56 protein-coding genes and 1 pseudogene (1 of these 57 only partly in view) are annotated in these 55620 nt (G+C 64.9%); 32 read left to right on the forward strand and 25 right to left on the reverse strand.

Translation table 11 applies throughout. The features are described from left to right. From kdgD to WDM24_RS09465, 3 genes are all read right to left on the reverse strand, one after another. A protein-coding gene (kdgD, locus tag WDM24_RS09455) for a 5-dehydro-4-deoxyglucarate dehydratase (protein WP_338830984.1) crosses the window boundary here: on the reverse strand, window positions 1-831 show its 5' portion. 111 nt of this gene lie to the left of the window's left edge; 831 of the gene's 942 nt are visible here — the first part of the coding sequence; its start codon is at window positions 829-831; its stop codon lies beyond the left edge, outside the window. 125 nt (window positions 832-956) lie between these two features. Further along, complete coding sequence (locus WDM24_RS09460) at window positions 957-1862, reverse strand: LysR substrate-binding domain-containing protein (RefSeq protein ID WP_338697060.1); 906 nt, start codon at window positions 1860-1862, stop codon at window positions 957-959. A gap of 144 nt (window positions 1863-2006) precedes the next feature. After that, window positions 2007-3344 (reverse strand): MFS transporter, encoded by a 1338-nt coding sequence (locus tag WDM24_RS09465; protein ID WP_338830985.1) that lies wholly within the window; start codon window positions 3342-3344, stop codon window positions 2007-2009. Window positions 3345-3714: 370 nt separating this feature from the next. Between WDM24_RS09465 and WDM24_RS09470 the strand changes: the two genes are divergently transcribed. Beyond that, a complete protein-coding gene (locus tag WDM24_RS09470) occupies window positions 3715-4746 on the forward strand; it encodes an alpha/beta fold hydrolase (RefSeq protein ID WP_338830986.1) in 1032 nt (343 codons plus the stop codon). A gap of 15 nt (window positions 4747-4761) precedes the next feature. After that, the gene (locus WDM24_RS09475; protein WP_338830987.1) at window positions 4762-5712 is read left to right on the forward strand and encodes a fatty acid desaturase; all 951 of its coding nucleotides are present in this window, start codon (window positions 4762-4764) and stop codon (window positions 5710-5712) included. Window positions 5713-5715: 3 nt separating this feature from the next. On the opposite strand, the gene WDM24_RS09480 is transcribed toward WDM24_RS09475, so the two are convergent. Further along, window positions 5716-6327, reverse strand: a complete 612-nt coding sequence (locus WDM24_RS09480; protein WP_338830988.1) for a TetR/AcrR family transcriptional regulator — start codon at window positions 6325-6327, stop codon at window positions 5716-5718. A 151-nt stretch (window positions 6328-6478) separates the two neighbouring features. Here WDM24_RS09480 and WDM24_RS09485 point away from each other — a divergent pair, with 151 nt between their 5' ends. The 8 genes and pseudogenes from WDM24_RS09485 (at window position 6479) to WDM24_RS09520 (ending at window position 13487) form a co-directional block, all read left to right on the forward strand. Beyond that, entirely contained in the window at window positions 6479-7504 is a 1026-nt protein-coding gene (locus WDM24_RS09485) for a histone deacetylase family protein (RefSeq protein ID WP_338830989.1), read from the forward strand. 152 nt (window positions 7505-7656) lie between these two features. Beyond that, window positions 7657-8586 carry a Gfo/Idh/MocA family oxidoreductase gene (locus WDM24_RS09490; RefSeq protein ID WP_338830990.1) on the forward strand — a complete coding sequence of 310 codons (930 nt, stop codon included), beginning with the start codon at window positions 7657-7659 and terminating at the stop codon, window positions 8584-8586. 2 nt (window positions 8587-8588) lie between these two features. Beyond that, on the forward strand, window positions 8589-9659 hold the full coding sequence (locus WDM24_RS09495) for an aldose epimerase family protein (RefSeq protein ID WP_338830992.1): 1071 nt from the start codon (window positions 8589-8591) through the stop codon (window positions 9657-9659). Between the two features lie 35 nt (window positions 9660-9694). Continuing rightward, window positions 9695-10573: an SMP-30/gluconolactonase/LRE family protein gene (locus tag WDM24_RS09500; protein WP_338832357.1), complete on the forward strand. Its 879-nt coding sequence runs from the start codon at window positions 9695-9697 to the stop codon at window positions 10571-10573. A gap of 59 nt (window positions 10574-10632) precedes the next feature. Next, on the forward strand, window positions 10633-11379 hold the full coding sequence (locus tag WDM24_RS09505; RefSeq protein ID WP_338830993.1) for a TetR/AcrR family transcriptional regulator: 747 nt from the start codon (window positions 10633-10635) through the stop codon (window positions 11377-11379). 19 nt (window positions 11380-11398) lie between these two features. Continuing rightward, window positions 11399-12274 carry an ABC transporter substrate-binding protein gene (locus tag WDM24_RS09510; protein ID WP_338830995.1) on the forward strand — a complete coding sequence of 292 codons (876 nt, stop codon included), beginning with the start codon at window positions 11399-11401 and terminating at the stop codon, window positions 12272-12274. After that, a pseudogene (locus WDM24_RS09515) lies at window positions 12256-12618 on the forward strand (DUF1932 domain-containing protein); the annotation flags it as partial. The gene WDM24_RS09510 and the pseudogene WDM24_RS09515, both read left to right, overlap by 19 nt. Before the next feature lie 86 nt (window positions 12619-12704). Next, window positions 12705-13487, forward strand: coding sequence for an SDR family NAD(P)-dependent oxidoreductase (locus tag WDM24_RS09520; RefSeq protein ID WP_166303475.1), 783 nt, complete (start codon window positions 12705-12707; stop codon window positions 13485-13487). Between the two features lie 306 nt (window positions 13488-13793). On the opposite strand, the gene WDM24_RS09525 is transcribed toward WDM24_RS09520, so the two are convergent. Together WDM24_RS09525 and WDM24_RS09530 are read right to left on the reverse strand one after the other, a co-directional pair. Further along, window positions 13794-14597, reverse strand: a complete 804-nt coding sequence (locus WDM24_RS09525; protein ID WP_338830997.1) for an enoyl-CoA hydratase — start codon at window positions 14595-14597, stop codon at window positions 13794-13796. Between the two features lie 265 nt (window positions 14598-14862). Beyond that, complete coding sequence (locus WDM24_RS09530; protein ID WP_338830999.1) at window positions 14863-15567, reverse strand: hypothetical protein; 705 nt, start codon at window positions 15565-15567, stop codon at window positions 14863-14865. A 179-nt stretch (window positions 15568-15746) separates the two neighbouring features. Between WDM24_RS09530 and WDM24_RS09535 the strand changes: the two genes are divergently transcribed. The 4 genes from WDM24_RS09535 (at window position 15747) to WDM24_RS09550 (ending at window position 18360) form a co-directional block, all read left to right on the forward strand. Continuing rightward, window positions 15747-16367 (forward strand): class I SAM-dependent methyltransferase, encoded by a 621-nt coding sequence (locus tag WDM24_RS09535; RefSeq protein ID WP_338831000.1) that lies wholly within the window; start codon window positions 15747-15749, stop codon window positions 16365-16367. Between the two features lie 98 nt (window positions 16368-16465). Further along, on the forward strand, window positions 16466-16876 hold the full coding sequence (locus tag WDM24_RS09540) for a DOPA 4,5-dioxygenase family protein (RefSeq protein WP_338831001.1): 411 nt from the start codon (window positions 16466-16468) through the stop codon (window positions 16874-16876). Between the two features lie 65 nt (window positions 16877-16941). After that, entirely contained in the window at window positions 16942-17268 is a 327-nt protein-coding gene (locus tag WDM24_RS09545; protein WP_338831002.1) for an EAL domain-containing protein, read from the forward strand. 120 nt (window positions 17269-17388) lie between these two features. After that, window positions 17389-18360 (forward strand): DUF2778 domain-containing protein, encoded by a 972-nt coding sequence (locus WDM24_RS09550; RefSeq protein WP_224741388.1) that lies wholly within the window; start codon window positions 17389-17391, stop codon window positions 18358-18360. Between the two features lie 69 nt (window positions 18361-18429). On the opposite strand, the gene WDM24_RS09555 is transcribed toward WDM24_RS09550, so the two are convergent. From WDM24_RS09555 to WDM24_RS09590, 8 genes are read right to left on the reverse strand one after another with little or no spacing between them, the layout of a single operon-like run. Further along, window positions 18430-19473 carry a cobalamin-independent methionine synthase II family protein gene (locus WDM24_RS09555; RefSeq protein WP_338831003.1) on the reverse strand — a complete coding sequence of 348 codons (1044 nt, stop codon included), beginning with the start codon at window positions 19471-19473 and terminating at the stop codon, window positions 18430-18432. Between the two features lie 32 nt (window positions 19474-19505). After that, window positions 19506-20375 (reverse strand): fumarylacetoacetate hydrolase family protein, encoded by an 870-nt coding sequence (locus tag WDM24_RS09560; protein WP_338831004.1) that lies wholly within the window; start codon window positions 20373-20375, stop codon window positions 19506-19508. Then, window positions 20372-21037 carry a polysaccharide deacetylase family protein gene (locus tag WDM24_RS09565; protein ID WP_338697094.1) on the reverse strand — a complete coding sequence of 222 codons (666 nt, stop codon included), beginning with the start codon at window positions 21035-21037 and terminating at the stop codon, window positions 20372-20374. The genes WDM24_RS09560 and WDM24_RS09565 overlap by 4 nt, the downstream gene beginning before the upstream one ends. A 12-nt stretch (window positions 21038-21049) precedes the next feature. Then, entirely contained in the window at window positions 21050-21850 is an 801-nt protein-coding gene (locus WDM24_RS09570; protein WP_166298785.1) for an ABC transporter permease, read from the reverse strand. Between the two features lie 7 nt (window positions 21851-21857). Further along, complete coding sequence (locus WDM24_RS09575; protein WP_224741389.1) at window positions 21858-22664, reverse strand: ABC transporter ATP-binding protein; 807 nt, start codon at window positions 22662-22664, stop codon at window positions 21858-21860. Beyond that, complete coding sequence (locus WDM24_RS09580; protein WP_338831005.1) at window positions 22643-23398, reverse strand: ABC transporter permease; 756 nt, start codon at window positions 23396-23398, stop codon at window positions 22643-22645. Before WDM24_RS09580 ends, WDM24_RS09575 begins: the two co-directional genes overlap by 22 nt. 1 nt (window position 23399) lies before the next feature. Then, window positions 23400-24365, reverse strand: coding sequence for an ABC transporter substrate-binding protein (locus WDM24_RS09585; RefSeq protein WP_338831006.1), 966 nt, complete (start codon window positions 24363-24365; stop codon window positions 23400-23402). A 60-nt stretch (window positions 24366-24425) separates the two neighbouring features. Then, entirely contained in the window at window positions 24426-25187 is a 762-nt protein-coding gene (locus tag WDM24_RS09590) for a GntR family transcriptional regulator (RefSeq protein WP_338831007.1), read from the reverse strand. A 143-nt stretch (window positions 25188-25330) separates the two neighbouring features. Between WDM24_RS09590 and WDM24_RS09595 the strand changes: the two genes are divergently transcribed. Genes WDM24_RS09595 through WDM24_RS09605 form a run of 3 tightly spaced genes read left to right on the forward strand, consistent with a single transcriptional unit; the run spans window position 25331 to window position 28146 of the window. After that, a complete protein-coding gene (locus WDM24_RS09595) occupies window positions 25331-26380 on the forward strand; it encodes an aromatic ring-hydroxylating dioxygenase subunit alpha (RefSeq protein WP_338831008.1) in 1050 nt (349 codons plus the stop codon). A gap of 8 nt (window positions 26381-26388) precedes the next feature. Then, window positions 26389-27141 (forward strand): GntR family transcriptional regulator, encoded by a 753-nt coding sequence (locus WDM24_RS09600; RefSeq protein ID WP_338831009.1) that lies wholly within the window; start codon window positions 26389-26391, stop codon window positions 27139-27141. Between the two features lie 12 nt (window positions 27142-27153). Beyond that, window positions 27154-28146 carry a PDR/VanB family oxidoreductase gene (locus tag WDM24_RS09605; protein WP_338831010.1) on the forward strand — a complete coding sequence of 331 codons (993 nt, stop codon included), beginning with the start codon at window positions 27154-27156 and terminating at the stop codon, window positions 28144-28146. Window positions 28147-28177: 31 nt separating this feature from the next. Here the strand turns inward: WDM24_RS09605 and WDM24_RS09610 are convergent, their stop codons facing one another. Further along, the gene (locus tag WDM24_RS09610; RefSeq protein ID WP_338831011.1) at window positions 28178-30139 is read right to left on the reverse strand and encodes a putative bifunctional diguanylate cyclase/phosphodiesterase; all 1962 of its coding nucleotides are present in this window, start codon (window positions 30137-30139) and stop codon (window positions 28178-28180) included. A 278-nt stretch (window positions 30140-30417) separates the two neighbouring features. On the opposite strand from WDM24_RS09610, the gene WDM24_RS09615 reads away from it, so the two are divergent. From WDM24_RS09615 to WDM24_RS09625, 3 genes are all read left to right on the forward strand, one after another. Then, entirely contained in the window at window positions 30418-31413 is a 996-nt protein-coding gene (locus WDM24_RS09615) for a VOC family protein (RefSeq protein ID WP_338831012.1), read from the forward strand. A 1-nt stretch (window position 31414) separates the two neighbouring features. Continuing rightward, window positions 31415-33004 (forward strand): bifunctional 3-(3-hydroxy-phenyl)propionate/3-hydroxycinnamic acid hydroxylase, encoded by a 1590-nt coding sequence (locus WDM24_RS09620; RefSeq protein WP_338831013.1) that lies wholly within the window; start codon window positions 31415-31417, stop codon window positions 33002-33004. Between the two features lie 77 nt (window positions 33005-33081). Further along, window positions 33082-34713 carry a choline dehydrogenase gene (locus tag WDM24_RS09625; protein WP_338831014.1) on the forward strand — a complete coding sequence of 544 codons (1632 nt, stop codon included), beginning with the start codon at window positions 33082-33084 and terminating at the stop codon, window positions 34711-34713. Between the two features lie 138 nt (window positions 34714-34851). Here WDM24_RS09625 and hemE read toward each other — a convergent pair whose 3' ends face one another. After that, window positions 34852-35898, reverse strand: coding sequence for a uroporphyrinogen decarboxylase (hemE, locus tag WDM24_RS09630; protein ID WP_338831015.1), 1047 nt, complete (start codon window positions 35896-35898; stop codon window positions 34852-34854). 147 nt (window positions 35899-36045) lie between these two features. On the opposite strand from hemE, the gene WDM24_RS09635 reads away from it, so the two are divergent. Beyond that, window positions 36046-36231, forward strand: coding sequence for a hypothetical protein (locus WDM24_RS09635; protein WP_165126033.1), 186 nt, complete (start codon window positions 36046-36048; stop codon window positions 36229-36231). Between the two features lie 128 nt (window positions 36232-36359). On the opposite strand, the gene WDM24_RS09640 is transcribed toward WDM24_RS09635, so the two are convergent. From WDM24_RS09640 to WDM24_RS09650, 3 genes are all read right to left on the reverse strand, one after another. Further along, the gene (locus WDM24_RS09640) at window positions 36360-36650 is read right to left on the reverse strand and encodes a PilZ domain-containing protein (RefSeq protein WP_338697119.1); all 291 of its coding nucleotides are present in this window, start codon (window positions 36648-36650) and stop codon (window positions 36360-36362) included. Window positions 36651-36806: 156 nt separating this feature from the next. Continuing rightward, complete coding sequence (locus tag WDM24_RS09645; RefSeq protein WP_338831016.1) at window positions 36807-38477, reverse strand: pilus assembly protein TadG-related protein; 1671 nt, start codon at window positions 38475-38477, stop codon at window positions 36807-36809. Between the two features lies 1 nt (window position 38478). Beyond that, window positions 38479-38892, reverse strand: a complete 414-nt coding sequence (locus WDM24_RS09650; RefSeq protein WP_338697123.1) for a TadE/TadG family type IV pilus assembly protein — start codon at window positions 38890-38892, stop codon at window positions 38479-38481. Window positions 38893-39290: 398 nt separating this feature from the next. On the opposite strand from WDM24_RS09650, the gene WDM24_RS09655 reads away from it, so the two are divergent. Beyond that, window positions 39291-40178 carry a LysR family transcriptional regulator gene (locus WDM24_RS09655; RefSeq protein ID WP_338831018.1) on the forward strand — a complete coding sequence of 296 codons (888 nt, stop codon included), beginning with the start codon at window positions 39291-39293 and terminating at the stop codon, window positions 40176-40178. Window positions 40179-40208: 30 nt separating this feature from the next. On the opposite strand, the gene WDM24_RS09660 is transcribed toward WDM24_RS09655, so the two are convergent. Then, window positions 40209-40424, reverse strand: coding sequence for a SlyX family protein (locus tag WDM24_RS09660; RefSeq protein WP_166298771.1), 216 nt, complete (start codon window positions 40422-40424; stop codon window positions 40209-40211). Then, on the reverse strand, window positions 40417-41169 hold the full coding sequence (locus WDM24_RS09665) for a rhodanese-related sulfurtransferase (RefSeq protein WP_338831019.1): 753 nt from the start codon (window positions 41167-41169) through the stop codon (window positions 40417-40419). The genes WDM24_RS09660 and WDM24_RS09665 overlap by 8 nt, the downstream gene beginning before the upstream one ends. A 172-nt stretch (window positions 41170-41341) precedes the next feature. On the opposite strand from WDM24_RS09665, the gene ggt reads away from it, so the two are divergent. From ggt to WDM24_RS09695, 6 genes are all read left to right on the forward strand, one after another. Then, window positions 41342-42928 carry a gamma-glutamyltransferase gene (gene ggt / locus WDM24_RS09670; protein ID WP_338697131.1) on the forward strand — a complete coding sequence of 529 codons (1587 nt, stop codon included), beginning with the start codon at window positions 41342-41344 and terminating at the stop codon, window positions 42926-42928. Between the two features lie 124 nt (window positions 42929-43052). After that, window positions 43053-44258, forward strand: a complete 1206-nt coding sequence (locus tag WDM24_RS09675; protein WP_338831020.1) for an FAD-dependent oxidoreductase — start codon at window positions 43053-43055, stop codon at window positions 44256-44258. 63 nt (window positions 44259-44321) lie between these two features. Beyond that, window positions 44322-44780, forward strand: coding sequence for an FKBP-type peptidyl-prolyl cis-trans isomerase (locus WDM24_RS09680; protein WP_338831021.1), 459 nt, complete (start codon window positions 44322-44324; stop codon window positions 44778-44780). Window positions 44781-44823: 43 nt separating this feature from the next. After that, a complete protein-coding gene (locus tag WDM24_RS09685; protein ID WP_338831022.1) occupies window positions 44824-45813 on the forward strand; it encodes a D-2-hydroxyacid dehydrogenase family protein in 990 nt (329 codons plus the stop codon). 114 nt (window positions 45814-45927) lie between these two features. After that, a complete protein-coding gene (locus WDM24_RS09690; protein WP_338831023.1) occupies window positions 45928-46446 on the forward strand; it encodes a cupin domain-containing protein in 519 nt (172 codons plus the stop codon). 54 nt (window positions 46447-46500) lie between these two features. After that, complete coding sequence (locus WDM24_RS09695; RefSeq protein ID WP_338831024.1) at window positions 46501-47238, forward strand: enoyl-CoA hydratase/isomerase family protein; 738 nt, start codon at window positions 46501-46503, stop codon at window positions 47236-47238. Window positions 47239-47404: 166 nt separating this feature from the next. Here WDM24_RS09695 and WDM24_RS09700 read toward each other — a convergent pair whose 3' ends face one another. Next, window positions 47405-48931, reverse strand: coding sequence for an amidohydrolase family protein (locus WDM24_RS09700; protein ID WP_338831025.1), 1527 nt, complete (start codon window positions 48929-48931; stop codon window positions 47405-47407). 312 nt (window positions 48932-49243) lie between these two features. On the opposite strand from WDM24_RS09700, the gene WDM24_RS09705 reads away from it, so the two are divergent. The 3 genes from WDM24_RS09705 (at window position 49244) to WDM24_RS09715 (ending at window position 51315) form a co-directional block, all read left to right on the forward strand. Continuing rightward, on the forward strand, window positions 49244-50260 hold the full coding sequence (locus WDM24_RS09705) for an alpha/beta hydrolase (RefSeq protein ID WP_338831026.1): 1017 nt from the start codon (window positions 49244-49246) through the stop codon (window positions 50258-50260). A 103-nt stretch (window positions 50261-50363) separates the two neighbouring features. After that, window positions 50364-50801 (forward strand): VOC family protein, encoded by a 438-nt coding sequence (locus tag WDM24_RS09710; protein ID WP_166298762.1) that lies wholly within the window; start codon window positions 50364-50366, stop codon window positions 50799-50801. 25 nt (window positions 50802-50826) lie between these two features. Next, window positions 50827-51315, forward strand: coding sequence for a VOC family protein (locus tag WDM24_RS09715; RefSeq protein ID WP_166298761.1), 489 nt, complete (start codon window positions 50827-50829; stop codon window positions 51313-51315). Between the two features lie 161 nt (window positions 51316-51476). Here the strand turns inward: WDM24_RS09715 and WDM24_RS09720 are convergent, their stop codons facing one another. Together WDM24_RS09720 and WDM24_RS09725 are read right to left on the reverse strand one after the other, a co-directional pair. Continuing rightward, window positions 51477-52643, reverse strand: coding sequence for a hypothetical protein (locus WDM24_RS09720; protein ID WP_338831027.1), 1167 nt, complete (start codon window positions 52641-52643; stop codon window positions 51477-51479). A 14-nt stretch (window positions 52644-52657) separates the two neighbouring features. Beyond that, window positions 52658-53368: a FecR family protein gene (locus tag WDM24_RS09725; protein ID WP_414645703.1), complete on the reverse strand. Its 711-nt coding sequence runs from the start codon at window positions 53366-53368 to the stop codon at window positions 52658-52660. Between the two features lie 224 nt (window positions 53369-53592). On the opposite strand from WDM24_RS09725, the gene WDM24_RS09730 reads away from it, so the two are divergent. Continuing rightward, window positions 53593-54897, forward strand: coding sequence for a phospholipid carrier-dependent glycosyltransferase (locus WDM24_RS09730; RefSeq protein WP_166298759.1), 1305 nt, complete (start codon window positions 53593-53595; stop codon window positions 54895-54897). A gap of 62 nt (window positions 54898-54959) precedes the next feature. Here the strand turns inward: WDM24_RS09730 and WDM24_RS09735 are convergent, their stop codons facing one another. Continuing rightward, window positions 54960-55592 carry an OmpA family protein gene (locus WDM24_RS09735; protein ID WP_338831028.1) on the reverse strand — a complete coding sequence of 211 codons (633 nt, stop codon included), beginning with the start codon at window positions 55590-55592 and terminating at the stop codon, window positions 54960-54962. Window positions 55593-55620: the final 28 nt, after the last annotated feature.

Below are 55620 nucleotides of genomic sequence, written 5' to 3' on the forward strand. Positions count from 1 at the left end.
ATCGCGGCCGATCACCTTCATGCCGGCCTTGATGATCGAGACCGCATAGCCCTTCTTGCGGTTGCGTATCGCGATCAGCGGCAGGATGAAATCCTTCAACCCTGCATGGATGGTCTGATGATCGCGCCGGCGCACTGCGGCGTAGAAATTGGTGGCGAATTCCGGCACGAAGTTGAACACCGCCGACGAATAGGTGGTCACGCCCATGTCGAAATAGGGCAGCGCAAAGGTTTCCGCCGTGGGGAGCCCGCCGATATAGGTCAGGCGGTCGCCGAGCCGGGTGTAGACGCGGGTCATCAGCTCGATGTCGCCGATGCCGTCCTTGTAGCCGACCAGGTTCGGGCAGCGCTCGCACAGGCGCGCCAACGTATCGGGCTGCAGGATCGCATTGTCGCGGTTGTAGACGATGACGCCGATTTTGACCGACGCGCACACCGCCTCGACATGCGCGGCGAGGCCGTCCTGCTCGGCATGTGTCAAATAAGGCGGCAGCAGCAGCAACCCGTCGGCGCCCGCCTTCTCGGCGCCGATCGCGATCTCGCGCGCGATCGCGGTGCCGTAGCCGGTGCCGGCCAGCACGGGAACGCGGCCCTTGGTCTCCTCGACCGCGACCTTCACGACCTGCGGAACTTCGGATGGCGTCAGCGAGAAGAACTCGCCGGTGCCGCCGGCGGCGAACAGGCCGGCGACGTCATAGCCGCACAGCCAGTCCATATTGGCGCGATAGGTCGCCTCGTCGAACGAATGGTCCGCGTTGAACGGGGTCACGGGGAAGGACAGGAGGCCGCCACCGATTCTCGCGGCCATCTCCTGAGGGGTCATCTTGCTCATGGCACCACTCCTAAAATGCTGTTGGGAACGGATCCGCGAGCAGCGCGCGTCCATGGCGAGATTTCTAGGAAATCGTTCGATGCGCGTCCAAGCCAAACGCGGTATCGAGCGATGCACAATCTGCATCAATCGCCGCGCAGATGCGGGCCAGCGATTTCGGTGGCGATCTCGATCAATGCCGGCAGCAGCTGGTTCTCGTGATCGCGCCGCCATACCATGAACAGCTCGACCGGCACCGGCGTGCGCAGCTTCAGCGGCTTCAGCCGGACATCCGCGATTTTTAGGCTCGCGGCCGCTTCCGGCACGATCGCGACGCCGAGCCCGGCGCGCACCATGGCGAGGATCGAGTGGATCTGGCTGAGATGCTGGACATAGCGCGGCAGCACGTCGGCGCGGGTGAACATCGAGACCAGCAGATCGTGGAAGTAGCGCGCTTCATAGGGCGAATACATCACGAAGGGCTGGTCGTCGAAATCCTTGATGCTGACGGTCTCGGCCGCGGCCAGCGGATGCTTTTTCGGGATCGCCGCAAGCAGCGGCTCGGCCACGACGCGCCGGCTGGCGAATTCCGGCCGCGCGATCGGCGGGCGCAGCAGGCCGGCATCGATCTGGCCGGTGGTCAGCGCCTCGAACTGATCGCCGGAGACCATTTCCTTAAGGGAAAAATCGACCTCCGGCAGGCGTGAGCGGGCGGCCGCGATCAGGTCGGGCAGGAAGCCATAGGCGGCCGCGGCCGTAAAGCCGATCTTGAGCGAGCCGGTCTTGCCGAGCGCGATGCGCCGGGCGACCTGCGAAGCGGACTCTGCGAGTTTGAGGATACGCCGCGCCTCCGGCAAAAAGCTGCGTCCCGCCGGCGTCAACCGCACCGAGCGGCTGGTGCGCTCCAGCAGCGGCGCGTCGATGATGTGCTCGAGCACCTGGATCTGCCGGCTCAGCGGCGGTTGGGTCATGTTGAGCCGCGCGGCGGCGCGGCCGAAGTGCAATTCCTCGGCCACCGTGACGAAACAGCGGAGCTGGTTCAGGTCGAACATCGATGCTAGCCTGGAATGGATCGTTCGAGGATTTGTACGTTCTAGCATCGATGCCTCCCACTGGCCAAGAAGACAAAGACGGCGGCCGAAGCCGCCGTTGATGTGTCGTTATTCTCGCGGCGGCCCTATTGCGCCGGACTTGCCTCACGCCGCCTTCAGCTGCACCCGCTTGATCTCGCCGACGATGAAGAGGTAGGCGATCGCCGCGACCAGCGCGTTGGCGCCGACGAACACCAGCGCGCCGTTGAACGAGCCGGTGGCGGCCAGGATGTAGCCGATGATGATCGGCGTGGTGATCGAGGACAGGTTCCCGAAGGTGTTGAACAAGCCGCCGGAGATGCCGCCGGCTTCCTTCGGCGAGGTATCCGAGACCACGGCCCAGCCGAGCGCGCCGATGCCCTTGCCGAAGAAGGCCAGCGCCATGAAGCCGACCACCAGCGCCTGGCCGTCGACGTAGTTGCAGGCGATGATCGACATCGACAGCAGCATGCCGCCGACGATCGGGATCTTGCGCGCGATGGTCAGTGAGCCGGTGCGGCGCAGCAGGTAGTCCGAGATCACGCCGCCGAGCACGCCGCCGATGAAGCCGCACAGCGCCGGCAACGTCGCGACGAAGCCGGCTTGCAGGATCGAGAGCCCGCGCTCCTTGACCAGATAGACCGGGAACCAGGTCAGGAAGAAATAAGTCAGCGTGTTGATGCAATACTGGCCGATATAGACGCCGAGCATCATGCGGTTGGCGAGCAACTGGCGGATGTGGTCCCAGCTGGGGCCGCTGTCGTGCTTTTTACCGTCCTTCGCCGCGTCCATGTCGACCAGCGCGCCGCCCTCTTTGATGTAGTCGAACTCGGCCTCGTTGATCGCGGGATGCTCCTTCGGCTCGTGGATCGTCTTGATCCAGGCGATGCCCATGACGATGCCGAGCCCGCCCATCACGTAGAACACGTGGCGCCAGCCGTATTCGTGCGCGATCCAGCCCATCAGCGGCGCGAAGATCACGGTCGCGAAATACTGCCCGGAGTTGAAGAAGGCCGATGCGGTGCCGCGCTCATTGCCGGGGAACCAGGCCGCGACGATGCGGGCATTGGCCGGGAACGATGGCGCTTCGGCGAAGCCGACCAGAAAGCGCAGTGCGAACAGCAGGCCCACGGCCGCGCCCGCTGAGAGAAACCCGACCAGGCCCTGCAGCGCGGTGAAGATCGACCAGACGATGATGCTGATCGCATAGACCCACTTCGAGCCGAAGCGGTCGAGCAGCCAGCCGCACGGCACCTGGGCGATCACATAGGACCAGCCAAAGGCCGAGAATACGTAACCCATCGCGACGGGGTCGAGATGCAGTTCCTTGGAGAGCGCGGGGCCGGCGATCGAGAGCGTGGCGCGATCGGCATAGTTCACGGTGGTGACGAGAAACAGCATCGTCACGATCAGAAGCCGGACGCGGGATCGCCGCGCGTCCGCAGCGGACACAATCGCGCTCATTAGCGCCTCCTTGAAAAAATTTCCTCGGGGGCAGTCCTAGAGAGATGACGGCAATGGGTCCAAGCCGAAACGGGTATTGATCCATACCGATTTTGAATGGATCGGCCCGGTGCGATGCCACCGCCACCTGCGCCGCCGTCATCCCGGCGCAACGGCTTTGCGGTTGTCGCTGCAGGTGCGAGCTTTGCGATGCGGTCGCATCGCAAGGCGAAGCCTCGAAGGATCGCCACGGGCGTTCGCTGCCCATCCTTCGAGGCTCGCTCCGCTCGCACCTCAGGATGACGCCTTGCCAAGATCAGTCAATTAATGTACTGACAGTACAGTTATTGAGGGCGCAGCGTCGCGCCTGCATACTTGAGGTCGAATGCGCATGACCACGCCACGCGACTATGAGGTGTTCGAGGCCGGTGACGTGACCCTGCAGGGCGGCGCCGTGTTTCCGCAGCTGAGGCTGGCCTACAAGACCTACGGCACGCTCAACGCGGCCGAGGACAACGTCATCCTCTATCCGACGTCGTTCGCCGCCCAGCATTGCGACATCGAATGGCTGGTGCAGCCGGGCGGGGCGCTCGATCCCGAGCGTTACTTCATCGTCATCGCGAATCTGTTCGGCAATGGCCTGTCGTCCTCGCCCTCGAATTCGGGCGAGGTGCTCGGCGGCGCGCCGTTTCCAGCCTTCACCTATCATGATGCGGTCGCCGTCCAGCGGCGGCTGCTGGTCGAGCGGTTTGGCGTGACGAAGCTCGCGCTGGTGTACGGCTGGTCGATGGGCGGCATGCAGGCCTATCATTGGGCCGCGCGCTATCCCGACATGGTGGAGCGCGCAGCCGTGGTCTGCGGCAGCGCGCGGTGTTCGCCGTATAACCATATGTTCCTCGAGGGGGTGAAGGCCGCGCTGACCTCCGATCCGGCCTATCGGGACGGCCGCTTCGTCAGCAAGCCTGCGGCGGGCCTGCGCGCGATGGGGCGCGTCTATGCCGGCTGGGCGATGTCGCATGAATTCTATCGCGAGGAGGTCTGGCGCGAGGCCGGCTTCAACTCATTGGAGGACTACCTCGCGGGATCGTGGGACGGCGCCTTCGCGCGGCGCGATGCCAATGATCTGCTGGCGCAGATCGCGATCTGGCAAGCCGGTGACATCAGCCGCTGCGATGAATTCGGTGGCGACTTCGACCGGGCGCTGGCGGCGATCAAGGCGCACATTCTGCTGATGCCAGGGCGTACCGATCGCTATTTCGATCCACGCGACAACGAGGACGAGCTCGGCCGCCTGGTCAACGCGCGCTCCGCGGCGCTGCATGCGATTCCGTCGATCCACGGCCACCGCGCCGGCAATCCGGTCAACAACGCCGTAGACCGCGCCTTCATCAACGCCGAGATCTCGGCGTTGCTGCAACGCTGACATGTGAGACCGACCATGAGCACCGCAGAGACTAGTGATGCCGGACCTCGCCTGAAGCCGCTCAGCCCGCTGATCCTCCGCGACCTGTCGACCAAGTCGAACCTTGCCGGCGCGGTGCGCGCGGCGAGCCATTACGGTATGATCGTTGTGGTCGGTGCGCTGATCTCGTTGGCCTCGTCGCGCTACGGTTTGCCGTGGGCGGTGCCGCTAATTGCCATCCAGGGTTACTTCGTCGCGTTCCTGTTCATGGTGGTGCATGAGACCGCGCACAAGACGGCGTTCCGCAGTCACGCGCTCAATCTGGCGGTCGGCAATCTGTCCGCCTTCATGATCGGATTGCCCTACCAATATTACTGCCTGTTCCACTGGGACCATCATCGCTACACCCAGGATCCGGAGAAGGACCCGGAGCTGATCGTCGGTCCCAAGCCCGCGTCGGACACCCAGCTCGCGATCGCCTATTCCGGCCTGCTGCAGGTATTGGTGCGCATCCGCCTGATGTTGCGGCACGCGCTCACCGGCAAGGTGACCGTGCCGTGGATTCCGGAGCACAAGCGGGCGGCGATCGTGCGGGAAGCGAGACTCTATCTCGCGGGCTATCTGCTGTTGCTGGTGGCATCACTCGCGCTGCACAGCGCGATCCTGCTCTGGGTGTGGATCGTGCCGCTGCTGGCCGGTCAGTTCGTCCTGCGTCCCTATCTCTATGCCGAGCACACCGGGTGCGAGCGGACGCGGAGTGCGTTCGAGAACACGCGCACCACGATGACAGGCCGGATCATGAAATGGTTCGCGTGGAACATGCCTTACCATGTCGAGCACCATGCCTATCCGACGGTGCCATTCCATGCGCTGCCGAAACTGAACGCCATCGTCGATGGCCATATCGTGTATCGCGGCCGCAACTACCGCGCCGTGACGCGCGAGACCTGGGCCTGGTTCCGCCGTCAGCGGCAGCGCTCTGCTTGATATTCACGTGTCGGCGCGCGGCCGCAGCACCAGATTGACGAGATTGCGGGCATAGGCCGGGGTCAACGGCTTGATGCCGAAGACGTAGCGATAGAACAGGCTGCCATAGATCGCGTCATAGATATCGCCGGGCACACCCGGCGCGCCGATGCTGCCGTCCTTCTGGCCGGCGGTGATGATCTCCAGCATCCTGCTGCGACGCAGACCGAGATAGCGCTCGTAGAACAGCTCCGCTGCGCCGGTCTTGGAGATGCATTCCGAGATCACCGCGAGCTGCACCCGCCCGAACTCGCCCTGCAGCGCCTCGACATAGGTCGCGACATGGCGGCGGATGCGAGCGACCGGATTGCCGGTTTCGGGCAACGGCACGGCGCGCGAGGCCTGGTCGAGGAAGGCATCGATCAGCAACGCCTCGCGCGACGGCCACCATTTGTAGATCGTCATCTTCGAGACGTTGGAGTGTTTGGCGATCGCATCGATGGTGGTGGCGGCAAGGCCAGTGGTCGCCATCAGCGAATAGGCGCTTTGCAGGATCGCGGCCGTGGTCGCGGCGGAGCGCGGCCGGCCGCGCCGCCCCGTTGTCGCATCCTCCGTCTCCGCCTTGCTGCTCGCCATGGCCAGGCTCGGTTTCCTGCGCCTTTGAATCATTGCACTGCATGCGGACATAGCATGAAATCGCGCGCTGTTTCAGATCATCGCCGCCGCTGGTAGTGTACAACGCGCAAGCCAAGGCTTAGCCCCGCCGCTGATCGAACAGGAGTGTCCCGTGAAGGCCGTCTACAGTGATCTGCACCGCAGCCATGATCCGCAATTCTTCCTGGTCCGCGGTGTGGTCCAGCGCACCACCGAGCAGCCCGAGCGCGCCGACCGTCTGCTGGCGGGCCTGAGGGCCGGCAAGCACACGCTGATCGAGCCGACAAAGTTCGGGCAGGGGCCGCGGGCGCGGGTGCACAGCCCGGAATATCTGAGCTTTCTTGCGGATGCCTGGGACGAATGGTCCGCGCTCGGCAATGCCGGGCCGGAGATGATCGCCAACATGCATCCGGTGCGCAATGCCGGCACGTATCCCACGCATATCGTTGGCAAGCTCGGCTGGCACACGGTCGACACCGCCTGCCCGATCGGCCCGGGTACCTGGGCCGGCGCCTGCGCCTCCAGCGACGTCGCGGTCACCGCCGCGCAGATGGTGCTGGACGGCGAGGACGCCGTCTACGCGCTGTGCCGTCCGCCCGGCCACCACGCCTATCGCGATCTCGCCGGCGGCTTCTGCTTCCTCAACAACAGCGCCATCGCGGCCGAGCATCTGCGCCAGAAGCACGAGCGCGTCGCGATCCTCGATGTCGACGTGCATCACGGCAACGGCACGCAGGGCATCTTCTGCGAACGGCCGGATGTCTTCACGGTCTCGATCCACGCCGATCCGTCGTTCTTCTATCCTTACGTCTGGGGCTATGCGCATGAGCGCGGTGCCGGAGGTGGTCTCGGCACCAATCTCAACATTCCGCTGGCCAAGGGCACCGGCGACGACGGCTACATGAAGGCGCTGGCGGCGGCGGAGCGGGCGATCCGCTCCTTCGCACCGACCGCGCTGGTGGTAGCGCTCGGCCTCGACGCCTCCGAGAAGGACCCGCTGGCGGGCCTCGCGGTCACCACCGACGGCTTCCGCCGCATCGGCGAGGGGCTGGCGCGGTTCGGTCTGCCGACGGTGCTGGTGCAGGAGGGCGGCTATCTCTCCGATATCCTCGGGGCCAATCTGACGGCCGTGCTGGGCGGGTTCGAGGCCGCGCGCTAGACGCGGTCTTGAGAAACGGTCTTGCAACGGGGCGTGGCGGATTTTCCGGATTGCAACCAAACCAAGAGCGTGCGGTTAATGTTGGGCGCTTACCTGTGGTCTTGCGCCGAGGGTGTTTGCCGATCAGGGCAGCCGACAACACGAGGACGGGCATGAGCGACTTGCTGCGTATCGCTATTGTCGGCTTCGGCGAGATCGCGTGCCGGCAGCATGTGCCGGCGATCGCGAAGATTTCGGGCGCGGCCCTGGTTGCGGTCGCCGATCCGGTCAAATCGCCACCGGGTCTGCCGCATTTCCGCGACCTGCATGAACTGCTGCGCGACGGGCCGGAGATCGATGCGGTCGCGCTGTGCACGCCGCCCCAGATCCGTCACGCGCAGGCCGCGGCCGCCCTCGCTGCGGGCAAGCACGTGCTGCTGGAAAAGCCGCCGGGCGCGACCGTTGCCGAACTCTCGCCGTTGATCGCCGCAGCGCATCAAGCAGGCCGGACATTGTTTGCGACCTGGCATTCGCGTTATGCGCCCGCGGTCGGGCCTGCGCGCAAGCTGCTCGCCGGCCGCACCATCAACAAGGTGACCATCATCTGGAAGGAGGACGTGCGCGTCTGGCATCCGGGCCAGGCCTGGATCTTCGAAGCCGGAGGTTTCGGCGTGTTCGATCCCGGCATCAACGCGCTCTCGATCCTGACCGAGATCCTGCCGCGCCCGCTTCTTGTCAGGAGTGCGACGCTGGATTTTCCCTCCAATCGGGAAGCGCCGATTGCCGCGGAACTCGAGCTCTCCGACGACAGCGGCTTGCCGATCCGTGCCGAATTCGATTTCCGCCAGACCGGTCCGCAGACCTGGGACATTCTTTGCGAGACCGATGCCGGGCTTGTGACGCTGTCAAAGGGCGGCAGACAGCTGCGCGACGGCAGCATGCTCGTCGTCGATGCCGCCGACGAGGAATATCCCGCGCTGTATCGCCGCTTCGTCGCACTGACGTCGGACGGCAAATCCGACGTCGATCTGGTGCCCTTGCAGCTCGTCGCCGACAGCTTCATGCTGGGGCGGCGGCGCCTCGTCGAGGCGTTCGAGGACTGACAATGACTTCGGCCGGAATTAGTTGCGCGCCCTTCGGCATGTTGCCCGATGGTACCGTGGTCGAGCGCGTGACGCTGCGCGGCGAGCACGGCTTTGAGGCCGCCATCCTTCCCTTCGGCGCCACGCTGCAGGCGCTAGTAACGCCGGATCGCGACGGACAGTGCGACGACATCGTGCTCGGTCACGACGCGTTCGACGGCTATCTCGCGCAGCGCAAATTCTTTGGCGCGACCGTTGGGCGTTACGCCAACCGGATCGCCGGCGCGCGCTTCATGCTCGATGGCGAAACGGTGCAGCTCGACGCCAACAACGGTCCCAACGCGCTGCATGGCGGGCTGCAGGGCTTTGATCGCAAGCTGTGGAAGATCGTCGAGCTCAGCGACGATCCGGAGCCGACGCTGGTGCTGGAGCGCGACAGCCCGCATGGCGAGGAGGGCTATCCGGGCAATCTGGCGACGCGGGTGACCTATCGCGTGCGTGCGCCGATGGAGCTTTCGGTGACCTATCAGGCGACCACCGACCGGCCGACCTGCCTCAACCTCACCAATCACAGCTTCTTCAATCTCGACGGCGCGCGCGCCGGCACGCAGATCCTCGATCATTACCTTACGATCGCGTCCGACCATTTCCTCGCGGTCGACGCCACGGCAATCCCGCTACAGGGGCCGCCGCGGCCGGTCGACGGCACGCCGTTCGACTTCCGCAAGCCCACGGCGATCGGCGCGCGGATCAGGATGAATGACGAGCAGCTGCAACTCGGGCGCGGCTATGACCACAATTTCTGTCTGGCCGAGGGGACCGGACCCCGTTTCGCCGCGCGCCTCGAGGCGCCGCACAGCGGCCGCGTGATGGAGCTGTTCACCGATCAACCGGGACTGCAGTTCTATTCCGGCAATTTTCTCGACGGCTCGACCGCCGGCAAGGGCAACCGGCTGTACCGCCAATCCGATGCGCTGTGTCTCGAGCCGCATGCCTGGCCCGATGCGCCGAACCGGCCCGACTTTCCGTCGGCGCGGCTCGATCCCGGGCAGACCTACCGGCGCACCGCCATCTATCGATTCTCGACCGTGTGAGTGATGCCATGACCGATCGTGCCGCCGGGCCGCCGATGGAAGAGGTGCCGACATCGATATTGTCGGCCGAGCGCTGTCATCTCGGCGAAGGCCCGACCTACGATGCGTCAACCGACACCGCGTGGTGGTTCGACATCCGCGAGCGTCGCCTGTTCGAGCATCGCTTTGCCAGTGGGCGGACCGTGATCCACAACCTGCCGAACATGGCGAGCGCGTTGGCGCGGATCGACGGCGAGCGGCAGCTTGTCCTCACCGACGACGGGCTCTATGTGCGGCAGATCGCCAATGGCCAGATGGAGCTGTTCGCTGCGCTCGAGGCCGACAACCCGGCGACGCGCTCCAACGACGCGCGCGTGCATCCGTCCGGAACATTCTGGCTCGGCACCATGGGGCGCCAGGCCGAGCAGGGAGCGGGCGCGATCTACACCTTGCACCGCGGTCGCATCACGCAGCTTTATCCAGACATCACGATCCCGAACGCGATCTGTTTTTCGCCGCACGGTGACATCGGCTATTTCGCCGATACCGCGCGCAATGCGCTGTACCGGGTGCCGCTCGATGCCGAGACCGGACTGCCGGTGGGGCAACCCGCCGTCCTGATCCAGCATCACGGCACGGGCGGGCTCGACGGCGCGATCGTCGATGCCGACGGGCTGATCTGGAACGCGCGCTGGGGCGGCGGCTGCGTCGACATCTATGATCCACTGGGCAAGCGTCTACGCTCGCTACGCGTGCCGGCAAGCCAATCGAGTTGCCCGGCCTTTGTCGGCCGTGACTTCTCACGCGTACTGGTGACCTCGGCCTGGCAGGACATGGATGACGCGCAGCGCGCCGCCGATCCCGGGCATGGCAAGACCTTCCTGCTCGACGCGGCCGCGCGCGGCCGAGCCGAGCCCGACGTCAAACTGTCCTGACCGCGCGCTTGCCGGCCGCCTCGTTGACGCGACCTGATTATTTGGACGATAGTACAAATATGGTCCGCAAACCTGCCAAGTCTGGCGTTAAGGCAGACGTCAAGGCCGCAAGCTCACGCAAGCCCAACATGCGCGAGGCGATCCTCGCCGCCGCCGAGGAGTTGTTCTCGACCTACGGCTTCAACGCCGTCTCGGTGCGCGACATCGCGCAGGCGGCAGGCGCCAATCCCGGCAGCGTGACCTATCACTTCAAAACCAAGGACGGCCTGCTGCTGGAAATCTACCGGCGGCATTGTGGTCCGATGAACCGGCGGCGCTCCGAGCTTTTGGCGGCGGCGCGACGCGTGCGCGATTTGCAGGACCGGCTGGAGGCAATCGTGCGCGCCTATGTGCTGCCGGCCTTCACCTCGGGCAGCGACCTCGCCGGCGGCGGGACGCGGTTCACGCGGCTGCGCGCGATCATGTCGGCCGAAGGGAACGAGGTCGTGCGCAAGATCATCGCGCAGACCTTTGACGACACCAGCCACGCCTTCATCGATGCGATCCATGAAAGCCTGCCGCATATTCCGCGCACTGATCTGGTCTGGCGCGGCCACTTCCTGCTCGGCGCGCTCTACTACACGCTGGTGACCCCGGAACGCGTCTCGCGCCTGTCGCGCGGCAACGCCGACGGCACCGACGCCGGCCACGCCATCGAGGAATTGGTCCGCGCGACGGTGGCCGCGCTGCAGGCTCCTCCACTCGATCCTGCGACGCCTGCCCCGCGCAAGGCACCGGGTGCAATTCCCGGACGAGCGCTGACCTGATCCCGCGGAGGCGATCGCCATGGAGAAACTTCGGCTCCGCACCGTGCTCGGCAATCACCCGCACATCCAGGCCGTGAAGGATGGTGAGCTGGGCTCGGAGCTGTTCGACCTCGACTTCATCGAGTTCACGCCGACCAACGCCGCGTTCAAGCCGATGGTGCGCGAGCAGGCGTTCGACGTCTGCGAGATGGCCATCGTGACCTATCTGATGGCACGCGCGCACGGCAAGCCGCTGGTGCTGTTGCCGGCAGCGATGGTCGGCCGCTTCCAGCACGGTCACGCGCTCTATCGCGCCGATCGCGGCGCGCTCGCGCCTGCCGACCTCGAGGGCAAGCGGGTCGGCATCCGCTCGTTCACGACCACGACGGGAGCATGGATGCGCGGCATCCTGGCCAACGACTACGGCGTCAACCTTGACAGCATCGACTGGGTGACCTTCGAGGACCCGCATATCGCCGAATATGTCGACCGCACCGAACGCGCGCCAAAGGGCAGCACCATCATCCAGATGCTGAAGGACGGCGAGCTCGACGCCGTGCTAGGCGAGACCTCGAGCGATCCCGCGCTCAAGCCGCTGTTCGCCGATCCGGCCGGCGAGGCGGCGCGGTGGTATGCGCGGCATGGTGTCGTGCCGGTCAATCATCTGGTGGTGGTGACAGAGCGGCTCGCGACATCGCGGCCGGATGTGGTGCGCAGCCTCTACGAGCTCCTCAAGCGCGGCAAGGCCAGGGCTGGTCCGTCCGGCGTGCCGGACCTGGTGCCGTTCGGCGTCGAGGCGAACCGCAGGCCGCTCGAACTGATGATCGACTATTGCGTCCAGCAGGCATTGATCCCGCGTCGCGTCGCGGTCGACGCGCTGTTTGACGACACAACACGGGACTGGAGGCGATGGTGATCGAGAGCTTTACCACCGCACGCGCCTATGGCGTCGAGGATGCGGTGCTCGCCTCGCTCAAGGAGACCTTCCCTGCCATCGATTGGGAGAAGCAGGGCGCCTATTTCTTCCAACGGGTGATCGAGCATGGCCGACGGCGCGCCGAGGAGGTGCGCGAGGTGGCGGAGACCGTGCGCGAGGCCGGGCTTGCGCCATGGTCTGCGTCTGCTACCGCCGAGCGGCAGGGTTGGATCGCCGATCTTGCCGATGAGGGCGTGTTCGGGCGTAAGGGAACGCCGGACTTCGCCCGCAGCGCAGACTGGCGGACCGAGGCCGATAGAATTCTCGCGCGCATCAAGTCCTGAAACCTGCTGCGGAGAATCCGTCGCGTTCCCTGCGGACGCGCGATGCGCTATTGCTCCTTGAACAGTTTTGGTCTGGAGGCACTTCCATGAAGAATTCCGACAAGGTCGTCGCCATCACGGGGGCGGCGCGCGGCATCGGCAAGGCCTGCGCGGCGCGTTTCCTGTCCGATGGCGCCAGGGTCGTCATCTCGGATGTCGACGCTGCTGGGCTCGTCCACACCGCCAACGAACTCGGACATGAGGATCGGTTGCGGGCCGTCGAAGCCGACGTCAGCAAGCGCGCCGATGTCGATCGCATCGTCGCTACGGCGGTCAAGGAGTTCGGCCGGCTCGACGTCATGGTCAACAATGCGGGCGTGGCGCGCAACCGCGACTTCCTCGAGATCAGCGAAGCCGAATTCGACGACGTCATGGGGATCAACCTCAAGGGCGCGTTCTTCGGCGTCCAGGCCGCAGCGCGGCAGATGATCGCGCAGGGCGGTGGCGGCGTCGTCGTCAACATGTCCTCGGTCAATGCGCTGCTTGCGATCCCCTCGCTTGCGACCTATGCGATGTCCAAGGGCGCCATGAAGCAGCTGACCTCGGTGGCCGCGGTGGCACTGGCGCCGCACGGCATTCGGGTCGTGGCGGTCGGACCCGGCACGATCCTGACCGAGATGGTGGCGACGGCGATCTTCTCGTCCGAGGATGCCCGGCGCAGCGTGCTGTCGCGCACCCCAGCTGGCCGTTGCGGCGAACCGAGCGAGGTCGCTTCCGTCGTGGCCTTCCTCGCCAGCGAAGATGCCTCCTACATCACTGGCCAGACCATTTACCCCGACGGCGGGCGGTTGATCCTCAACTACACGGTGCCGGTCAACGAGAAGAAGTAGAGGGCAGGTTCAATCGCGAGCACAGCGAAACTCCTCGGCCTGCCGTTGCAAGGGCGCATTGCCAAAATATCGAAAACAACCCCATGCAAAGTAGCCCGCGGCCGGCGTTCGACACGGCAACTTGACATGTCGGGCAAATCGGCGGTATTATTCCGTTATTCAGAAATCACGCAAGTGGCGTCCTCATCCTCACCTGTCATCGCCCGGTTTAACCGGGCGACCCAGTACGCCGCGGCCCATCGGCTCAAGCACGACCGCCTCTGGAATACTGGATCACCCGCATGCGCGGGTGATGACACCGGATGGCTAGCGGCCCTTGAACTGCGGCTTGCGCTTCTCCATGAAGGCGCTGCGGCCCTCGCGGAAATCCGCGCTGTCCATGCAGTCGATGCCGATCTGCTTGATCGCGGCCATGTCGCGATCGGCGGGGTCCTTCAGCACCTGCGCGATGGTGATCTTGGCGGCCTTGATCGCCAGCGGCGCGTTGCCGGAGATGGTGCGCGCGATCTCCATGGTCGCGTCCCAGAGCTCGGCATCCGGCAGCACGCGATCGACGAGGCCGATCCGCAGCGCTTCGGTGGCGTCGATCCGCATGCCGGTATACATGATCAGCCGCGCCCACGACGGGCCGACCAGCGACACCAGATGGCGTAAGCCCTCATAGCCATAGGCGATGCCGAGCTTGGCGGCGGGAATGCCGAACTGGCCGCTGGCGCCGGAGATGCGGATATCGGTCAGCATCGCGACCTGCATGCCGCCGCCGAGGCAGAAGCCGCGGATGCAGGCAATGGTCGGCTTCGGATAGTCGGCGAGCAAAGCGCGCTGGGCCGCGCTGCGCCGTGAATATTCCTCGGAGGCCTCGGCGTTGTGCCTGGTCTTCTCGAACTGGCTGATATCGGCGCCCGACACGAAGGCCTTGTCGCCCGCACCGACCAGGATCACGACGCGGACATCAGGATCGTCGCGCAACGCGATCAGCGCCTCGCCGAGCCCTTCCCACATCTCCAGCGACATCGCGTTGCGCTTGTCGGGATTGTTGAAGGTGATGACGCCGACGCCATCGACCACGCTTTGCAGGATCTTGCCGTCGGCAAGCGGTTTATCTGACATGTTTGGTATCCGAGGGTCCGGTCTGATTTCGGCCAAAGCTAGCACCGGCTTGCAAGCCGAGGCAGGCTGTTTAGAGCACGGCGCGATTGCATCGGCATGCATTAACTCTCCCGGTAGTTGTGTTGTTCGCTAAATAAAACTGCCATGCGAGAGTTACGAGCAGAGCGAACTGGCGCGCCTGATCTCGCGCAAATCCAAGGAATCGCAGGTGGTGTCTACCGACGCGGGCCCGGTCGCCTAGCCGGCCGCGCGTCCGATCCGCGCATTACGTCAGCTCTTCCGGATCGTCGGCTGCGCGCAGGCGCGCGATGTTGTCTTCGGTCGCATTCGCACCGGCCGCCGCGATCGCAATCTCCCGCCCTAGGTTGGTGCATTCGGCCCACAGCAGGAAGAACACCAGCGGCGGCCGTTCGCGCGCCTCCAGCATCTGCCGGCAGCGCTCCGCGGCACCGTCGAGCGCCCACCACTGCCGGGCGACGACCATGACCTTGCGGAAGCTTCGCAGCGTGCCGGAGAATTTCTGCGGGTCGGCTCCCACGATGGCGCCGCAATGGTTCAACCAGTTCAGCCCGGCGTAGATCGCAATCCCGTAATCCTCGATCGCCGTGCCCGTGAAATCGACGACGGTGTTGTCATGCGCGCGCTGGCGCAGGAAGGCGTCGATCATCTCCGCCTGGCGGGACGGGTCGGCCAGCAGCGAGGTGTCCTGCCGTGGCACCATCGGAACATAGCGCATCGCTTCCAGCCGGGTGTGCTCCCAGATCGCTCTGGTATCGCCGAGCAGGTCGCCGGACCTGCGCTTGCAGGCCGGATAGACCAGCACGCCGTTGTCGGCCAGATCGAGATAGCGCGGCACGACCTTGTCGAGTGCGGCGAGAAACGCTAATGGATCGGTAAGGCCGCGCAAGTCGCCGGCGGCGTCCTCCGCGGGTGCAGGCTTGTTGACGCGTGTCCAGCCGAAATTGGCCATCCCTGGGCGCCCCGATCTCAACCTGTCCGTCAGGTTAAATGGAAAATGCGCCAAATCAACTGCGGCATTTGCCGCAACGCGCCCGCTGCTGCCGGTTGACGCGGGAAACCGCCGCGCCTAGCTCATGGTTAATCGGTGCGCAACGCGGTTGCCGCCGCCGCTTTCGGAACGTATCGCCCATGACTGCATCCGACCGCCGATCGCATTGGCAGACCGTCTATCTGACCAAGGGCGAGCAGCAGGTGAGCTGGTCGCAGGCCGATCCGCAGCCGTCGCTGCGCCTGATCGAATCCGTCGCGCCCGGGCGCGACGCATCGATCATCGATGTCGGCGGCGGTGCCTCGCGGCTTGTCGATGCGCTGCTGACGAGCGGCTTTCACGATGTCACGGTGCTCGATCTCTCAGAAGCTGCGCTGGCGAGCGCGCGGCAGCGGCTCGGCACGGCGGGCGAAGCGGTACGTTGGGTCGCCGATGATGCGACGGTCTGGCAGCCCCAGCGGGCCTTCGACATCTGGCACGATCGTGCGGCGTTTCATTTCCTCGTCGAGGAAAACGATCGCGCGGCCTATCTCAACCAGCTGCATCGCGGCGTCCGGGCAGGCGGCCACGCCGTGATCGGCACCTTCGCGCCTGATGGTCCGGAGAAGTGCAGCGGCCTGCCGGTGCAGCGCTATGATCCGGCAACGCTCAGCCGGACCATCGGTCCGGCCTTCGAGCTGATCGCCGAGGAGCGGCATCGGCACGTCACGCCCTGGGGAGCTGCGCAGTCGTTCCAGTTCAGTGTGCTGCGGCGGAAGTGACCGGCCGAAGAGGCGCGACTTGCCAAATCTGTGCAATATGTCGGTGAAGGTAGAGGCAGCCGAATTCGATGTCGCTGCCGGCCAGAAGGAGAGCGGAGATGACGGATGCGCCGCGCCCGATCGGCGAGATCGCGAGCTATCACGCCCATGTTTATTACGACCCCGCGACCAGCCGGATCGAGGCGGAACGGCTGCGCAACTGGATCGGTGAGCGCTTCCTGGTCACGCTCGGGCGCTGGCACGACGTCAAGGTCGGTCCGCACGATCAGGCGATGTATCAGGTGGCGTTTGCGGCCGAGCTGTTTCCGACCCTGGTGCCGTGGCTGATGTTGAACCATGGCGGCCTGAGCATCCTGGTCCATCCCAACACGACCAATCCGCGCCGCGATCATCGCGACGATCCGCTCTGGATCGGCACGCCGCTTGCCGTCCATGCCGACAAGCTGCCCGAAGAGTCCGAAATGGAGCAGGCGCCGGCGCCGAACACGTCGCCGACATTGCGGCCCTGAGCACCCGGTTGCCGGGATGCATAAAGTTTGACGCAATTGTATTAAACAGCAAGGTCGATCGCGCGATGGTCGAGATGATCACCAAGACCGCGAAGATCATGCAGAAGCAGGTGGTCGCGGAATTCGTCGAGAGCCTCGCGATCCTGGACGAATTGCGCCAGATCGGGGTCGACTACGCCCAAGGCTACGCCATCGGGAAGCCGGTCCCGGTCTTCACCCTCTGGGAAGAAAAGATCGCCTGGGGCGCCGAAATTGTCCCGAATTGGGACTTTTTGGGCCATTTCGGCCCGCCGAGCGCTGATTCTCAGTCACTTTCCATCCGAAAAACGTTTAAAAAACCTCTCGTTGCCCGCTCTGTCTCGATTATGCCTTACTCTAATTCCCTGATATGATGAGTGATCGGTGAATCCCACGTGGGCCGGGCAACAGGCCCCAGAGCACCGTACTTGGGGATGATGGGTCAACGTACGACGAAAGCTGCCGGGCGTAGGTCGAGCCGCGGCATATCCCTGATGGGCAGCACGGCGTTTGCCGTGAGCGCGCTTGCGCTGTCGGCTGGCCTTGCCGCTTGGGCGGTCGGCATCGATCCCACCGCGTGGCTGCACGGACCGGCGCTCGCCAACAGCAGCGCCGCGCTGAGCTTCGAAGACCGGTTCGGCTCGCGCTCCACGCTCAATTCGGCCTCGCTTTATTATCCACTGCGCCGCGGGTTCCGTTCGAGCCGCGGCGATTTCAACACCGAGTTCGATCAGATCGAGGATGCGCTGGCCGGCCAGTTGCGTGACACGCAGACCGAACAACCCAGCCAGCCGGCGACGGCGTCCGTCGCCGCTACGATGTCTACGACGACGTCCACGGTGCCGATGCCGCGGTCACGGCCGGCCGAAGCCAATCTGCTAGCGCGGAACGATCAGCCGCCGCAGGCGCCGGTGCCGCAGGGCGACAACCGCACGTTCCTGCAGAAGATCGCCGACATGATGCCGGGCAAGCTGCAGCTTGCCTCGATCGATCCGAACGACGGATTGTTGTCCGGTCCGAGCCCCGATCTCGGCGCGCTCGGCTACGACAGCACCACGGCGGTCTACGACATCACCGGCCGCATCGTGTACATGCCCGACGGCACCAAATTCGAGGCGCATTCAGGCCTCGGCAATCTGCTCGACGATCCGGCCCACGTGAACGCCCGCAATGCAGGCGCGACGCCGCCCGGCATCTACGAGATGAAGCCGCGCGAGAAGCTGTTCCACGGTGTGCCTGCGCTGCGCATGACCCCGGTCGATGGCAGCGACCCGTTCGGACGGGTCGGCCTGCTCGTCCACAGCTACATGCTCGGGCCGAACGGCGATTCCAACGGCTGCATCTCCGTGAAGCACTACGACAGGTTCCTGCAGGCCTACCGCAACGGTACGGTCAAGCGCATCGCCGTCATCGTCAGCATCAAGGACGTTAAGTCGGCATCGACGCGCGCGCCGTCGAACTCGTAGGCCGAGTATGGCGTCGCCAGCGTCGCTGGCGACCGATTTTGCCTTATCATGCTTGCTCGGCGAAGGCGGTTAGCCGATCTCTTTCCTGACCGTCGCGGCAGCGTCGCACATCGCCTTCAATTTTCCGAACGCGATGTGGCGTGGCATGTATTTCATGCCGCAGTCCGGTGCCACCACCAGCCGCTCCGCCGGCACATGCTTCAGGCCGTTGCGAATCCGATCGGCGACTGCGGCGGCGGATTCGATCTCGGGGTTGCCGAGGTCGAGCACGCCGAGCATGATCTTCTTCGATGCGAGGTCCCTGAGCACGCCGAGGTCGAGCTTCGGCTGGGCCGCCTCGATCGAGATCGTGTTGGCGATGGTGTCGTCGAGCTCGGCAAGGAAGGAATAGCCGGCCGGCTTGGTCGAGCCCGGCACCACCGCGGCATATCCGAAGCAGAGATGCACCACGGTCGGGATCGTGATGCCCTCGAGCGCTCGATTGATCGCCTTCACCGCATAGCGCTTGGCGAGATCCGGATTGTTGCGCACCCAAGGCTCGTCGAGCTGTATGACGTCGGCGCCGGCCTTCTCGAGGTCGCGTGCCTCGGCATTGACGGCCGCGGCGAAGGCCATCGCGAGCTCCTCGTCGTCCTTGTAGAACTCGTTCCTGGCCTGCTGGCTCATCGTGAACGGGCCGGGCAGGGTGATCTTGGCGGCACGGTCGGTGTTGTTGCGCAGGAACTGCATGTCATGCAGCTCGACCGGTCCCCTGCGCTTCACCGGGCCGACCACGCGCGGCACCGGCGTCTGCGTGTTGCCGGTGCGTGCGGTGATCATCGCGGGGTTGTCGGCATCGATGCCGTCGAGGGCGGTAGCGAACCGGTTGGAGTAGCTCTCGCGGCGGATCTCGCCATCGGTCACGATGTCGATGCCGGCGCGCTCCATGTCCCTGATCGCCACGATGGTCGCGTCGTCCTGCGCTTCCTCGAGATGCTCGGCCGGCAGACGCCACATTGCGTGCATGCGGGTGCGCGGCACCGACTTCGACAGCATGGCGCGATCGACCAGCCATTCCGGCTGCGGGTAGCTGCCGACGACGGTGGTGGGCAGCAGATGCCTGGGCAGGTTCATGATGTCCTCCTTCTTCTTGTTGCGTGGCCGGCTCAAGCCGCCCGCGTTGCAGTTGCCGCAACTTCGTTCTTCACCGGGTTGCGCAGCACGCCGATGCCGGAAATCTCGACCTCGACGACGTCGCCCTCCTTCATCCACAGCGGCGGCGTGCGATAGGCGCCGACGCCGCCGGTGGTGCCGGTGACGATGACGTCGCCGGGCACGAGCTCGGTGAAGGTCGAGCAATAGGCGATCAGGGTCGCGACGTCGAACACCAGGTCCGAGATCGGCGCGGCCTGCACCTCGACGCCGTTGAGCCGGGTTGCGATGTGCTGCTTGCTGATGTCGGAAAGTTCGTCGGTCGTCACCATCCACGGCCCGAAGCCACCTGTGCCGACGAAATTCTTGCCGGGCGCGAATTGCGAGGTGTGGCGCTGCCAGTCGCGGATGCTGCCGTCATTGTAGCAGGCATAGCCGGCGACATGGCCGAGCGCGGCCTCGCGCTTGATGCGCCGGCCGGCCTTGCCGATGATAACCGCCATCTCGCCCTCATAGTCGAAGCGCTCGGACTCCAGCGGCCGGATCATCGGCTGTCCGGCGCCGACCTGGCTGTTGGCGAAGCGGGTGAAGATCATCGGATGTGGCGGCGTCGGATGGCCGCTCTCGGCGAGATGCGTCGCATAGTTGACGCCGATGCAGAAGATCTTGTCGGGATCGGGCACCGTCGGCAGCAGCTCGATGTCCTTCAGCGCGTGATCGGCGCGCTCGCTTTGCAGCTTCCTCAGTTCATCGAGCGAGCCGCTCGTCAGCAGCGCCTTCAGCGTCGGGTACGCCGTCAGCCGCTTGCCGGCGTCGATCACCCCTGCATCGGTGACGATGCCGTAGCTTGCGGTACCCGCCGCCTTGAAACTTGCGATCTTCATGGTCTCTCACTCTCTTCGATGGAGGAAACATAGTCCTGGATAGGAAGTACGATGTCGCCGTTGCGGATAGGGACGCATTGCGGCGGAAAGTCCTGACGGAAGCGGGCGCCACTGGTCTCGGCGCGATCGAGGAAGCGGTCGAGATGCGCCATCGCGCCGGTCGGCAAATCGTGCAGCACCAGCAGCGTCCAAGGCTGCGCGCGGCATTGTTCGAGTGCACGCTCAGTCCAGCCGTCGGGATCGTCCCAGTCGCGCGGGATCGCGTTCCAGAGCACGCAGCTGTAGTTGTTGTGGACGAGATAATCGACCACGGAGGGTTTTAGCAGCCGATCGTCGAGATTGCCGCCGCCGCCAAACGGCCGGAACCAGCGGTTCGGGTGAGAGAGCTCGCCGATCGCGGCCTGGGTGCGGCCGATCTCGCGCTGGGCCGTGTCCGCGCCGGGCTGCTGGCCGAGCGGAACGCTGTGCGTATAGGTGTGATTGCCGATCCAGTGGCCTTCGTCGCGCGCGCGGGCGGCGAGGCAGCGGCGCGCGGGGTCGCCGAGTTTCTCGCCGATCACGAAGAATGTGGTCTTGATGTCGCGCTCGCCCAGGATATCGAGCACGCGTGGCGTCACGTCGGGCTCCGGTCCATTGTCGAACGTCAAGGTCAGGTCGAACACGTCGCGATCCCCTTACGTCGCCGGCTGCATCGCGCCGGAGCCGACTTCGTCGGCGGCGCTCTGGCCGGCGCGCGTGCCGGTCTGCCAGATCGCGGCCTTGCGCTCGACCCAGCGGATCGCGGTGTTGAAGGCGATCGCCATGAACAGCACCAGCAGCACGCCGGCGAACACGTGCGGGCTGTCGAGAATGGTGCGGTAGCGCGAGATCAAATAGCCGATCCCGGCCGAGGAGATCAGCATCTCCGAAACCACCACGCCGACGATGACGAGCGCGCCGCCGACCCGCAGGCCCGACAGCACGGTCGGTATCGCCGCGGGGATGATGACGCGGACCAGGCGCTGGCCCAGCGTCGCGCCCATGCTGCGGGCAGCGAGCAGCAGTTGCGGGTCGATGGTCTGAATTCCGGCCGCGGTCGCCAGCATGGTCGGCAGGAAGCCGTAGATCGAAGCGAAGGCGATCTTGGACTCCGAGCCGATGCCGAGCCACACCGTGAACACCGGATAGAGGATCACGAGCGGGACCGCATAGAGGCTCGAGACCATCGGCATGATCAGAAGCCGCGGCCGCGGCAGGCTGCCGACGATGGCGCCGAGCAGGATGCCGCCGCCGCAGGCGAACGCCATCGAGACCGCGACCTCGTAGAGCGTCACCGCAAGTGCATGGCCATATTCGGCGGCTTCGTTCCAGCCGGCGAGCAGCGTGGAGGACAGCGACGGCAGGAACAGTTCGGGGATCAACCCGGTGCGCGGCAACAGCTCCCACAGCGCAATCAGCGCTATGACGATCAGATGGCGAAGTGTTCTCGCGCTCATTGCTGTCTCACGCCGATTTGCGGATGTGGCGCCAGATGCGGTCGCGCAGCGCGCCGAAGGCGTCGCCGCTCAGCATCTCGTAGGTTCGCGGCCGCGGCAAATTGACCTGCAGCTGATCGACGATGCGGCCGGGCCGCGGCGACATCACGATCACCTCATCGGCGAGATAGACCGCCTCGGTCAGGCTGTGAGTCACGAACACGACGGTCTTGCCGGTCGCGGCCCAGATCCGCAGCAGCTCGTCGCCCATCGTCATGCGGGTCTGCTCGTCGAGCGCGGCGAACGGCTCGTCCATCAACAGCACCGGAGGGTCCTGCACCAGGCCGCGCGCGATCGAGACGCGCTGCTTCATGCCGCCGGAAAGCTCGTGCGGGTGACGCTTGCCGAAGCCTTCGAGGCCGACCAGCTTGAGCGCGTCCTGCGCCTTGGCCCGGCGCTCCGCCTTGGCGACGCCGCGCAGCGCCAGCGGAAACTCGACATTGTCTTCGGCGCTCAGCCACGGAAACAGGCTCGCTTCCTGGAACACGACGCCGACACGGTTCGGGTCGGGCTGCGGGATCGGCGCGCCGTTGATGGTGATGGTGCCTGAGGTCTGCGCGCGCAGCCCGGCCATCATCATCAAGAGCGTGGACTTGCCGCAGCCGCTCGGGCCGACCAGCACGACGAAGCGCCCCGGCTTGATGTCGAGCGAGACGTCCTCCAGCGCGACGACGTCCTGCGACCTGGTCCGGAACACCTGGCCGACATTCCTCACCTCGATCGCGCCGGCGCGCGGCGGCGGCTTCAATGGTGTCACGTTCGCCAATGGCTGCATCGTGTTTCCACCCATCTGATCAGTTCATTGAAGGTCATGGCGATCGCGGCGACCATCACGACGCCGGCGAGCAGCTGCTTCATCTGGAAATTCTCGCCCCAGGTCGCGATCTGGTGGCCGATGCCGTCGCGCGAGGCGTACATCTCGGCGAGGATCACGCCGGTGAGGTTGAAGATCATCGAAATCCGCAGCGCTTCCAGCAGCACCGGCAGCATGCTCGGCAGATAGACGCGGAATGCGGTCTGGATGCGCGTCGCGCCATAGGAGCGGGCCACCGTCAAATGCTCGACCTTGACCGATTCCACCGCCGTCGTGGTCGACATGATCACGATGAAGATCGTCGAGAAGAATCCGAACCCGACCTTCTGCGCAAAGCCGACGCCGAACACCAGGATGAACATCGGCAGGAAGATCGATTTCGGAATGCTGAAGGCGAAGAACAGCAGCGGCTTCGCCACATCGGCAAAATAGCGGTTCTCCGCGATCAGGAAACCGATCAACGCACCCATCGGCACCGCGAGCGCAAAGGCGGTCAACACTTCGGTCGCGGTCACCAGGAGATCGGTCCGCACGCTCGACCGCTGCAGGAGGTCGCCGAGCGTCATCAGCGTGTCCGATGCCGACGGCAGCAGGCGCGGATTGACGATGCCGGTCCGCGACAGCATCTCCCACAGCGCGAAGATCGCGATCACGATCGCAACCCGCGCCAGCTTGATGGTGAGGGTGCCCTGCATGTTATGGCTTGGTCGGCACCGGCTTGAACTTGGTCGAGATCACATCCTCGACTGGAACGATGTCCTTCAGTCCGCCGAGCTTGGCGAGATCGAGTGACAGCTGCACCGCCGCCGGCACATTGGCCGCGCCCATGTTGCCGTCGGTCTCGAGCTTCATGATGGTGTTGTCGTATTCCATCGCGGCGATCTCGGCCGGCATCTCGTAGAGGTCGGCGATCAGCTTCACGGTGACGTCGCGGTTGGCGCGCATGAATTGCACGGCGCCATAGAGCGCATTGACGGCCTTCTGGACCACCTCCGGCTTGGCCTCGGCGAACTTGTCGAGCACGATCCAGCCCGCGGTGAGGTTCGGCGGTGCCGCGGTCGCATAGTCGAGGATGGTCTTGGCTTCGCCCGACTTGGCGACCTGGAAGCTCAGCGGCGAATAGACGACGGCGGCATCGACATTGCCGGCGAGCAGGTTCGGCACCAGACCGCCGCCGCCGACCGGCACGCGGGTGAAATCGATCTTCTTGTCCTGGATGGTCCAGAGCGCGAGCAGGTCGGAGCCGGAGCCTGCTGCGGTGATCCCGACCTTCTTGCCGTTGAGATCCTTGACCTCGAGCGTCGACTTGGCCGGCACCATCAGTTGCCAGCCGAAATTGCCCATCGCGGCATTGGCGACGATCCGCGACATCACGCCCTTCTTGCGGCCGGCTGATACCAGCGACGGCGGATCGAGGATGATGTCAGCTGCGCCAGCAGCCATGCCCTCGAAGGTCTCGGCGCCGCTGCGGTAGACGGTCAGCTCGGCCTTGATGCCTTCCTTCTCGAACAGTTTTTGCCGGACCGCGGTCTCGGCGATGGTCGTCGGCCAATAGGTCTTGGTGGGCAGGCCGACGCGGATCGTATCGGCAGCATAGGCGGGGCCAGCCAGCAGAGTGGTGGCGATCAGGGTTGCCAGCGCGCGGCGGCGCGTGATGCTCATGGTTCTGTTTCTCCCGGATTATCGATTGTTGTTATTTTCGGCGCGTCGCGCTCCGCAGAATCAGGTGGTGCCGTTGACCTCCGCAATGCGCGGAGCAGCGAGCTCGACGAATTCCCTGGTGATGCCAAAATGCTTTGACAATGCGCTAACGGCCGCATCCGCATCGCGTGCCAAGACAGCCTCCACAATCGCGGCGTGCTCGGCTTCGACGTCGCGCGTCCTGCCGACCTCGCGGCGGATCGAAAGCCGCCGATAGCGCTCGCTCTGCTCATGCAGCACATCGCGGAAGCCGAGCAGCCATTGCGAGCCGCAGGCATTGACCAGCGCGCGATGGAAGATGCGGTGGCGAGCCACCCATTCTTCGTAGTGCACGGTCGGATCGTCAGGATAGCGATGGGGAACGGCCTTCAGCGCCTCCCAAGCGGCCAAGACCGAGTGCAGCCAGGCCTGGTCGCCGCGCTCGATCGAGCGCCGCAACGCCAGTCCCTCGATGTCGATCCGGGTCTGCGTGACGTCGGCGAGATCGGCGAGCGAGACCGGGCAGACGCGAAAGCCGCGCTGGTCGGAGGCCTGCACCAGGCCGTCGGCCACCAATCGCGACAACGCCTCGCGGACAGCGGCGAGGCTGACCGAGAACTGCTTGGCGAGGCCGGCGATGTGCAGCTTCTGGCCGGGAAGCAGCCGGGTCGACAGGATGTCGGCCCGCAGCCGCTCCTGAACCGCCGATGTCAGGCTTCGCGGCCCGTCGCCGGCCAAGCCCTCGCGAAAACTCAACCCGATGTTCATGGCCGGCAGACTGGCCGACGGCCTTTTTGCCGTCAATCGAAAATCGATTTTATGTGCCGGATTGGTCTAATAGTGCAGTTATGTATACTGAGATAATGGATTTCGGTGAAGATTTCACAAAACTTGCCGGACAATCGGAGATAATGTATACAGATAGAATTCAGATTAGGGAGGATAGCGTGCAAAAGCCCTTTCCAATGAACGCGTGGTACGCGGCCGGCTGGGATGCCGAGATCAAGCACGCGTTGTTGCCGCGGACGATCTGCGGCAAGCATGTCGTGATGTACCGGAAGGGCGACGGCGAGGTCGTGGCGCTTGAGGATGCCTGCTGGCATCGCCTGGTGCCGCTCTCCAAGGGCCGGCTCGATGGCGATACCGTGGTCTGCGGCTATCACGGCCTGAAATACAATGCGCAGGGCCGCTGCACCTTCATGCCCTCGCAGGAGACCATCAATCCGTCGGCTTGCGTGCGCGCCTATCCCGTCGTCGAGCGCCACCGCTTCATCTGGCTCTGGATGGGCGATCCCGCGCTGGCCGATCCCGCGCTGGTGCCCGACATGCACTGGAACCACGATCCGGCCTGGGCCGGCGACGGCAAGACCATTCACGTCAAATGCGACTATCGCCTGGTCGTCGACAATCTCATGGACCTGACGCACGAGACCTTCGTGCATGGTTCGAGCATCGGCAATGAGGCAGTCGCCGAAGCGCCGTTCGACGTCACCCATGGCGAGAAGACCGTCACCGTGACGCGCTGGATGCAGGGCATCGAGCCGCCGCCGTTCTGGGCCAAGCAGCTCGAGAGGCCGGGCCCGGTCGATCGCTGGCAGATCATCCGCTTCGAGGCGCCGTGCACCGTCAATATCGACGTCGGCGTTGCTCCGGCCGGATCGGGCGCGCCGGAGGGCGATCGCTCGCAGGGCGTCAACGGCTATGTGCTCAACACCATCACGCCGGAGACCGAGAAGACCTGTCATTATTTCTGGGCCTTCGTCCGCAATCACCGCATCACCGAGCAGCGCCTGACCTCGGAAATCCGCGATGGCGTCGCCGGCATCTTCCACGAGGACGAGATCATCCTGGAGGCGCAGCAGCGCGCGATGGACGAGAATCTGGACCGCGTGTTCTACAATCTCAACATCGATGCCGGCGCGATGTGGGCGCGGCGGGTCATCGACCGCATGGTGGCGAAGGAAAATCCGCCGCAGCAGCTGCAGGCGGCGGAGTAGGCCAAGCCATGGCGGAACGCGAAGCCGATCGCTCAGTGTCGCAGACCGTGCGGGCGCAGCTTGCGCTGCGCGACCTGGTTCTCTCCGGCCGGCTGCGACCGGGCGAGCGCATCTCGGAACTGCAGGCGGTCGAGATCACCGGGGTGTCGCGCACGCCGGTGCGGATGGCGCTGGTCCGGCTGGAGGAGGAAGGCCTGCTGGAGGCGATCCCGTCCGGCGGCTTCATGGTCAAGGCATTCTCCGAGCGCGACATTCTCGATTCGATCGAGCTGCGCGGCACGCTCGAGGGGCTGGCTGCACGCTTTGCCGCCGAGCGCGGCGTCTCGTCGCGCGATCTCGAGCCGCTGAAGCAATGCCTCAGCGAGATCGACGGCCTGGTGCGGCAGGATCCGATCTCGATGGAAGCCTTTTCGTCCTATGTCGCGCTCAACGCGCGCTTCCACGCGCTGCTCACCGAGCTGTCGCGCAGTCCGCCGCTGATCCGGCAGATCGACCGCGCCTCGGCGCTGCCGTTCGCCTCGCCGAGCGGCTTCGTGATGGCGCAATCGGTGTTGCCCGAGGCGCGCCAGATCCTGCTGATTGCGCAGGACCATCATCGCGTGGTGGTCGACGCCATCGAGAACCGCGAGGGCGCGCGCGCCGAGGCGATCATGCGCGAGCATGCCCGGCTTGCGGCACGCAATCTGCGGCTGGCGCTGCGCAACCGCACCCATCTCGATCTGCTGCCGGCGCTGGCGCTGATCAATTCGGCGGCCGGCTGAGCGGAGCGTACCATGCGATTCATCGAAACCTGGACCTCCGCCACGCTGCTCGCGACGCACGACCTCACGCCCGGCATCCGCGAATTCCTGCTGCGCCCCGACGGCTTTGCTGCCGCGCCTTACCCCGTCGGCAGCCATATCAATGTCGGCATCACCATCGAAGGCCAGCCGCAAACACGGTCCTATTCGCTGGTCGGCGAAGTCGATCCGCAAGGCTATCGGATCGCGGTGCGGCGGGCGCCGGATTCCCGCGGCGGCTCGCATTATATGTGGTCGCTCGCGCCGGGGGCGCGGCTCATCATCACGCTGCCGGCCTCGCTGGTTCAGCTCGACTGGACGCGGCGGCAGTTCTGCCTGATCGCGGGTGGCATCGGCATCACGCCGATCGTCGGCGCGGCACAGGCGCTGGCCCGCCACGACGCCGGCGTGACGCTGCACTATGCCGTACGCACGCGCAGCGATGCGGCGTACCTCGACCTGCTCGAACAGCTGCTCGGTGACCGCCTTGTCGTTCATGCCGGCGACGAGGGCAGCCGGCTCGACCTCGACAGTGTGTTCGCGGCGTTGCCGCCGGAGACGATGGCGTTGTTCTGCGGCCCGATGCGGATGCTGGATGCGGCGCGGCGCGCCTGGGAGGCGTCCGGTCGCCCGCTGTCTGATTTGCGCTACGAGACCTTCGGATCGAGCGGGCTGCTGCCGACCGAGGCGTTCCGCGTCCGGCTCAGGGGCCAAGGGACCGAACTGGGGACCGAATTCGTGGTCCCGCGCGACCGCTCGCTGCTGGACGTGCTCAACGAGGCCGGCCATGAGGTGATGAGCGACTGCCGGCGCGGCGAATGCGGCGTCTGCGCGATCGATGTCGTCGATGTCGACGGCGAAATCGACCATCGCGACGTCTTCTTCAGCGACCACCAGAAGCAGGAGAGCCGCAAGATCTGCGCCTGTGTCTCGCGTGCCCGCGGCACCATCACGGTCGACACCCTGCATCGGGCCGACGCGCTCTAAAGGCTCGACCGGTCACGGCATCCGATCAGGGCTACGCCGCGTGCACCGAGTGCTGTGGATTGTGATCGAGCAGGGCGGTGATCTCGCTGGCCGACATCGGCCGGCCGATCAGATAGCCCTGGACCTCGTCGCAACTGGTCTGGCGCAGATATTCGAGCTGATCCGCGGTCTCGACGCCTTCGGCCACCACGCCGATCTGCAGGTCCTGCGCGAGGCCGATCACCGATTTGACGATCGCGGCGCAATCCGGCTGGGTCAGCATGTCCCGGATGAAGGATTGATCGATCTTGATGCGGCTGAACGGCAGCTTGCGCAGATAGGTCAGTGACGAGAATCCGGTGCCGAAATCGTCGAGCGCGACCGTCAGGCCGAGTTCGAGCAGCGCGTTGAGGATCGCGGGCGCCGATCCGTATTTCGAGATCAGCATCGATTCGGTGATTTCGATCTCGAGCCGGTGGGGCGCGACGTTGGTCTGGGCAAGCGCGTCGACGATGGTCTGCAGGATGCCGACGTTCTGAAACTGGACCGCGGAGAAATTGACCGCGATCCTGATGTCATCAGGCCAGCGCGCCAGCATCGCGCAGGCATGGCGGATCACCCATTCGCCGAGCTGATGGATCAGCCCACTCTCCTCGGCGATCGGAATGAAGACGCTCGGCGGGATCAGGCCACGCGTCGGATGCTGCCAGCGCAACAGCGCCTCGAAGCCGGTGACGCGGCCTTTGCGGATGTCGAGGAAGGGTTGGTAGACGAGGAACAGCTGGTCGGCCTCGATGGCCTGTTCCAGATCCCGCTGCAGGGCGCGTCGGTCGCGCGCGGACTGGTCGTCGCTGGCCTCGAAGAAGCAGATGGTGCCGGGGCCGGATTTCTTCCCCCGGTAGAGCGCGATGTCGACGTGCTTGAGCAGATCGTGCGACGTGCTGCCGTCCCGCGGCGCCAGCACGATGCCGATGCTGAGCATCCCGTTGATCTCGAACCCGTCGATCGTAAACGGATCGGTAAAGGCCGCGACGAACCGCTCGGCGATCGCGAGCGCATCCTCGGGCCTGGTCAGGTTGGACATGATCAGCGCGAATTCATCGCCGCCGATCCGCGCGACATGCTCGGCAGCGCGCGTGCAGCGCTGCAACCGGGCCGCAACCTGCACCAGGAATTCGTCGCCCGCGGGATGGCCGAACCTGTCGTTGACCTCCTTGAAGCGATCAAGGTCGAGCAGCAGCACCGCGAATTCCTCGCCTGAGCGCGCCAGCCGGTTCAGCGCGCCGTTGAGCGCCTCATTGAAGGCGACGCGGTTCGGCAGATGGGTCAGCGGATCCTGCCGTACGGTCCGTTCGGCCTCGTGCTGGGCGATGATCCGCCGCCTGAACTCGAACGCGTTGACGAACACGCCGCGCAGCAGCACGGAGCCGTAGACCAGAACGAGGACGGCCAACAGGAGATAGACGAAGTCGCCGTCCCTGCCGAGGCACATCGCGGTGCCGACGAAGATCGGCGCGGTGAATGCAATCGCGGCGATCGGGATGGTCGAGAAGGCGAAGGCGCCGCCGGCCAGCATTCCGGCGCACAGGCAGGTGATCACCAGTTGCGCGCCGCTTGATGCATTGGCGAAGAAGGCGACCGGAACGATGCCCCAGGCCGCTCCGAGCGCCAGCGCATTGCGCACCAGCCGGTACATGGTTCGGCGCGACACGAATTGCGGCTTGGCGATGCGGCGCGCTGCGCGCGCTTGCAGCCCGAAGAACAGCGCTGCGCTGCTCACGGCGGCGGCCCAGATCAGCGCGAAGGCCCAATCCGGCGATTGCCACAATGCAACGGCGAGCACCAGCGCGTTGCAGGCGTTGGCCAGCATGATGCCGAAGGAATAGCCGAGGACGAGCGACACCTGCTCGGCGCGGATGTGACCGGCAAGCGCTTCATCCGTCGGTGGTGCACCGAAGGCCGCGAGGTCGCCTGCGAACAAGTTGGCGATATATGATCTGAGATAGGTACGCATCTCGCTACATTGGCTGCGCGGTTTGGCTATGGCGCAGTGGCGAAGAATTCTCTGCAAACCTTTGACAAACTATGAACTATTGGAACGGACCGAGCCACCGCGGGCTCACGTTTTGGTTCCACCCGCGCGCATTGCTAACAAATCGATACAAATGCGTGACGCGACCTCACGGACCGGCCAAGCCTGCCGGGCGCCACGCTGCTTGATCCCCCGCCGGTTCTTCGCAATGACTTGAGCAATGTCTTTGGTTCCCGTGACCGGCAAACCAGAAGGTGCGCATGAGCCTCCCGACCACGAACCACGATCCCGGGTTCCGTATCACGCGGGCCAGCCATGTCGTCCTCACCGTCCGTGACCTCGCGGCGAGCCGGCAGTTCTACGAAAAGGTGATCGGGCTGATCCTGACCGCGGAGGAGGGCGATGCGCTCTATTTCCGCGGCGTCGAGGAGGCTTGTCATCACAGCCTGGTATTGCGCAAGGGCGACGGCGCCGTCTGCGCGCGGCTCGGCCTGCGGGTCTTCCAGGACGATGACCTCGACCGGCTCAAGGCGTTCTTCGAAGCCCATGGATGTTGTGCCGCCTGGGTCGATGTGCCGCATCAGGGCCGCACCCTGCAGGCGAGCGATCCGGCCGGCACGCCGCTGGAGTTCTGCGCGACGATGCCGGTGGTGCCGCGCATGATCACCAGATTCACCCGCCATGCCGGCGGCTCGGCGCTGCGGCTCGATCACACGCAGGTGCTGACGCCGGAGGTGCGCAAGGCGTGCGAGTTCTACACCGCCGCAGGCTTTCGGCTCAGCGAATATATCGCGCCGGCCGGCACGTTCGATCTGCGCGGCGTGTTCCTGCAGCGCAAGGGCAATCCGCACGACATGGTGTTCTTCAATGGGGCGGGACTGCGGCTGCACCATTTCGCATATCTCGCGCCCGAGGTTCATCATTTGCTCAACGCCTGCGATATCGCCGGCGAGCTCGGCTATGGCGCTGCGGTCGAACGCGGCCCGGGGCGGCACGGGCCGGGACACGCGATGTATGTCTACATGCGCGATCCCGACGGGCACCGCGTCGAGCTGTTCAATACGCACTACCAGATCATGGACATCGAGAACGAGCCGATCGGCTGGGATCCCTCCGACCACAAAATCTCGTTTCCATGGGGACTGCCGGCGCGGCAGGCCTGGTTCGAGGAGGCGACACCGTTCGCCGATGTCGCGATCCGCGAGCCAGAGGTGAAACCGAAGCCGCTGACGCTCGAGAGTTACCTCGCGAAGTAGCATGGCATCATCGATCGCGAATCCCATCTATGACGTGGCCATCGTCGGGCTCGGGCCGGTCGGTGCGATCTTCGCCAATCTGCTCGCCAAAGCCGGCTTGAAGGTCGCCGTCGTCGAGCGCGTCGCCGACATCTACGACAAGCCGCGCGCGATCACGCTCGATCATGAGGCACTGCGCGTGCTGCAGGCGATCGGGCTCGGCGATTTCATGGAGCAGGCGATCGCCCCGCACAACGGCTCGCACTATCTCGGCGTCGACGGCGAGATCATCAAGATCTTCGACCCGATGCCGCCGCCGTTTCCGCTCGGCTGGATTCCGAACGTCACCTTCGTGCAGCCGGATGTCGAGCAGGCGCTGCGCGACAAGCTCGCCGGATATCCGCATGCCGACGTTCTCCTTGCGGCCGCCGGCGTGGCGCTGCAGCAGGATGGCGGCGCGGTGACGCTGACCGCGCAGCGCGAGTCCGGTGAGGAGTTTTTGATCCGCGCGCGCTATCTGGTCGGCTGTGACGGCGCCAACAGCTTTGTGCGCAAGCAACTCGGCGTCGGCCTGGAAGACCTTTCCTTCGATGAATGGTGGATGGTGGTGGACACGCTGACCAGCGAGCTCGCCAAACGGCCGTCCCGGAGTTTTCAGTATTGCTGGCCGTCGCGACCCGGCACCTTTGTGCCGGGGCCGCGCAATCTGCGGCGCTGGGAGATCAAGCTGCTGCCAGGCGAGGATCCCGATTTGGCCGGCGCGCCCGACAACGTCGTGAAGCTGCTCAAAGGCTTCACCGATATCTCCGACCTCACGATCTGGCGCTCGGCGGTCTATCGTTTCCACGCGCTGCTCGGCGAGCGCTGGCGCGACCGCCGCGTGCTGCTGATGGGGGACGCCGTGCACCAGACGCCGCCGTTCCTCGGGCAGGGGCTGTGCGCAGGCATCCGCGATGCCGTGAACCTTGCCTGGAAGCTGAGGCTGGTACTGCGCGGCGATGCCGACGAGGCGCTGCTCGACAGCTACGAGGTTGAGCGCAAGCCGCATGTCCGCGCCGTCGTCGCCAGCGCCAAGGAGTTCGGCAAGATCATCGGCGAACTCGATCCTGAGGCTGCCACTGAGCGCGACGTGCGGCTGCGCGCCGACCTCAAGGCCGGCAAGGCCGAAACCATCAGGCAGAAATTCATCCCCGATCTCGTGTCCGGTCTGATCGCGCGCGATGCCGATCTTGCCGGGCGGCTGTTCGTGCAGCCGCATGTGCGTGCGCCGGACGGGCGGACTTGCCGGCTCGACGATCTGCTGAAGCCGGAATTTGCGATCGTAGCGATGGCAGCCGAGCCGATGGCGTGGCTGTCGGAGACGTCCTGTGCCGCCTGGCGGCATCTCGCCGGCGAGCGCGTCGTCATCACCGCATCAGGCGAAAGCACCGACGCCAACGGTATCCTGACCGTGGTCGAGCGCGACGGCCTGTTCGCCGACTGGATGCGGCAACATGGCGCCGCGGCGGTGATCGTCCGGCCCGACCGCTACGTCTTCGGTGCCGCCGGCGGTGCCGGCGAGCTCAATATGCTTGTCGAGCAACTGCTCCAGAACCTCAGCGCAGGGCGCTAGGCTTTTCAAGGCGGCGCTTTCTCTGTACCACCGGAAGAAACACAGTCTGCGGAAAAAAGACTTGCCGGGGGAAACCAGTGAACAACAAGAATGATGCGGCGGAGTATGACTACGTCATCGTCGGCGCCGGCTCGGCCGGTTGTGTGCTTGCCAGCCGCCTGAGCGCCGACGGCAGGCACTCGGTGCTGCTGCTCGAGGCCGGGCCAAAGGACACCAACATCTGGATCCATGTCCCGCTCGGCTACGGCAAGCTGTTCAAGGAAAAATCCGTCAACTGGATGTACCAGACCGAGCCCGAGCCGGGTCTCAACGGGCGGCAGGTGTTCCAGCCGCGCGGCAAGGTGCTCGGCGGCTCCAGCTCGATCAACGGCCTGCTCTATGTCCGCGGCCAGCACGAGGACTACGACCGCTGGCGCCAGCGCGGCAATGCCGGTTGGGGCTATGACGACGTCCTGCCCTATTTCAGGAAGGCGGAGGATCAACAGCGCGGCGGCGACAAGTACCACGGCACTGATGGACCGCTGCCGGTATCGGACTGGAGGCATCACGATCCGTTGTCGGAAGCCTTCGTTCATGCCGCGGCCGAGGTCGGCATTCCGACCAATCCGGATTTCAACGGCGCGACCCAGGAGGGCGCGGGCTTCTTCCAGACCACGACGCGGCGCGGCCGGCGCGCCAGCACGGCGCGGTCCTATCTGCGGCCTGCACTGACGCGCGGCAATCTGCATGTCGAGACCTCGGCGCTGGCGCAGCGCATCCTGTTCGACGGCAAGCGCGCGAGCGCCGTCGAGTACAAGCAGGACGGTCTCTTGCGAAGAGCCAAGGCGCGCAAGGAGATCCTGGTGTCGAGCGGCGCGTACAACTCGCCGCAATTGCTGCAGCTCTCCGGTGTCGGCCCCGCCGATCTCTTGAAACAGCACGGCATCGACATCGTGCTCGATGCGCCCGGTGTCGGCAACGACCTGCAGGACCACATGCAGGTGCGCATCGTCACGCGCTGCGCGCAGACCGTCACGCTGAACGATGTTATCAACCATCCGGTGCGCCGCGTCATGGCCGGGCTGCGTTACGCGGCGCTGCGCAAGGGGCCGCTGACGATTGCCGCCGGCACGTCGGGCGCGTTCTTCAAGACCAGCCCGCGGCTGGCGTCGCCCGACATCCAGATCCACTTCCTGCCGTTCTCGACCGACAAGATGGGCGAGAAGCTGCATCCGTTCTCGGGCTTCACCGCCTCGGTCTGCCAGCTGCGCCCGGAAAGCCGCGGCTCGCTGAAGATCAGGAGCGCGGACCCGAGCGTGCCGCCGGAAATCCGCATCAACTATCTGGCGACCGAGACCGATCGCCGCGCCTTCATCGACGGCATCCGCATCCTGCGCAAGATTTTGGCCGCGCCGGCGCTGAAGTCATACTCGGTCGGAGAGGTCGATCCCGGCGCCAAGGTGGTCAGCGACGACGACCTGCTGGATTTCTGCCGCCGCACCGGCAGCACGGTCTATCACCCGACCTCGACCTGCCGGATGGGCAACGATCCGCTCGCGGTCGTCGACCAGCGGCTCAAGGTGCGCGGCGTCGATGGCCTGCGCGTGGTCGACGCGTCTGTCATGCCGGACCTGATGTCGGGCAATACCAATGCGCCGACGATCATGATCGCGGAAAAGGCGTCGGATATGATTTTGGAGGATGCGAGGTATCTCGACCCGTCATCCTGAGGTGCGAGCACTTGCGAGCCTCGAAGGATGAACGGCCCCGCTCCATCAACTCGGAGAGGTCCGGGGCCGTCGACCCTTCGAGACGCGCGCAAGGGCGCGCTCCTCAGGGTGACGGTGATAGAGTAGGCTACAGGAGCCTCAGCCCTTATGCGCGCGTACCCGCGCGACCATCTGTTCGACATGGGCGATCGGCGTTTCCGGCAGGATGCCGTGGCCGAGATTGAAGATCAGCCGCCCCTTGCCGAAATTCTCCAGCACATCGTCCACCGCGCGGTCGAGCGCGGCGCCGCCGGTAATCAGCGCCAGCGGATCGAGATTGCCCTGAACGGCGACGCGGCTCTGCACGCGTTCGCGGATCATCGACGGCTCGGTTGCCCAATCGATCGAGACGGCATCGACGGCGGTTTGGTCGATATAGGCCGGCAGCATGCCGCCGGCGCCGCGCGGAAAGCCGATGATCCGGGCACCGGGGACCTGCTTGCGGACCCCGGCAACGATGCGCCGGGTCGGCTCGACCGACCAGCGGGCGAACTCGCGTGGCGGCAGCACGCCGGCCCAGGTGTCGAAGATCTGCAGGCAATCGGCGCCGGCTTTCAGCTGGCCGACGAGATAGTGGATCGAGTTCTCGACCAGGACGTCGATGATCTTGGCGAATGCGTCCGGATGGCGGTAGGCGAGCATCCGCGCGGGCGCCTGGTCCGGCGTGCCCTGTCCGGCCACCATGTAGGTCGCGACCGTCCATGGCGCGCCGCAGAAGCCGATCAGCGCAATGTCAGGCGCAAGCTCGCGGCGGACGCGGCGTAGCGCTTCGAAGACCGGCTCGAGCTTGCCGAAATCGGCCTGCGTTGCCAGCGCGGCGATCTCTCCGGGGGTTGCCAGCGGATCGAGCCGCGGCCCTTCGCCGGCCTCGAAGCGCACCGAACGCCCGAGCGCATAGGGGATCACCAGGATGTCGGAGAAGATGATCGCGGCGTCGAAATTGAACCTGCGGATCGGCTGCAGGGTAATCTCGGCCGCGAATTCGGGCGTGAAGCACAGATCCAGGAAGCCGCCGGCCTTGGCGCGCAACTCGCGGTATTCCGGCAGATAGCGGCCGGCCTGCCGCATCATCCAGAGCGGCGGCACGGGCTGCCGGTGGCCCGACAGGACCTCGATGAGCGGCTTCTTTGCGGAATCCTGGGGCACGCGGAAAGTTCCTGATCAGGTCAAATTTGCGCCCCTGATACACGCTGCGACGCAATGGGCCAAGGCGGTTCTGGAACCCCGGTTTGCTTGGGCGCGTTGTTCCCCCGGTTTGCTTGGGCGCGTTGTTCCGGAGAATGGAGGGACGACATGGCCGAGAAATTCGATCCTGCCGCACATGACAAGCATGCCGAGAAGCCGCACGAGGCGCAGGCTGCCGACCGCAAGGCCCGCAGCCGGCTCAAGGAGGGATTGGAGGATACGTTCCCGGCCTCCGATCCGGTCAGCGCCACGCAGCCGGCGCCGTCGAAGCACGACGGCAATCGGGACAATTAGCTGGTATATGCCAGCGGTTGCTAACCACGATGCGAGTTGGGTTCAACCGCGCGGCGAACGGGTAGCGGCGCGGCGGTGGCTCGAAGCGGACCACGAAGCCGCCCCGATCTTGTGATCGTCGGGACAGACTAGATGGGGCCGCCTTCGGGGCGCTGCATCCGGTCATATTCGAAGGTCACGCCGAGCCGGCGCTCCAGACGCCAGACCAGAATGCAGTGCCGCTGGATCGGCTCGCTCTCGATCTCGAGATCGAACGCAAACGGGAGTGCATCGTCGCTTTCCACCGCGAGCCCCGCGCCGCCGGTCGAGAGATTGAGCACAACGCATCCGACGCTGGTGTTGCGGAAGAAGATGGTTCCGCGCTTCATCAATACCGTACGCTGGCTGTCCGTCTTGTATCTTCTTATTGTTGTACTCACGGCAGTCTCCTACCCCCCGATCGATGCGGTCGCGATCGTTCCCCTAAAGCGCGATGAGATTTGGTTGAATCGTCATCGCGCTTTCGCCCCTTGTTTGAGCATGGTCTCTTCGGAAAACCGCCTGGTACTTTTCTTGGCACTTTTCCGGATCATGCTTTAGTTCACCAGCACCGCGCCGTCGCAGCGGACGCCCAGCACCCAAACGTCGACCTGGCCGAGCCCGATGCCGAGCGTCGCGAGCAAGGATGCCAGCACCTGATCGATTGGACTCGTCACGCCATTCAGGATGCTCATGACCAGCGCGCCCAATCCCGGGATCGGAAGCCCGAGCGGGCCGACGGTGATCGTGAGCGAGAGGTTGCCGAGCAGCGTGCTCGTCAGCGATGTAAGGAAGTTGGTCGTCGTCACCGTCTTCTTGGTTCCCGACTGGATGTCACTGTAGCTGAAATTGACGTTGGTCGGCGTGGTGTTGCCCATGCCGGCATGGGCGAGGCCGGTGACGGTGACGAGACCGAGATTGACCAGCGTCACCGGTGGTGGGTTTGGCTTGGTCGTGAAGTTGGTTATATCGGCCATCGTGACATTGCCGATCCATGCATCCACGATTCCGGGTGTCACGCCGACCGTCACCTGCGACGTGTTGATGTTCGGATGGCCGCAGGACACCGCGTTGAGCGTCGCGGTGCCCGAGGCGACCTCGACATAGACCGGGAGGTTGATCGCGGAAACGGCGCCGGAGCCGAGAACATTGACCGTCGCCAGGATCCTGGTCTGCGCGGTGTGCACGCTCACGCCCTGGGTGCCCATCGCGATCCAGCTCGAGCCGACCGGGCGCTCGCCGATCGTTGCGATCACGGAAACGTTGGCGATGCCGGGCAGGCCGAGATTGACCGAGGTGGCGATCTGATGGTTCCCGTTCGCGATCTGCGCCACGGTGTTAACGAGGTCGAATACCGAAATACTGGCGCCAACCTTGGGTTTCTGCCCGACCGTCAGGTTGGCAAAGGGGCCGAGGTCGACCAGTGTTCCGGGCGTAATCTTGGTTGAGGAGCCGGTGACGGCCTGGGAGATCGTCGACAGCGCGGTCGTCGCGGCGCCCGCGCCGTTGGTGATCTGCTGCGTGGTCAGCGCGGCCGCCATGATGTCGCCGACCTTGATGTTGCTGCTCAGCAGGTCGCTATAGGTGACGCCGGTCAGGTTGACCCGGGTCGCCAGCGCCGACAGGAAATCCAGCGCGTCGATCTTCGCGCTGATCAGCGAATTGTAGTCCATCACCGAGAGCGACAGCGTGGTGCCGAGCATCGAACCGAGCATCGCATTGAGCACGCCGCCGTTGACCGAGAGCAGCCGCGAGCCGATCGCGAACGACGCCATTTCGGTCGACGTCGCGGTGGCGGTGGTCCTGATCGTGAAGCTGCTCGCGCCGGTGATGTAGCGTGCGAAATAGAGCGGGGTCTGGGTATTCAGCGTGACACGCGCGGCGTTGGGAATGCCGACCGCCGGGGTCACGAAACGGGCCTGTGGCGCGACGGCGCTGTTTGCGGTGTAGGTCCCCGTCTCAACCTTGACCACCGCGCTGGCCGGATAGTTGTTCTGTGTCACCGTCGCGGTGGCGGCGTTGACCGGATTGTTCAGGTTGGCGGCGGCGACGATTGCGGCGAGATCGGCGGTGCTCTGGGTCTTGCGGCGGTCGGCGAAGATCGTGCCGAGATCGATTGCAAGCCCGGCGCACCCGATCACGAGCGTCATCAGGCCAGCGCTGATCATCGCGAAGTTTCCGCGTTCATCGGCACCGAAGCGACGCATCAGCATCAGCGTGGCCGTCATCCTAGAATCCTCCGTACTGAATCGCCGCGGAGCGGACGATGGTGCTCGCGGGCTTGGGTACGAAAGGCAGGCTGTAGATGAAGTTGCCGGCCGCGTTGTAGTTGACTGTCACGACGTAGACGTTCGCGTTCGCCGGCGACGGCGCGGCATTGACCGTGAGATTTGCGGGAAGGAGCAACGGATAGGTGGATGCGTTGGCGGTGACGTAGCTCGTCGCGAGGCTGTTGCGCTCGGTGTCGGTCATTCCTGCGATAGACGACCGCGCCGCTTCGGCGGCGAGTTGCTGAACGCCATGCACCATCGCGAGATACGAGCCGAAAACGATGATGCCAAAAATGAAGGCGAGAAAAAGTGGCAGCATGAGCGCGAATTCGACCGCAGACGCGCCGCTTCGACAGCGAAAAAACCTGGGCATGGAACACCTCGAGACGCAAACTACCGCGTCACGTTGCGAGGCTTTGATTAAGGAAAACTATGAAAACGCTTCCGCGAATCAGTGACGTCAATTCAGATGAATGGCAGCACCAGGATTGATCGGGCGCGCGATGCCTTATGGGGTGATCACAATATTTGATGCTGTCTCCGCAGAAATCCGGGGTTCGATGCTGCTGCGGTGGCGCGTGCGTGTGCAGATGCAGTTATCCGATACCGTAGCTCTACGTGGAAATGCACGTAACAATACATATGGCCTGCAATAGAAGTGCCGTCGCGGCAAATTGTAGCTAAACGAAAGTGCAACCAAATGTTAGTATAGCTGAATCACATACTATGGAGATCGGAATTGCGTCCCGTGCTGAGATTGGAGCGCTCGCGATGCACAGACCACGCCAGCATCTGAATATTCCTACTGAGATCGTCCGCACCGTCGTTGCGATCGCTGAGACGGGAAGCCTGTCGAAGGCTGGGGAACGTCTCGGCCTCAGCCAGCCGGCGATCAGTTCCCAGGTCAAGCGACTGCAAAGCCTGATCGGCGGCGCACTCTTCGTCAGAACGGCAAACGGCACCACAACCACCGAGCTCGGCAAGGTCGCCGTGCAGCAGGCAAGGCGTATCCTCGAAGCCAACGATCAATTGCTTCGGTTGGGCGGCAGTCATGAGGGACCGCAGCCGCTGCGGCTCGGAATCAGCACGATGCTCGCCGAGGAATTCCTCAAGCTTCATCCGGCCGAGGCTCTCGCCGACGTCCTGCTTCACGCGGACATGTCGCCGGCCGTCATCAGAGGATTGATCGACGGCTACATCGATATCGCCTTCGTCTACAGCAATCCTTCGCTCGAGAACGAGGACGAGGTGACGATCGCCGCCGAGGCCGACGAACGCTCGGTGTGGGTGCGTTCACGCGATTTTGTGCTGCGGCCCGGCGCGCCGATCCCGATCCTGGCGTGGCCGGGTGACGACTGGATGATCCGGACGCTCACCAAGCACAACATCTCCTACAAGATCGTGTTCAGGAGCCCGAACCACCAGCTGCGACTGGAAGCCGCACGGGCCGGATATGGCCTGACCGCGTGCCCCGAGCGGATGATCCCGCCCTTCCTGGTTTCGGCGAAGGACTATTATCTGCCGGAGCTTCCGGTGCAGAAGCGCCTGCTGTGTGTCCGCCCGGGCCTCGAAGGAAGTCGCGCGACGGCGATGGTGCAGCGGTTGTCGAGCCTGTTCTTCGCCGGCGCGAAGCCGGTCCGGCAGGTGAGCAACATGTAATCCGCCGCCGCCGCATTGCGGCGGCATCGGTCAATAATGCGGCGGGCGCTCGTTGGCGGGCCCTGGCGCCTGCCGTTCGGTCTCCTGAAGCCGGTCGCGCAACTCGGCGACCTGACGCATCAGCGCGTCGATCTGCTTCCACTGCGCCGTGATGGTCTGGTTCAGCGTCTCGATGGCTTCGTCCTGGTAGGTCAGGCGGACCTCCAGCGCATCGACCCGTTCGCTCAGCCTTGCAGCATCATTCATCGACGGCACCCGCGTGTTCGCGCTCGCGCAGGCCGTGGCCGAGCGCGACGCGCTCGTCGAACACGAAACAGTCGCCGCGCCAGCGGCTGTCCTGCTGTGGAGTTTCCTCGAGATATTTCAGAATGCCGCCCTTGAGGTGATAGACCTCGGCAAACCCCCGCGCGAGCAGATAGGCGCTGGCCTTCTCGCAGCGGATGCCGCCGGTGCAGAACATCGCAATCCTGCGGTGCTTCCCGGGATCGAGATGACGGGCGGCAAATTCCTTGAACTGACCGAAGCTCGCGATCCTGGGATCCACCGCGCCTTCGAAGCTGCCCATCGCGACCTCGAACGCGTTGCGGGTGTCGAGCACCAGCATGTCGGGCGAGGCGATCAGCGCATTCCAGTCGGCGGCGTCGACATAGGTGCCGACCTGGCGCGTCGGATCGATCGTGGTGTCGCCGAGCGTCACGATCTCCTTCTTCAGCCGGACCTTGAGCCGCTGGAACGGCATCTGCGCGGCTTCGGAGTATTTCAGCTCGAGATTGTCGAGGCGGCCGCCGAACAGCGGCCCGTGCCCGAGCTCCGCGACGAAGGCATCGATGCCGTCGCCGGTGCCGGCAATTGTGCCGTTGATGCCCTCATGGGCGAGCAGCACGCTGCCCTTGAGATCGAGCCCCGCGCAGAGCCCGCGCAGCGGCTCGCGCAGTGCGCGGAAATCGGGCAGCGCGGCGAACTGGTAGAAGGCGGCGACCTTGAACGGCATGGCCGGGGTTTATCAGGCCGGTCAGGTCCGCGAAACCCCGCAAAGCCATGCGTTATCGGGATAATTCCTCTGGCATGCCAGGCATTGCCCTGCCGGGGATGAATGTGCCATGTACTTGGCATCCATCCGCCGCAGCAGCATCAGAACATCACGATCAAGCGAGCTCTCCGCCATGAGGAATTTCCATTTCGCCGGCCGTTCCACGGTCCACGCCCAGAACGCGATGGTCGCGACCTCGCATCCGGAGGCGGCGCTCGTGGCGATCGAGGTGATGCGCGAGGGCGGTACGGCTGCCGATGCGGCGGTCGCGGCCTGCGCGCTGCTCGGCGTCATCGAGCCGCAATCGACCGGCATCGGCGGCGACTGCTTTGCGCTGATCCAGCCGAAGGGCGAGGGCAAGATCACGGCCTATAATGGCAGCGGCCGGGCGCCGATGGCGGCCACCGCCGACTGGTACCTCGAACGCAATATCCATTCGGTGCCGCTGACCTCGGCGCATGCCGTCAGCATTCCCGGCGCAATCGACGCCTGGGACGTCATCCTCAGGGATCACGGCAAGTTCGGCTTCGACCGGCTGCTGCAGCCGGCGATCAAGGCCGCCGAAGAGGGCTACGTGGTCGCGCCGCGCATCGCCTTCGACTGGAAGAACGGTTTTGAGAAGCTGAAGAACGGCACCAATACCGAGCGCTATCTGCTGCCGCATGGCAAGCCTGCGGTCGCCGGCGACGTGATCCGGCAGCCCGAGCTCGGCAAGACGCTGCGCGCGATTGCGCAAAAGGGCCGCGATGCCTTCTATAGCGGCGAGATTGCCGCCGACATGGTCGACACGCTGCGCGGCATCGGCGGCCTGCATACGCTGGAGGACTTTGCCGCGCATTCGACCGAGGCGACCTCGCCGATCGGCACGATGTACAAGGGCCACGACGTCTGGCAGTGCCCGCCGAACGGACCGGGCATCACCATGCTGGTCATGCTCAACATCCTGTCGCGCTTCGACCTGACGAAGTTCAAGCCGCTCAGCATCGAGCGCTTCCACCTCGAGGCCGAAGCCGCCCGCATCGCCTACATGATGCGCGAGCAGTACATCGGCGATCCCCAGCACGCGCATGTCGACGTCGCCGGCATTCTCTCCAGGGAGTTCGCCGACGAGCACATCAAGAACATCCGGATGGATGGCTTGCTCGATCTGCCCAACGTTGCGCCGCCGATGAATCCGTCGACCGTCTACATCACGGTGGTCGACAAGGACCGCAACGTCTGCTCGTTCATCAACTCGATCGCGCATTCGTTCGGCTCGGCGATCGTCTCCAACAAGACCGGCGTCCTGCTGCAGAACCGCGCCGGCGGCTTCCGCATCCAGCCCGGTCATCCGAATTGCATCGCGCCGGGCAAGCGTCCGCTGCACACCATCATTCCGGCGCTGGCCACCAGGAACGGCCGTGCCGTGATGCCGTTCGGCGTGATGGGCGGCCAGTACCAGCCGGTCGGCCAGACCCATGTGCTGACCAACATGCTCGACTATGGCTGTGACGTGCAGGAGGCGATCGACATGCCGCGCGGCCTGCATTACGAGGGCGTCTACCAGCTCGAGGATAGCGTGCCGGCGGAGATCGTCGAAGGCCTGAAGAAGATCGGCCACAAGACCACCAGCGTGGTCGCGCCGCTCGGCGGTGGCCAGGGGATCTGGATCGATTGGGACAAGGGCACGCTGACCGGCGGCTCCGATCCACGCAAGGACGGCTGCGCGCTCGGCTACTGATTGTCGCGGCCGGCGAAGCTGGACCGGCGGAACAAGGTGTTGTCGCGGGGGTTGGTGCTGGAAGCCCTTCCCCGCGAGGCCCGTCATCCGTTCCCTCGATTCAGATGATACTGACCAGGCCGATTTGCGCGGCGGCATCTCGCCGTGGTTTGTCGCCGCAACGCCGCCGCCGCGTCCTGCGCTATCGGAGAATCTCACCTGCGATGCGCTTATCGTCGGCGCCGGCATCACCGGCTCGCTGGTCGCCGAGCGCCTGACCCGTCAGGGGCTCGACGTCGTCATTGTCGACCGTGAGCACCCCGGCCGCGGCAGCACTGCAGCCAGCACCTCGATGCTGTTGTGGGAGATCGACCGTCCGCTTGTCGAGCTGACGGCGATGTACGGCTTCGAGCGGGCTGCGCGTGCCTATCGGGCAAGCCTCGATGCCGTGACCGGCCTGATCTCGCTGGTTCGTGACCACAAGCTGCCGGGAGAGATCAGAAACAAGCGCTCGCTCTATCTGGCGGCCGGCAGCTCCATAGCCGAATTGCTCGACGAGCATCGGCTTCGCCGCCGCGCCGGTCTGCCCGGCGACTTCCTCGATCATGGACAATTGCTCGAGACCTACGGAATGGCGCGTGCCGGCGCGATCGTCTCGCCTGGCGCGGCGGATGCCGATCCGCTCCAGCTGGCCCGCGGTCTGCTCCACCTCGCGGTCACGCGCGGTGCGCGGCAGTTCGATGCGGAGGCCGTGGTATTCGATCCGGCAGGTGCCGCAGTCACGGTGGGATTCGAGGATGGCCACGAAATTGCCGCGAGGGCTGTCGTGCTGGCGACCGGCTACGTGATGCCGGATATCGTTCGGTCGAAGGTCCAGGCCGTGTCCTCGAGCTGGGCGATTGCGACCACGCCGCAGCCGCAGAACATCTGGAAGGATGGCGCGCTGATCTGGGAGAACGCCAGGGATTACCTCTACGCACGCACGACGCCGGCGGGGCGCATCATCATCGGTGGCGAGGACAGTGAGGAGATCATCGCGCCCGATCGCGACCGCCTGATCCCGGAGAAGTCGCGGCGGCTCGCGCAACGTCTCGCCGCGCTCTGGCCGTTCGCGGCAACGGAGATCGAATACCGCTGGGCCGGGACGTTCGACACCACCAGCGACGGCCTGCCGCTGATCGGTCCGGTGCCCGGCGCGAAGGGCGTCTATGCCGCGTACGGCTATGGCGGCAACGGCATTACCTTCAGTTATCTGGCCGCGCAATTGATCGGTGATCTCGTCGCGGGCGGCACCTCGCCATTGCTCGACGATTTCGCGCTGGACCGCGATGGCGGCATAGCCGGTCACTGAAAAATGGCTAGGGAATTGCCCTGCGCTGGGCTAGAGACGGCCGTTCTTCACGAGAGGTGCAAGATGCGATCTTCCCGACGCACGATCATCAAGACTGCGTTCGCCGGACTTGCGGCGGCAGTCTCCACGTCCGTTGTCAGCGGGACGGCAACGGCCCAAACCGCAGGAAAGCCCATGACCACAGCCTCAGGCCTCCAGATCATCGACAGCAAGGTCGGCACCGGCGCCTCGCCGAAGCCCGGCCAGACCTGCGTCATGCACTATACCGGCTGGCTCTACGAGAACGGCCAGAAGGGCAAGAAATTCGACTCCTCGGTCGACCGCAACGAGCCGTTCGAGTTTCCGATCGGCCAGGGCCATGTGATCAAGGGCTGGGACGAGGGCGTCGCCACCATGAAGGTCGGCGGCAAGCGCACGCTGATCATCCCGCCTGATCTCGGCTATGGCGCGCGCGGCGCCGGCGGCGTGATCCCGGCGAATGCGACGCTGATGTTCGACGTCGAGCTGCTTGGCGTGAAATAATTGGGCGTGACGTAACCAGCCCACAACAAGAGAGGGCGCAGCGATGAAGATTTCGATCCTCGACGATTATTTCGACACGCTGCGCACCCTCGATTGCTTCCGCAAGCTCGACGGCTACGACGTCACGATCTGGAACGATCACGTCCAGGACGTCGAGGCGCTCGCCGAACGGCTGCGCGACACCGACGTGCTGGTCCTGATCCGCGAACGCACCCAGATCCGCACGCCGCTGCTCGAACGGCTGCCGAAACTGAAGCTGATCAGCCAGCGCAGCGTCTATCCGCATATCGATATCGACACCTGCACGCGGCTCGGCATCATCGTGTCGTCGGGCCAGCATGCCGAAACGCCGTCCTACGCCACCGCCGAGTTCACTTGGGGCCTGATCCTCGCCGCGATGCGTGCGATCCCGCAGCAGATGGCGGCGCTGAAGGCCGGCAAATGGCAGATCGGCGTCGGCCATACGCTGCGCGGCAAGACGCTCGGCATCTACGGCTACGGCCGCATCGGCGCCGTGGTCGCGGGCTATGGCAACGCGTTCGGCATGAACGTGCTGGTCTGGGCGCGCGAACCGGCGATGGCCAAGGCGCGCGCCGACGGTTACGACACCGCGGCCAGCAAGGCGGATTTCTTCGACCGCTGCGACGTGCTGTCGCTGCATATGCGGCTGGTCGACGCGACGCGCGGCATCGTCAAGGCGGAAGACCTCGCGCGGATGAAAGAGACCGCGCTGATCGTCAACACCAGCCGCGCGCCGCTGATCGCGTCCGGCGCGCTGGTCGATGCGCTGCGCGCCGGCCGGCCCGGCATGGCCGCGATCGACGTCTACGAGAAGGAGCCGCTGCGCGACACCGCCGATCCGCTGCTCAACATGGACAACGTGGTCTGCACGCCGCATCTCGGCTACGTCTCGCGCGACGAATACCAGATCCAGTTCACCGATATCTTCGATCAGATATTGGCCTACGCCGCCGGTACGCCGACCGACGTTGTCAATCCGGACGCGCTGGCACATCCGCGCTCGCGCGGCTGAAGCTTCGCAAGGACAACGTGCGGCCGCGCCGGAACGTTCCGATTTTCCGCTCGCCTGCGCTCGCGCTTTTCGGTAGCGTTCCCTGCACGAACTTGACCAACGAAAGCAAGAACGATGAGCGGCTCCCACGATCACACCCATGACCACGATCATCACCATCACGACGACGAGCGCTGGAAGCACGACGGCGTCCGCGTCATTCCCGGCAATCAGCTCGATCCGAATGTGCCGTCGACCGCCGGCATGGACCGCAAGGCTGCGATCAATTTCGCCCGCGTCGGCGCCCAGAAACTGTGGGCAGGCACCGTCAGCATCAAGCCGGACGCCAAGACCGGCGCGCATCATCACGGCCATCTCGAAAGCATCATCTACGTCGTGAAGGGCAAGGCGCGGATGCGCTGGGGCGAGAAGCTGCAGTTCACCGCCGAAGCCGGTCCCGGCGATTTCATCTTCGTGCCGCCCTATGTGCCGCATCAGGAGATCAACGCCAGCCGCGATGAGGTGCTGGAATGCGTGCTGGTGCGCTCCGACGGCGAGGCGGTCGCGATCAATCTCGACATCGAGCCGATCGAGAAGCCGGAGACCGTGCTGTGGGTCGACCCGGTGCACCGGCATCCCGACGAGAAGAAATAACGTCGCGGCGCGTCCGCGACGCAAGACAATAACAACAAGAGCAGGGAGGCCAGCATGACGCTCGTTCGCTACGAGAGCGCGGATCACGTCGCGACCATCACGATGGCGCGCAGCGAGAAGCACAACGCGCTCAACGACGCGTTGTGTACGGAGTTGCGCGATGCCTGGCGGCGCTTTCGCGACAGCGATGACCGCGTCGCGGTGCTGGCCTCCGCCGAGGAGAAATATTTCTCCGTCGGCGCTGATGTCGGTGATCTCCCCGCCAACATGTGGCACGCCGTGCCGGGCCTTGGTGTCGAACTCGACAAGCCCGTGATCGCGGCGACGTCGGGCTGGGTCGTGGGTGGCGCCTTCGTGCTGGTCCAGATGGCCGACCTGTGTGTGGCGTCGGAGACGACACGTTTCATCTATCCCGAGGGAAAGATCGGCACCACCGCGGGCGGCGTGTCATCGGTGATGGCACGGATGCCACACAAGATTGCGATGGAATTTCTGCTGGTCGGCGAGGAAATGTCGGCGGAGCGCGCCTTCCAGATCGGCTTCGTCAACAAGGTCGCGCCGAAAGGTCAGCACGTCGTGATGGCGCAGGAGATGGCCGCGAAAATTGCCGGCAATGCGCCGCTGGTGGTCCGCGCGCTGAAGAAGCTGGCGCGCGAGGCCATGCCGAAGGGACCTCTCGAAACCGTTGCCGATGCGCGGCGGTTGCTCGATGAAGTCAGAGACAGCGAAGATCTCAAGGAAGGCGTCAAGGCCTTCGCAGAAAAGCGCAAGCCGAGGTTCACGGGGAAGTGACGCAGTCATTCCGGGGCGACGCGGAAGCGTCGAACCCGGAATCTCGCGCCACAATATCGAGATTCCCCGATGCGCAATTGCGCATCTGAGGTTCTCGCGGAGCCTGTCATCGGGCCGCGCTTTGCGCGGACCCGTTGGCGAGCCCCTGAATGACGAGGGGTGAGAGTTACGCAAACACCCGGTGATCGATCGCCCCGTTCGGCACCACATAGCCGTAGCGCGTATTCGACGGCTCGGCGCCTGACTTCTCATACTGCGCCTTCATCATCGCGAAGCGGTCTCCCTTCAGCTCCAGCATCGCGCGCTTCGGCTGGACGTTGTAGAGCCGCGCATTGTTGTCGCCGAAGATCGCCGTCTTGACCGGTCCGTCGGCGGGGCCGAGTGGTGCGTAGCCGAACTTCTTCTGCATCACTTCGGGGATTTCCAGCCGCCGCAGGCCCTCGATCTGCCATTGCGGCGCGCCGGTCCACAGCGCGTCGGTGCCCCAGCACACGTGATCGACGCCGAGCCCCTTGATCAGGGTGCCCATCAGCGCGGCGCAGACATTGGGCTCGGCGACGAGGGTGGTCGCGAACAATTGCCCGACATCGCCATAGACATTGCTGACGCCATACTGCGCCGGGATGTCGGCGAGATCGCTGGTCCAGGCGATCCGGCCGGTGCGCTCGAATTCGGCGAGCGCGACCCTCGGGTCGCCGCCGACATGGCGATAGGCCGAGTGATAGATCACGAAGTTGAGCTGCGGCCAGTCCTTGGCGGCCTGGCCGACATCGGCGACGTCGGCAAAGCCGCGCAGGTTCGGATATTGCTTCTCGATCCCGGGCGGGAACAGGCCCTTGTGGACGCAGACATTCTTGATGCCCGCCTTCACCATCTTCTCATAGCCCTTGTAGGCGACTTTCTCGTCGTCCAGCCGCCAGGGATAGCGGCTGATCTCCTTGTGGGTGTTGTCGCCGATCGTGTAGCCCTTGCAGGATTCAGGCTTCAGCGCCAATGCGGCATCGAGCTTGTCGAGCCAGCCGGGCTGGCCGGGGGTGAAGATCGCGTGGCAGAACACCCGGCGCGAGCCGGCCTCGTCGTTGATCTTCTTGCGCGCGTCCGCCATCTGCTCGTTGGTCAGGAACCAGTCCTGCTCGATATCCGACGGCGCCGAGGAGATCAGCGAAATCTTGGTGTCGGAATCGAGAAACATCTCCTTCTTGTAGTTGTTGAACTTGAGATCCTCGATGGTCTGCTCGTGGTCGCTGAGCTGCTTGTTCCAGCCGGCCTTGCCGACCGCCTTGCGCATTTCCACGAAGCCCATGATCCGGGTGTCGTCGCGCAGGAAATGCGTGTGCATGTCCATGATGAACTGGTCCTTCAGGCCGTTGGCGCGCTCTTGCGCCATCGCGGGCGTCGCGGCCTCGGCCGGGGTCACGTCGAACAGCTCCCCGTAGACCTGGTTCATCGCGACAAAGGAGGCGGCCATGCCGGCCGCGGTCTGGAAGAATCTGCGGCGGTCGAGGCCCTGCTTGCCGCCGAGATCGTCGGCCATCGCGAGCAGCCGCGCCTCGACCTCGCGCTGCCGTTCGTTCTGCGGATCGGGATAGAACTCGTCGCTGGAGACGATCTGGGTCGGGATCGGCGTTGGGTACTGGCACAGTTCGGAGGGCATCAAGGCGGCAAGTTCTTCGTCGGTCAGATTGCTGCTCATTCTTCGCTCCCGCTTCTCGCCGGATATTTCCGGTCGGACCGGGGCGGAGACTAGGACCAAGTCCATCCGTCGTCCGCGCCGATTGCCGGAAACAGCATTCACAAAATCGTGCATCGCATTTGCCGCCATTGCGGGGAGCGTACGCGACGAAGCAATCCATACTCCCGCAGCAAGCGGCGCTATGGATTGCTTCCGCCTTCGCCAAGGCTTCGGCGGACACGTCGCTTGCGCTCGCAATGACGGTTGTGGATGCTAGCATTGTGCAACCCAGGGGCCGAACGAAGCCCCGTCGTTCAGAAGGGGAGGCGAACCATGACGAATTCCGACCATTCGCGGCGCACCATCATCAAGGGCATCGGCGTTGCAACGGCAGCCGGTGTGCTCGGCGAAGCGCCGGCGCGGGTCGCAAGCGCAGTTCCGGCCGAAGGCGAAATCTGGAGCAGCGAATACTGGGCGAAGAAGGGCGACATCCCCCTGTGGATGTTCCGCAAGCGGATCGGTGCGCCGAAGCAAGGCGAGCCGCCGCGGCCCGTGGTGTTCTTCGTCCACGGCTCGTCGGTGACATCAAGGGTGTTCGACCTCACGGTGCCGGGTAAAGGCGAGTATTCGCTGCTCAATGTCTTTGCGCGCTACGGCTTCGATTGCTGGACCATGGACCACGAGAATTACGGCAAGTCGGGCCGCACCTCGGGTAATGCGGATATCGCAAGCGGCGTCGAGGATCTGAAGGCCGCGGTCGAGGTGATCGCCCGCGAGACCGGCGAGAGGCGATATCACTTCATCGGCGAATCCTCCGGTGCGCTGCGGGCCGGCGCCTTCGCGATGGCGGCGCCCGAGCGGATCGACCGGCTGGTGTTCGCCGCCTTCACCTACAAGGGCGAGGGCTCGCCGACGCTGGCAAAGCGCGCCGAGCAGCTCGCCTATTACCGCAGCCACAACATGCGCAAGCGCGACCGCGACATGATCCGCTCGATCGCGACCCGCGACAGGCCCGGCACGTCGGATCCCGCGGTGATGGAGGTGCTGGCCGATGTCGAGATGCAGTTCGGCGACCAGATCCCGACCGGCACCTATCTCGACATGACCGCCAATCTGCCGGTGGTGCATCCGGAGAAGGTGCCGGCGCCGGTGCTGCTGGTCCGCGGCGAATATGACGGGATCGCGGCGGTCCCCGACCTCGAGGAGTTCTTCAACAGACTGCCCAATGGCGACCGGCAGTTCATCATCCTGCCCGGCACGGCACATTCGGTGGCGCTGGCCACCAATCGCGAGCTGTTCTGGCATGTGACACGGGCATTTCTGACCATGCCGACGCCGATCGTGACCTGAGGCACCCTGCGGCAGGACGCCGCAACAAGAATCTGCGCGGCGATGTCGGGAGCCGGCCATGCGGTTCGTCCTCGGGGCACAACCCCGAGAAAAGGAGCCGTTCATGGCCAAGCCGACAATGATCTTCGTCAACCTGCCGGTCAGCAACCTCGCCCGCGCGACTGCCTTCTATGAGGCGATCGGGGCGACGAAAAATCCGCAATTCTCGGATGACACCGCCTCCGGCATGGTGATCTCCGACACCATCCACGTCATGTTGCTGACCCACGACAAGTTCCGGCAGTTCACGCCGAAGACAATCGCCGATGCCCGGACCACGAGCGAGGTGCTGATCTGCCTGTCCGCCGAGAGCCGCGACGCAGTCGACGGCTATGTCGCCAAAGCCAAGGGCGCCGGCGGTACTGCCGATCCGTCGCCGCAGCAGGATTACGGCTTCATGTACGGTCGCAGCTTCGAGGATCCCGACGGTCACATCTGGGAAGTGATGTGGATGGACGTCGAGGCCGCGATGAAGGCGCAGTCCGCCGCGGTCACCGCCTGAGCGCGCGCCGACAAGGAGCTCATCGATGTCAAAAGTGTCACCCTGCCTGTGGTTCGACGGCGAGGCCGAGGAGGCCGCGAACTTCTACGTCTCGCTGTTGCCGGACTCCCGCATTGACAAGATCCAGAACAACATCATCGACGGTCCGGCCGGAAAGGCCGGCACCGTGCTGGTGGTCGAGTTCACGCTGGCCGGTCAGCGCTTCATGGCGCTGAACGGCGGGATGCGGATGGAATACACCCATGCGATCTCGTTCTCGATCGACTGTGTCGATCAGGCCGAGGTCGATCGGCTCTGGGCCGCGTTGCTCGCTGGTGGCGGCAAGGAGGATCAGTGCGGCTGGCTGCGCGACCGCTTCGGCGTGTCCTGGCAGATCGTGCCGCGCCAGCTTCACAGCTATATCGGCGGCGCCGATGCGGCCGGCGCTGCGCGCGCGATGCAGGCGATGCTCGGGATGATCAAGCTCGACGTCGAAGGCCTGCGCCGCGCCTATGAAGGCAAGGCGGCGGCTTAACCTTCTCCCTCGCCCTGCTCTTGCGGGGAGAGGGTTGGGGTGAGGGGCCCATCCGCGATAACGGTGACAAGTGCGTTCGCGGAGGTTCCCCCTCACCCGAAATTCGAGCGACGCTCGAATTTCGACCTCTCCCCGCAAGCGGGGCGAGGTGGGCGCGCACCCTAATAATTGATCCTCAGTCCCACGCCGCCGTGAACCGTGTTGCCGACCGGCTGCGGCCCGGCGGTGCCGTTGACGAACAGGTCGGCGATCCAGCCCTTGGTGATGCGGAAGCCGACGCGGCCGCCATATTCGAACCAGCCCTGGTTGCCCATCGTTGGCACGATGGTGCCGTCGCCGGTGACGGTGGCGACGATGCCCGAATGGGTGGCGAAGGATTGCACCCAGCCGCCATTGATGTTGGTTTCGATGTTCGATCCGAACAGATGCGTCCACTGGCCGCCGATCTTCACCAGGCTGGTGCGATCGGTGCCGTCGGCGATCGTTGCATCGAACGGATTGAAGGCGACAGCGGGATCGCTGTAGCCCTTGACCCGCTGCCACAACTGCCAAACCTCGACCGAAGCCGCGAGCTCATCACGCGCCGACAGCCGGTTGATCCAGCCTGCGCGGCCGTAGACGCCGTAATTCTCGCTCGAGGTCTGGCTGGTGATGGACACCGGGCCGAGGCTCGTCGCGTAGTTGCGGGTGTAGCGTACCTTCTCGGACGGCGAGAGGATGGTGCCGACGTCGAAGAACGGCCGCGACGAGCCCCAGTCGACGAAGTCGTAGCGCAACGCGAAGGCGCCGATCGGCGCGCTGGTGACGTTGTAGCCGCCCTCGCCATATTGCGTGTAGGCGATGCCGGCGAGCAGCGACAGGTTCGGCGTGATGGTCTTGCGGCCGTGGATGCCCGCCGAGAACGAGCCGGCCGAGCCGAAGGCGCTGATGCAGTCATTGCAATTGACCTGCTCGTTGACGCCGAGCAGCACCGTGCCGAGCACGCGGTTGGTGATCATCTGGTTGAAGCGCTGGTCGGCGAGGCCGTTGATCGAACCGCCGCTCGACGGCGCGCCGGTGATCGGCGTCGGGGTTGGTGTCGGCGTTGGGGATGGCGTCGGCGTTGGGGTAGGAGTTGGAGTGGGCGTAGGCGACGGCGTCGGCGTTGGTGTCGGAGTAGGCGTCGGTGTGGGGGTCGAATTGCAGTTCGGCGACGCCGCCAGCGTGCTTTCGGGAATTGAAGTACAGTTCGGCGTTGGAGTCTGCGCCTGGGCCGGCGCAGCCAGCGCCTGCAGCATTGCAAGCGACAGCGCCGTCGTCAGAGCGACCGACAGAACCAACTGATGCATGCGCCGTATCATGCTCAGCGTCCGCACAGCATGCCGGTGGGGTCGTCGTCGACCGGCGGCGTCACCGGCGTCGCATCGGCGAACTGGGTGACGGTGCAGAGCCCGGCCGCCTGGCTGCAGGTCGCGGCAAAGGTCCAGGGCGGATTGTTGGTCTTCTGGATCGTGGTGTGGCCGCCGCTCGAGGTGATGATCGCAGTGTCGCCCGGCTGGGTCAGATCGATGCACTGCCGGTTCGACGTGCACACCGTCGATGCGCCCTCCTGCAACACCACCGTGGTCTTGCCGCGTTGTGACAGGATATCGAGCACAGTGCCGCGAACGCCGATGGTCGCAAGCGGTGTCGTGATCCTGTAGGCGGCCTTGTCGGAGTGGCCGGTGACGAAGCGGAACGCGCCCGATGTCAGGCGGATTGCGACATCGCGGTAATGATGCTCGTCGTCGAACACGGCGCGGTCGAGCTTGAGCGAGGCATTCGGACCGAGCGAAAGGTTGGTGCTGTCAGCCATCACCAGCCGCGCGGCGCTTTCGAGACCGGTGCGCACCGTCTCATCGCGCAGCAGTGCGTCGCCGACATTGATCGGCGTGGTCGCGGCCGCAACACGAAGGACCTCGTTCTTCACCATGGCAGCTTCGCCGACGCGCGTCTGCGCGCGAGCGGGATGCGCCGTCAGTGCGGCGACAAGACCGAGCGCAAGAATGGAAAGAAAGCTGTGAGGCAAATTCATTGCAATACCGATCGACCAACCCTGTCATCGTATCGGATCGCCCCTGCAGCTGATATTGTATAATTGTCACAAGCTCTGCTGAGTTGAAGCGGTGCTGATGAATTCGAGGACGTTCAAGGAGCGGGTATGAGAGTGAGTTCTGATCACATTCGTCACATACGTCACACGCACCGGCGTAGCTCACACTTCGCTCACACTCGTTCCCCTCGCACCGTGCTCACGTTTTGAACATCGCATCCGAATCTCCCTCTGTTCTGCGTGGTCCCGTCGCGCGCACGGCGATTGTTGCGGCCATCATCTTCATCGTCGCCCATGTCGTGCTGCTGCTCGGGATCACGGCGCCGGACAAGCTCTATTTCGATGAGGTGCACTACGTGCCGGCGGCGCGGCAGATGCTGCTGCAGGTAGTCGAGGGTCCGATCCTCAACCCGATGCATCCGCCGCTTGCCAAGGAGATCATCGCCCTCTCGATCAAGGCATTTGGCGACGTGCCGCTCGGATGGCGCTATCCCGCGGCGCTGTTCGGCGCGCTGGCGCTGGTCGCCATCTATCTCGGCGGGCTCGGGCTGTTCGCGTCGCAGGAACGCGCCATCGCGGCGGTGCTGCTCGCCTTCTTCAACCAGATGCTGTTCGTGCAGTCGCGGATCGCGATGCTGGATATTTTCGTGCTCGCCTTCTGTCTGTTTGCGATCGCGGCCTTCATCCACGGCTTCGGGCAACAGCGGCCGCAACTCGCCTTCGCGCTGACGGGGTTAGCAGCGGGGTTGGCGTGCGCCTGCAAATGGAGCGGGCTGTTCGTGCTCGCGACCTGCATCGCGATCGTCGCGGTGATCCGCCTGATGCAGAGCTGGCGCACGCGCTTTGCCGATGCCGATGCGGAGGACTGGTACCGGCCCGATTTGTGGCCGGATTTCCGTCTCCCTCACTTCATCGTCTGTTTCGTGCTGATTCCGTTGATCGTCTATCTCGCGACCTTCGTGCCGCTCTACGGCCTCTCGTTCTCCGGCCTCATCGAGGCGCAGCGCCGCATCTTTGCCGACAACACCACGACGGCGATTGCAGGCCACACCTATATGAGCTCGTGGCCGTCCTGGCCGTTCCTCGTGCGTCCGGTCTGGTATCTGTTCGAGAAGGTCGGCGACGACGCCTTCGCGGCGATCGTGTTCCTCGGCAACCCGCTGGTGCTGTGGCCGGCCTTGATCGCGCTGATCGTGGCGCTGCGCGACTGGATCGTCAGGCGCCGCCGCGATGCGTTTCTGGTGCTTGCGTTCTACCTCGGCCCGTATCTCGCCTGGGCACTGCTGCCGCGCACGCTCGGCTTCATCTATTACTATCTGCCGGCAGCGTGCACCGCGAGCTTCGTGCTGGTCTACGCGTTGACGCGCAAGGGGGCGCCGCGCTGGCTGTTGTGGGCTTTCGTGGCGGCCGGATGCGCCGGCTTCATCGCGATGCTGCCGGTCACGGTCGCCGCGATCGGGACGTCGATGGCGACCTTCAACCGGCTGATGCTGTTCCAGAGCTGGATCTGAAACGCTCGGGGACAAAACGATCCGCCTGCCAGGTTTGGCAGGCGGATCGAGGCTGCGGGAGGTTATTTCGACGCGGTCTTGGTATCCATATTGACGACCTGCACCCGGCGATTGGTCGGGTCCATCGGCGCGTTCGGATCCTTCGGCCGGGTCTTGCCGTAGCCGACGGTCACGAGATCCGAGCCGTTGAGGCCGTAACGCTCGACCAGATACTTCTTGATGGTGTCGGCGCGGCGCTCCGACAGGTCCTGGTTATAGGCTTCGCCGCCGATCGCATCGGTGTGGCCGGCGACGACGAAGGTCGAGCCCTTCATGCTGGCATCCGACAGCGCCTTGCCGAGCTCCTGCACCGCCTGGGTCGAGCCCTTGGCAATCTCCGCCGAGTTGTAGTCGAAGTGAATTTCCAGATCGATCTTCGGCTTGGTGGCGGCGATGTCGGCGATTTCCTGGCGTTCGCCGAGTGACAGCGAGCGGGTCTGCCGGTTGCGAACGGTGTTGAGGAAGCTCGCCTCCTTGGCCGAAGCGGCCGGGTCGACCTGCGTATCGGCCGAGAGGCCGCGGGTGGCCGACTTCGGCTTCAGCGCATTGAGGATCTGGGCGGCCGGAACGGTGTCGCTGCCGGCCAGTGCCACGCCCGCCGTCATCGACAGCGCAGCGGCGATTGCCAAAAGAGACAAGGAAAGAGAGCGGGTCATGGGTTTCGTCCTTAAATATGCGGCCAGC

It is taken from the genome of Bradyrhizobium sp. 27S5 (assembly GCF_037217225.1).
Lineage (GTDB): Bacteria > Pseudomonadota > Alphaproteobacteria > Rhizobiales > Xanthobacteraceae > Bradyrhizobium > Bradyrhizobium septentrionale.

Bases quoted from the DNA above. Each gene is read 5' to 3' on its own strand.
- WDM24_RS09510 (WP_338830995.1), top strand. From the start codon at position 11,399: ATGGAGAAACTTCGGCTCCGCACCGTGCTCGGCAATCACCCGCACATC.
- WDM24_RS09635 (WP_165126033.1), top strand. From the start codon at position 36,046: ATGGCCGAGAAATTCGATCCTGCCGCACATGACAAGCATGCCGAGAAG.
- WDM24_RS09475 (WP_338830987.1), top strand. From the start codon at position 4,762: ATGAGCACCGCAGAGACTAGTGATGCCGGACCTCGCCTGAAGCCGCTC.
- WDM24_RS09695 (WP_338831024.1), top strand. From the start codon at position 46,501: ATGACGCTCGTTCGCTACGAGAGCGCGGATCACGTCGCGACCATCACG.
- WDM24_RS09665 (WP_338831019.1), bottom strand. From the start codon at position 41,169: ATGCCGTTCAAGGTCGCCGCCTTCTACCAGTTCGCCGCGCTGCCCGAT.
- WDM24_RS09465 (WP_338830985.1), bottom strand. From the start codon at position 3,344: ATGAGCGCGATTGTGTCCGCTGCGGACGCGCGGCGATCCCGCGTCCGG.
- WDM24_RS09715 (WP_166298761.1), top strand. From the start codon at position 50,827: ATGTCAAAAGTGTCACCCTGCCTGTGGTTCGACGGCGAGGCCGAGGAG.
- WDM24_RS09680 (WP_338831021.1), top strand. From the start codon at position 44,322: ATGCGATCTTCCCGACGCACGATCATCAAGACTGCGTTCGCCGGACTT.
- WDM24_RS09545 (WP_338831002.1), top strand. From the start codon at position 16,942: ATGGTCGAGATGATCACCAAGACCGCGAAGATCATGCAGAAGCAGGTG.
- WDM24_RS09470 (WP_338830986.1), top strand. From the start codon at position 3,715: ATGACCACGCCACGCGACTATGAGGTGTTCGAGGCCGGTGACGTGACC.
- WDM24_RS09725 (WP_414645703.1), bottom strand. From the start codon at position 53,368: ATGAATTTGCCTCACAGCTTTCTTTCCATTCTTGCGCTCGGTCTTGTC.
- WDM24_RS09700 (WP_338831025.1), bottom strand. From the start codon at position 48,931: ATGAGCAGCAATCTGACCGACGAAGAACTTGCCGCCTTGATGCCCTCC.
- WDM24_RS09690 (WP_338831023.1), top strand. From the start codon at position 45,928: ATGAGCGGCTCCCACGATCACACCCATGACCACGATCATCACCATCAC.
- WDM24_RS09600 (WP_338831009.1), top strand. From the start codon at position 26,389: ATGGCGGAACGCGAAGCCGATCGCTCAGTGTCGCAGACCGTGCGGGCG.
- WDM24_RS09480 (WP_338830988.1), bottom strand. From the start codon at position 6,327: ATGGCGAGCAGCAAGGCGGAGACGGAGGATGCGACAACGGGGCGGCGC.
- WDM24_RS09460 (WP_338697060.1), bottom strand. From the start codon at position 1,862: ATGTTCGACCTGAACCAGCTCCGCTGTTTCGTCACGGTGGCCGAGGAA.
- WDM24_RS09705 (WP_338831026.1), top strand. From the start codon at position 49,244: ATGACGAATTCCGACCATTCGCGGCGCACCATCATCAAGGGCATCGGC.
- WDM24_RS09645 (WP_338831016.1), bottom strand. From the start codon at position 38,477: ATGACGGCCACGCTGATGCTGATGCGTCGCTTCGGTGCCGATGAACGC.
- WDM24_RS09710 (WP_166298762.1), top strand. From the start codon at position 50,364: ATGGCCAAGCCGACAATGATCTTCGTCAACCTGCCGGTCAGCAACCTC.
- WDM24_RS09650 (WP_338697123.1), bottom strand. From the start codon at position 38,892: ATGCCCAGGTTTTTTCGCTGTCGAAGCGGCGCGTCTGCGGTCGAATTC.
- ggt (WP_338697131.1), top strand. From the start codon at position 41,342: ATGAGGAATTTCCATTTCGCCGGCCGTTCCACGGTCCACGCCCAGAAC.
- WDM24_RS09655 (WP_338831018.1), top strand. From the start codon at position 39,291: ATGCACAGACCACGCCAGCATCTGAATATTCCTACTGAGATCGTCCGC.
- WDM24_RS09555 (WP_338831003.1), bottom strand. From the start codon at position 19,473: ATGAACCTGCCCAGGCATCTGCTGCCCACCACCGTCGTCGGCAGCTAC.
- WDM24_RS09550 (WP_224741388.1), top strand. From the start codon at position 17,389: ATGGGCAGCACGGCGTTTGCCGTGAGCGCGCTTGCGCTGTCGGCTGGC.
- WDM24_RS09520 (WP_166303475.1), top strand. From the start codon at position 12,705: ATGAAGAATTCCGACAAGGTCGTCGCCATCACGGGGGCGGCGCGCGGC.
- WDM24_RS09720 (WP_338831027.1), bottom strand. From the start codon at position 52,643: ATGCATCAGTTGGTTCTGTCGGTCGCTCTGACGACGGCGCTGTCGCTT.
- WDM24_RS09490 (WP_338830990.1), top strand. From the start codon at position 7,657: ATGAGCGACTTGCTGCGTATCGCTATTGTCGGCTTCGGCGAGATCGCG.
- WDM24_RS09570 (WP_166298785.1), bottom strand. From the start codon at position 21,850: ATGAGCGCGAGAACACTTCGCCATCTGATCGTCATAGCGCTGATTGCG.
- WDM24_RS09620 (WP_338831013.1), top strand. From the start codon at position 31,415: ATGGCATCATCGATCGCGAATCCCATCTATGACGTGGCCATCGTCGGG.
- WDM24_RS09685 (WP_338831022.1), top strand. From the start codon at position 44,824: ATGAAGATTTCGATCCTCGACGATTATTTCGACACGCTGCGCACCCTC.
- WDM24_RS09530 (WP_338830999.1), bottom strand. From the start codon at position 15,567: ATGGCCAATTTCGGCTGGACACGCGTCAACAAGCCTGCACCCGCGGAG.
- WDM24_RS09575 (WP_224741389.1), bottom strand. From the start codon at position 22,664: ATGCAGCCATTGGCGAACGTGACACCATTGAAGCCGCCGCCGCGCGCC.
- WDM24_RS09735 (WP_338831028.1), bottom strand. From the start codon at position 55,592: ATGACCCGCTCTCTTTCCTTGTCTCTTTTGGCAATCGCCGCTGCGCTG.
- WDM24_RS09500 (WP_338832357.1), top strand. From the start codon at position 9,695: ATGGAAGAGGTGCCGACATCGATATTGTCGGCCGAGCGCTGTCATCTC.
- WDM24_RS09580 (WP_338831005.1), bottom strand. From the start codon at position 23,398: ATGCAGGGCACCCTCACCATCAAGCTGGCGCGGGTTGCGATCGTGATC.
- WDM24_RS09540 (WP_338831001.1), top strand. From the start codon at position 16,466: ATGACGGATGCGCCGCGCCCGATCGGCGAGATCGCGAGCTATCACGCC.
- WDM24_RS09535 (WP_338831000.1), top strand. From the start codon at position 15,747: ATGACTGCATCCGACCGCCGATCGCATTGGCAGACCGTCTATCTGACC.
- WDM24_RS09605 (WP_338831010.1), top strand. From the start codon at position 27,154: ATGCGATTCATCGAAACCTGGACCTCCGCCACGCTGCTCGCGACGCAC.
- WDM24_RS09495 (WP_338830992.1), top strand. From the start codon at position 8,589: ATGACTTCGGCCGGAATTAGTTGCGCGCCCTTCGGCATGTTGCCCGAT.
- WDM24_RS09615 (WP_338831012.1), top strand. From the start codon at position 30,418: ATGAGCCTCCCGACCACGAACCACGATCCCGGGTTCCGTATCACGCGG.
- WDM24_RS09660 (WP_166298771.1), bottom strand. From the start codon at position 40,424: ATGAATGATGCTGCAAGGCTGAGCGAACGGGTCGATGCGCTGGAGGTC.
- WDM24_RS09505 (WP_338830993.1), top strand. From the start codon at position 10,633: ATGGTCCGCAAACCTGCCAAGTCTGGCGTTAAGGCAGACGTCAAGGCC.
- WDM24_RS09525 (WP_338830997.1), bottom strand. From the start codon at position 14,597: ATGTCAGATAAACCGCTTGCCGACGGCAAGATCCTGCAAAGCGTGGTC.
- WDM24_RS09585 (WP_338831006.1), bottom strand. From the start codon at position 24,365: ATGAGCATCACGCGCCGCCGCGCGCTGGCAACCCTGATCGCCACCACT.
- WDM24_RS09560 (WP_338831004.1), bottom strand. From the start codon at position 20,375: ATGAAGATCGCAAGTTTCAAGGCGGCGGGTACCGCAAGCTACGGCATC.
- WDM24_RS09610 (WP_338831011.1), bottom strand. From the start codon at position 30,139: ATGCGTACCTATCTCAGATCATATATCGCCAACTTGTTCGCAGGCGAC.